This window comes from Lebetimonas sp. JH292 (assembly GCF_000523275.1).
Taxonomy (GTDB): domain Bacteria; phylum Campylobacterota; class Campylobacteria; order Campylobacterales; family Nautiliaceae; genus Lebetimonas.
Genome location: NZ_ATHQ01000001.1, coordinates 652501 through 707063, shown reverse-complemented (window position 1 = coordinate 707063; position 54563 = coordinate 652501). Strand labels below are relative to the sequence as shown.

Annotated in this window: 72 protein-coding genes and 2 pseudogenes (2 of these 74 only partly in view); 33 read left to right on the top strand and 41 right to left on the bottom strand. The window is 30.6% G+C overall.

The genetic code is table 11. The features are described from left to right. The 6 genes and pseudogenes from DZ64_RS0104265 to DZ64_RS0104235 form a co-directional block, all read right to left on the bottom strand. A protein-coding gene (locus tag DZ64_RS0104265; RefSeq protein ID WP_024789574.1) for an anaerobic ribonucleoside-triphosphate reductase activating protein crosses the window boundary here: on the bottom strand, positions 1-41 show its 5' portion. Its footprint begins 637 nt before the window's first position; the window shows 41 of its 678 coding nt (coding positions 1-41); the start codon lies at positions 39-41; the stop codon falls past the left edge of the window. Beyond that, a pseudogene (locus DZ64_RS0104255) lies at positions 41-2338 on the bottom strand (ribonucleoside triphosphate reductase). The gene DZ64_RS0104265 and the pseudogene DZ64_RS0104255 overlap by 1 nt, the downstream one beginning before the upstream one ends. A 118-nt stretch (positions 2339-2456) precedes the next feature. After that, a complete protein-coding gene (pyrC, locus tag DZ64_RS0104250) occupies positions 2457-3425 on the bottom strand; it encodes a dihydroorotase (RefSeq protein WP_162147529.1) in 969 nt (322 codons plus the stop codon). Positions 3426-3434: 9 nt separating this feature from the next. Continuing rightward, positions 3435-3839, bottom strand: a complete 405-nt coding sequence (locus tag DZ64_RS0104245; protein ID WP_024789570.1) for a type II toxin-antitoxin system VapC family toxin — start codon at positions 3837-3839, stop codon at positions 3435-3437. Beyond that, the gene (locus DZ64_RS0104240; RefSeq protein ID WP_024789569.1) at positions 3826-4038 is read right to left on the bottom strand and encodes a hypothetical protein; all 213 of its coding nucleotides are present in this window, start codon (positions 4036-4038) and stop codon (positions 3826-3828) included. The genes DZ64_RS0104245 and DZ64_RS0104240 overlap by 14 nt, the downstream gene beginning before the upstream one ends. 9 nt (positions 4039-4047) lie before the next feature. Further along, positions 4048-4287: a DUF493 domain-containing protein gene (locus tag DZ64_RS0104235; RefSeq protein ID WP_024789568.1), complete on the bottom strand. Its 240-nt coding sequence runs from the start codon at positions 4285-4287 to the stop codon at positions 4048-4050. Positions 4288-4343: 56 nt separating this feature from the next. On the opposite strand from DZ64_RS0104235, the gene DZ64_RS0104230 reads away from it, so the two are divergent. The 6 genes from DZ64_RS0104230 to DZ64_RS13715 all read left to right on the top strand — a co-directional run bounded on the left by DZ64_RS0104230 (position 4344) and on the right by DZ64_RS13715 (position 6235). After that, positions 4344-4835 carry an ABC transporter substrate-binding protein gene (locus DZ64_RS0104230; RefSeq protein ID WP_024789567.1) on the top strand — a complete coding sequence of 164 codons (492 nt, stop codon included), beginning with the start codon at positions 4344-4346 and terminating at the stop codon, positions 4833-4835. 12 nt (positions 4836-4847) lie between these two features. Continuing rightward, complete coding sequence (locus tag DZ64_RS0104225; RefSeq protein ID WP_024789566.1) at positions 4848-5087, top strand: ABC transporter substrate-binding protein; 240 nt, start codon at positions 4848-4850, stop codon at positions 5085-5087. 100 nt (positions 5088-5187) lie between these two features. After that, complete coding sequence (locus DZ64_RS0104215) at positions 5188-5433, top strand: transporter substrate-binding domain-containing protein (RefSeq protein WP_024789565.1); 246 nt, start codon at positions 5188-5190, stop codon at positions 5431-5433. 14 nt (positions 5434-5447) lie between these two features. After that, positions 5448-5576: a hypothetical protein gene (locus tag DZ64_RS13725; RefSeq protein WP_255327515.1), complete on the top strand. Its 129-nt coding sequence runs from the start codon at positions 5448-5450 to the stop codon at positions 5574-5576. Between the two features lie 25 nt (positions 5577-5601). Continuing rightward, entirely contained in the window at positions 5602-6051 is a 450-nt protein-coding gene (locus DZ64_RS13720; RefSeq protein ID WP_024789564.1) for a GGDEF domain-containing protein, read from the top strand. Then, positions 5996-6235: a diguanylate cyclase gene (locus DZ64_RS13715; protein WP_024789563.1), complete on the top strand. Its 240-nt coding sequence runs from the start codon at positions 5996-5998 to the stop codon at positions 6233-6235. Before DZ64_RS13720 ends, DZ64_RS13715 begins: the two co-directional genes overlap by 56 nt. Here the strand turns inward: DZ64_RS13715 and DZ64_RS0104195 are convergent. Both DZ64_RS0104195 and rsmA read right to left on the bottom strand, forming a co-directional pair. Beyond that, the gene (locus DZ64_RS0104195; RefSeq protein ID WP_024789562.1) at positions 6223-8079 is read right to left on the bottom strand and encodes a ribonuclease J; all 1857 of its coding nucleotides are present in this window, start codon (positions 8077-8079) and stop codon (positions 6223-6225) included. The two genes, DZ64_RS13715 and DZ64_RS0104195, sit on opposite strands and share 13 nt — an antisense overlap. Then, the gene (rsmA, locus tag DZ64_RS0104190) at positions 8048-8767 is read right to left on the bottom strand and encodes a 16S rRNA (adenine(1518)-N(6)/adenine(1519)-N(6))-dimethyltransferase RsmA (RefSeq protein ID WP_236618645.1); all 720 of its coding nucleotides are present in this window, start codon (positions 8765-8767) and stop codon (positions 8048-8050) included. Before rsmA ends, DZ64_RS0104195 begins: the two co-directional genes overlap by 32 nt. A gap of 110 nt (positions 8768-8877) precedes the next feature. Here rsmA and hisF point away from each other — a divergent pair, with 110 nt between their 5' ends. Genes hisF through DZ64_RS0104165 form a run of 5 tightly spaced genes read left to right on the top strand, consistent with a single transcriptional unit; the run spans position 8878 to position 12102 of the window. Then, positions 8878-9639, top strand: coding sequence for an imidazole glycerol phosphate synthase subunit HisF (gene hisF, locus DZ64_RS0104185; RefSeq protein ID WP_024789560.1), 762 nt, complete (start codon positions 8878-8880; stop codon positions 9637-9639). A 14-nt stretch (positions 9640-9653) separates the two neighbouring features. Continuing rightward, positions 9654-10130, top strand: a complete 477-nt coding sequence (locus DZ64_RS0104180) for a hypothetical protein (protein WP_024789559.1) — start codon at positions 9654-9656, stop codon at positions 10128-10130. Between the two features lie 59 nt (positions 10131-10189). Beyond that, complete coding sequence (locus tag DZ64_RS0104175) at positions 10190-10729, top strand: purine-nucleoside phosphorylase (RefSeq protein ID WP_024789558.1); 540 nt, start codon at positions 10190-10192, stop codon at positions 10727-10729. Further along, the gene (rlmN, locus tag DZ64_RS10625) at positions 10722-11765 is read left to right on the top strand and encodes a 23S rRNA (adenine(2503)-C(2))-methyltransferase RlmN (RefSeq protein ID WP_035003115.1); all 1044 of its coding nucleotides are present in this window, start codon (positions 10722-10724) and stop codon (positions 11763-11765) included. The genes DZ64_RS0104175 and rlmN overlap by 8 nt, the downstream gene beginning before the upstream one ends. Continuing rightward, positions 11758-12102 (top strand): DUF3343 domain-containing protein, encoded by a 345-nt coding sequence (locus tag DZ64_RS0104165; protein ID WP_024789557.1) that lies wholly within the window; start codon positions 11758-11760, stop codon positions 12100-12102. Before rlmN ends, DZ64_RS0104165 begins: the two co-directional genes overlap by 8 nt. Here DZ64_RS0104165 and DZ64_RS0104160 read toward each other — a convergent pair. From DZ64_RS0104160 to DZ64_RS11385, 5 genes are read right to left on the bottom strand one after another with little or no spacing between them, the layout of a single operon-like run. Continuing rightward, positions 12095-12910: a peptidylprolyl isomerase gene (locus DZ64_RS0104160; protein ID WP_024789556.1), complete on the bottom strand. Its 816-nt coding sequence runs from the start codon at positions 12908-12910 to the stop codon at positions 12095-12097. The genes DZ64_RS0104165 and DZ64_RS0104160 overlap by 8 nt on opposite strands. Position 12911: 1 nt before the next feature. Next, positions 12912-13331, bottom strand: a complete 420-nt coding sequence (locus tag DZ64_RS0104155; protein ID WP_024789555.1) for a MarR family winged helix-turn-helix transcriptional regulator — start codon at positions 13329-13331, stop codon at positions 12912-12914. Between the two features lie 48 nt (positions 13332-13379). After that, the gene (locus DZ64_RS0104150; RefSeq protein WP_024789554.1) at positions 13380-14111 is read right to left on the bottom strand and encodes a TIGR01458 family HAD-type hydrolase; all 732 of its coding nucleotides are present in this window, start codon (positions 14109-14111) and stop codon (positions 13380-13382) included. Then, entirely contained in the window at positions 14092-14850 is a 759-nt protein-coding gene (dapF, locus tag DZ64_RS0104145) for a diaminopimelate epimerase (protein WP_024789553.1), read from the bottom strand. The genes DZ64_RS0104150 and dapF overlap by 20 nt, the downstream gene beginning before the upstream one ends. After that, positions 14850-16919: an EAL domain-containing protein gene (locus DZ64_RS11385; protein ID WP_024789552.1), complete on the bottom strand. Its 2070-nt coding sequence runs from the start codon at positions 16917-16919 to the stop codon at positions 14850-14852. The genes dapF and DZ64_RS11385 overlap by 1 nt, the downstream gene beginning before the upstream one ends. 38 nt (positions 16920-16957) lie before the next feature. Here DZ64_RS11385 and kdsA point away from each other — a divergent pair. From kdsA to nusB, 3 genes and pseudogenes are all read left to right on the top strand, one after another. Further along, a pseudogene (gene kdsA, locus DZ64_RS0104135) lies at positions 16958-17755 on the top strand (3-deoxy-8-phosphooctulonate synthase); the annotation flags it as partial. Between the two features lie 33 nt (positions 17756-17788). Then, positions 17789-18259 carry a 6,7-dimethyl-8-ribityllumazine synthase gene (gene ribH, locus DZ64_RS0104130; RefSeq protein ID WP_024789550.1) on the top strand — a complete coding sequence of 157 codons (471 nt, stop codon included), beginning with the start codon at positions 17789-17791 and terminating at the stop codon, positions 18257-18259. Next, complete coding sequence (gene nusB / locus DZ64_RS0104125; protein ID WP_024789549.1) at positions 18260-18682, top strand: transcription antitermination factor NusB; 423 nt, start codon at positions 18260-18262, stop codon at positions 18680-18682. It begins immediately after the preceding gene. On the opposite strand, the gene DZ64_RS0104120 is transcribed toward nusB, so the two are convergent. Genes DZ64_RS0104120 through ruvC form a run of 3 tightly spaced genes read right to left on the bottom strand, consistent with a single transcriptional unit; the run spans position 18660 to position 20199 of the window. Beyond that, positions 18660-19133: a host attachment protein gene (locus DZ64_RS0104120; RefSeq protein ID WP_024789548.1), complete on the bottom strand. Its 474-nt coding sequence runs from the start codon at positions 19131-19133 to the stop codon at positions 18660-18662. The genes nusB and DZ64_RS0104120 overlap by 23 nt on opposite strands. Positions 19134-19159: 26 nt before the next feature. Beyond that, positions 19160-19741: a trimeric intracellular cation channel family protein gene (locus tag DZ64_RS0104115; protein WP_024789547.1), complete on the bottom strand. Its 582-nt coding sequence runs from the start codon at positions 19739-19741 to the stop codon at positions 19160-19162. Continuing rightward, on the bottom strand, positions 19735-20199 hold the full coding sequence (gene ruvC, locus DZ64_RS0104110) for a crossover junction endodeoxyribonuclease RuvC (RefSeq protein ID WP_024789546.1): 465 nt from the start codon (positions 20197-20199) through the stop codon (positions 19735-19737). Before ruvC ends, DZ64_RS0104115 begins: the two co-directional genes overlap by 7 nt. A gap of 169 nt (positions 20200-20368) precedes the next feature. Here ruvC and dnaA point away from each other — a divergent pair, with 169 nt between their 5' ends. The 8 genes from dnaA to DZ64_RS0104070 all read left to right on the top strand — a co-directional run bounded on the left by dnaA (position 20369) and on the right by DZ64_RS0104070 (position 28600). Further along, positions 20369-21679, top strand: coding sequence for a chromosomal replication initiator protein DnaA (gene dnaA, locus DZ64_RS0104105; RefSeq protein WP_024789545.1), 1311 nt, complete (start codon positions 20369-20371; stop codon positions 21677-21679). 120 nt (positions 21680-21799) lie between these two features. Further along, on the top strand, positions 21800-22852 hold the full coding sequence (gene dnaN, locus DZ64_RS0104100) for a DNA polymerase III subunit beta (protein WP_024789544.1): 1053 nt from the start codon (positions 21800-21802) through the stop codon (positions 22850-22852). A 39-nt stretch (positions 22853-22891) separates the two neighbouring features. Continuing rightward, complete coding sequence (gyrB, locus tag DZ64_RS0104095; protein WP_024789543.1) at positions 22892-25168, top strand: DNA topoisomerase (ATP-hydrolyzing) subunit B; 2277 nt, start codon at positions 22892-22894, stop codon at positions 25166-25168. A gap of 225 nt (positions 25169-25393) precedes the next feature. Then, on the top strand, positions 25394-25795 hold the full coding sequence (gene queF, locus DZ64_RS0104090) for a preQ(1) synthase (RefSeq protein WP_024789542.1): 402 nt from the start codon (positions 25394-25396) through the stop codon (positions 25793-25795). Between the two features lie 184 nt (positions 25796-25979). Beyond that, positions 25980-27014, top strand: coding sequence for an FAD-dependent thymidylate synthase (locus tag DZ64_RS11380; protein ID WP_024789541.1), 1035 nt, complete (start codon positions 25980-25982; stop codon positions 27012-27014). Positions 27015-27106: 92 nt separating this feature from the next. Then, on the top strand, positions 27107-27325 hold the full coding sequence (locus tag DZ64_RS13160) for a hypothetical protein (RefSeq protein ID WP_024789540.1): 219 nt from the start codon (positions 27107-27109) through the stop codon (positions 27323-27325). Beyond that, positions 27325-27711, top strand: coding sequence for an Hpt domain-containing protein (locus DZ64_RS0104075; RefSeq protein ID WP_024789539.1), 387 nt, complete (start codon positions 27325-27327; stop codon positions 27709-27711). The genes DZ64_RS13160 and DZ64_RS0104075 overlap by 1 nt, the downstream gene beginning before the upstream one ends. A gap of 1 nt (position 27712) precedes the next feature. Beyond that, the gene (locus DZ64_RS0104070; protein WP_024789538.1) at positions 27713-28600 is read left to right on the top strand and encodes an RsmB/NOP family class I SAM-dependent RNA methyltransferase; all 888 of its coding nucleotides are present in this window, start codon (positions 27713-27715) and stop codon (positions 28598-28600) included. Here DZ64_RS0104070 and DZ64_RS0104065 read toward each other — a convergent pair. Genes DZ64_RS0104065 through DZ64_RS0104055 form a run of 3 tightly spaced genes read right to left on the bottom strand, consistent with a single transcriptional unit; the run spans position 28597 to position 29915 of the window. Continuing rightward, positions 28597-28827 (bottom strand): hypothetical protein, encoded by a 231-nt coding sequence (locus tag DZ64_RS0104065; RefSeq protein ID WP_024789537.1) that lies wholly within the window; start codon positions 28825-28827, stop codon positions 28597-28599. The two genes, DZ64_RS0104070 and DZ64_RS0104065, sit on opposite strands and share 4 nt — an antisense overlap. Positions 28828-28849: 22 nt before the next feature. Beyond that, positions 28850-29419, bottom strand: coding sequence for a dephospho-CoA kinase (gene coaE, locus DZ64_RS0104060; protein ID WP_024789536.1), 570 nt, complete (start codon positions 29417-29419; stop codon positions 28850-28852). A 1-nt stretch (position 29420) separates the two neighbouring features. Next, complete coding sequence (locus tag DZ64_RS0104055) at positions 29421-29915, bottom strand: spermidine synthase (protein WP_024789535.1); 495 nt, start codon at positions 29913-29915, stop codon at positions 29421-29423. A gap of 95 nt (positions 29916-30010) precedes the next feature. On the opposite strand from DZ64_RS0104055, the gene DZ64_RS0104050 reads away from it, so the two are divergent. From DZ64_RS0104050 to DZ64_RS0104015, 8 genes are read left to right on the top strand one after another with little or no spacing between them, the layout of a single operon-like run. Next, on the top strand, positions 30011-30229 hold the full coding sequence (locus DZ64_RS0104050) for a hypothetical protein (RefSeq protein ID WP_024789534.1): 219 nt from the start codon (positions 30011-30013) through the stop codon (positions 30227-30229). Between the two features lie 45 nt (positions 30230-30274). Beyond that, positions 30275-31348 (top strand): epoxyqueuosine reductase QueH, encoded by a 1074-nt coding sequence (locus DZ64_RS0104045; RefSeq protein WP_024789533.1) that lies wholly within the window; start codon positions 30275-30277, stop codon positions 31346-31348. A gap of 20 nt (positions 31349-31368) precedes the next feature. After that, positions 31369-31809, top strand: a complete 441-nt coding sequence (fabZ, locus tag DZ64_RS0104040; protein WP_024787345.1) for a 3-hydroxyacyl-ACP dehydratase FabZ — start codon at positions 31369-31371, stop codon at positions 31807-31809. Beyond that, positions 31809-32570 carry an acyl-ACP--UDP-N-acetylglucosamine O-acyltransferase gene (gene lpxA / locus DZ64_RS0104035; RefSeq protein ID WP_024789532.1) on the top strand — a complete coding sequence of 254 codons (762 nt, stop codon included), beginning with the start codon at positions 31809-31811 and terminating at the stop codon, positions 32568-32570. Before fabZ ends, lpxA begins: the two co-directional genes overlap by 1 nt. After that, positions 32554-33780 (top strand): ATP-dependent Clp protease ATP-binding subunit ClpX, encoded by a 1227-nt coding sequence (gene clpX, locus DZ64_RS0104030; protein WP_024789531.1) that lies wholly within the window; start codon positions 32554-32556, stop codon positions 33778-33780. Before lpxA ends, clpX begins: the two co-directional genes overlap by 17 nt. Continuing rightward, entirely contained in the window at positions 33770-34795 is a 1026-nt protein-coding gene (locus DZ64_RS0104025; RefSeq protein WP_024789530.1) for a rod shape-determining protein, read from the top strand. The genes clpX and DZ64_RS0104025 overlap by 11 nt, the downstream gene beginning before the upstream one ends. Further along, entirely contained in the window at positions 34788-35525 is a 738-nt protein-coding gene (gene mreC, locus DZ64_RS0104020) for a rod shape-determining protein MreC (protein ID WP_024789529.1), read from the top strand. Before DZ64_RS0104025 ends, mreC begins: the two co-directional genes overlap by 8 nt. After that, entirely contained in the window at positions 35515-36054 is a 540-nt protein-coding gene (locus tag DZ64_RS0104015) for a hypothetical protein (RefSeq protein ID WP_024789528.1), read from the top strand. Before mreC ends, DZ64_RS0104015 begins: the two co-directional genes overlap by 11 nt. Here the strand turns inward: DZ64_RS0104015 and DZ64_RS0104010 are convergent. The 13 genes from DZ64_RS0104010 to dcd form a co-directional block, all read right to left on the bottom strand. Then, on the bottom strand, positions 36051-36746 hold the full coding sequence (locus DZ64_RS0104010) for a YaaA family protein (RefSeq protein WP_024789527.1): 696 nt from the start codon (positions 36744-36746) through the stop codon (positions 36051-36053). The two genes, DZ64_RS0104015 and DZ64_RS0104010, sit on opposite strands and share 4 nt — an antisense overlap. Further along, entirely contained in the window at positions 36743-38125 is a 1383-nt protein-coding gene (locus DZ64_RS0104005; RefSeq protein ID WP_024789526.1) for a Do family serine endopeptidase, read from the bottom strand. The genes DZ64_RS0104010 and DZ64_RS0104005 overlap by 4 nt, the downstream gene beginning before the upstream one ends. A gap of 139 nt (positions 38126-38264) precedes the next feature. After that, positions 38265-38867 carry a riboflavin synthase gene (gene ribE, locus DZ64_RS0104000; RefSeq protein WP_024789525.1) on the bottom strand — a complete coding sequence of 201 codons (603 nt, stop codon included), beginning with the start codon at positions 38865-38867 and terminating at the stop codon, positions 38265-38267. Next, on the bottom strand, positions 38867-39793 hold the full coding sequence (locus DZ64_RS0103995; protein WP_024789524.1) for a tRNA-dihydrouridine synthase: 927 nt from the start codon (positions 39791-39793) through the stop codon (positions 38867-38869). The genes ribE and DZ64_RS0103995 overlap by 1 nt, the downstream gene beginning before the upstream one ends. Beyond that, on the bottom strand, positions 39768-40688 hold the full coding sequence (locus DZ64_RS0103990; RefSeq protein WP_024789523.1) for a hypothetical protein: 921 nt from the start codon (positions 40686-40688) through the stop codon (positions 39768-39770). Before DZ64_RS0103990 ends, DZ64_RS0103995 begins: the two co-directional genes overlap by 26 nt. Continuing rightward, positions 40685-41047 carry an RNA polymerase-binding protein DksA gene (dksA, locus tag DZ64_RS0103985; protein WP_024789522.1) on the bottom strand — a complete coding sequence of 121 codons (363 nt, stop codon included), beginning with the start codon at positions 41045-41047 and terminating at the stop codon, positions 40685-40687. The genes DZ64_RS0103990 and dksA overlap by 4 nt, the downstream gene beginning before the upstream one ends. A 114-nt stretch (positions 41048-41161) precedes the next feature. Then, positions 41162-41593, bottom strand: coding sequence for a 23S rRNA (pseudouridine(1915)-N(3))-methyltransferase RlmH (locus tag DZ64_RS0103980; protein WP_024789521.1), 432 nt, complete (start codon positions 41591-41593; stop codon positions 41162-41164). Beyond that, positions 41527-42189 carry a thiamine phosphate synthase gene (locus DZ64_RS0103975; RefSeq protein WP_024789520.1) on the bottom strand — a complete coding sequence of 221 codons (663 nt, stop codon included), beginning with the start codon at positions 42187-42189 and terminating at the stop codon, positions 41527-41529. Before DZ64_RS0103975 ends, DZ64_RS0103980 begins: the two co-directional genes overlap by 67 nt. Then, complete coding sequence (accD, locus tag DZ64_RS0103970; RefSeq protein WP_024789519.1) at positions 42189-43037, bottom strand: acetyl-CoA carboxylase, carboxyltransferase subunit beta; 849 nt, start codon at positions 43035-43037, stop codon at positions 42189-42191. Before accD ends, DZ64_RS0103975 begins: the two co-directional genes overlap by 1 nt. 1 nt (position 43038) lies before the next feature. Next, positions 43039-43728: a suhb gene (locus tag DZ64_RS0103965; RefSeq protein ID WP_024789518.1), complete on the bottom strand. Its 690-nt coding sequence runs from the start codon at positions 43726-43728 to the stop codon at positions 43039-43041. Next, positions 43725-44462 carry a thioredoxin fold domain-containing protein gene (locus DZ64_RS0103960; RefSeq protein WP_024789517.1) on the bottom strand — a complete coding sequence of 246 codons (738 nt, stop codon included), beginning with the start codon at positions 44460-44462 and terminating at the stop codon, positions 43725-43727. Before DZ64_RS0103960 ends, DZ64_RS0103965 begins: the two co-directional genes overlap by 4 nt. Then, the gene (gene pyrF, locus DZ64_RS0103955) at positions 44462-45154 is read right to left on the bottom strand and encodes an orotidine-5'-phosphate decarboxylase (RefSeq protein ID WP_024789516.1); all 693 of its coding nucleotides are present in this window, start codon (positions 45152-45154) and stop codon (positions 44462-44464) included. The genes DZ64_RS0103960 and pyrF overlap by 1 nt, the downstream gene beginning before the upstream one ends. Position 45155: 1 nt before the next feature. Then, positions 45156-45716 carry a dCTP deaminase gene (dcd, locus tag DZ64_RS0103950; protein ID WP_024789515.1) on the bottom strand — a complete coding sequence of 187 codons (561 nt, stop codon included), beginning with the start codon at positions 45714-45716 and terminating at the stop codon, positions 45156-45158. Between the two features lie 76 nt (positions 45717-45792). Here dcd and accB point away from each other — a divergent pair, with 76 nt between their 5' ends. Both accB and DZ64_RS0103940 read left to right on the top strand, forming a co-directional pair. After that, positions 45793-46239, top strand: coding sequence for an acetyl-CoA carboxylase biotin carboxyl carrier protein (accB, locus tag DZ64_RS0103945; protein ID WP_024789514.1), 447 nt, complete (start codon positions 45793-45795; stop codon positions 46237-46239). Further along, the gene (locus tag DZ64_RS0103940; protein WP_024789513.1) at positions 46236-47570 is read left to right on the top strand and encodes an acetyl-CoA carboxylase biotin carboxylase subunit; all 1335 of its coding nucleotides are present in this window, start codon (positions 46236-46238) and stop codon (positions 47568-47570) included. Before accB ends, DZ64_RS0103940 begins: the two co-directional genes overlap by 4 nt. Here the strand turns inward: DZ64_RS0103940 and DZ64_RS0103935 are convergent. Then, positions 47554-48258, bottom strand: a complete 705-nt coding sequence (locus tag DZ64_RS0103935) for a DUF3108 domain-containing protein (protein WP_024789512.1) — start codon at positions 48256-48258, stop codon at positions 47554-47556. The two genes, DZ64_RS0103940 and DZ64_RS0103935, sit on opposite strands and share 17 nt — an antisense overlap. A 37-nt stretch (positions 48259-48295) precedes the next feature. On the opposite strand from DZ64_RS0103935, the gene DZ64_RS0103930 reads away from it, so the two are divergent. Continuing rightward, a complete protein-coding gene (locus tag DZ64_RS0103930; RefSeq protein ID WP_024789511.1) occupies positions 48296-49216 on the top strand; it encodes a D-2-hydroxyacid dehydrogenase in 921 nt (306 codons plus the stop codon). On the opposite strand, the gene DZ64_RS0103925 is transcribed toward DZ64_RS0103930, so the two are convergent. The 8 genes from DZ64_RS0103925 to frr all read right to left on the bottom strand — a co-directional run. After that, positions 49213-50010: a mechanosensitive ion channel family protein gene (locus DZ64_RS0103925; RefSeq protein ID WP_024789510.1), complete on the bottom strand. Its 798-nt coding sequence runs from the start codon at positions 50008-50010 to the stop codon at positions 49213-49215. The genes DZ64_RS0103930 and DZ64_RS0103925 overlap by 4 nt on opposite strands. Positions 50011-50074: 64 nt before the next feature. Beyond that, positions 50075-50782, bottom strand: a complete 708-nt coding sequence (locus DZ64_RS0103920; protein ID WP_024789509.1) for a glucosaminidase domain-containing protein — start codon at positions 50780-50782, stop codon at positions 50075-50077. A gap of 7 nt (positions 50783-50789) precedes the next feature. After that, positions 50790-51362 (bottom strand): ribonuclease HII, encoded by a 573-nt coding sequence (locus DZ64_RS0103915; protein WP_024789508.1) that lies wholly within the window; start codon positions 51360-51362, stop codon positions 50790-50792. Then, complete coding sequence (locus DZ64_RS0103910; protein WP_024789507.1) at positions 51344-52309, bottom strand: ATP-binding protein; 966 nt, start codon at positions 52307-52309, stop codon at positions 51344-51346. Before DZ64_RS0103910 ends, DZ64_RS0103915 begins: the two co-directional genes overlap by 19 nt. Before the next feature lie 18 nt (positions 52310-52327). After that, positions 52328-53368, bottom strand: a complete 1041-nt coding sequence (locus tag DZ64_RS0103905) for an MFS transporter (RefSeq protein WP_024789506.1) — start codon at positions 53366-53368, stop codon at positions 52328-52330. Beyond that, positions 53350-53751 carry an HIT family protein gene (locus tag DZ64_RS0103900; RefSeq protein ID WP_024789505.1) on the bottom strand — a complete coding sequence of 134 codons (402 nt, stop codon included), beginning with the start codon at positions 53749-53751 and terminating at the stop codon, positions 53350-53352. The genes DZ64_RS0103905 and DZ64_RS0103900 overlap by 19 nt, the downstream gene beginning before the upstream one ends. After that, complete coding sequence (gene pyrE / locus DZ64_RS0103895; protein ID WP_024789504.1) at positions 53751-54359, bottom strand: orotate phosphoribosyltransferase; 609 nt, start codon at positions 54357-54359, stop codon at positions 53751-53753. The genes DZ64_RS0103900 and pyrE overlap by 1 nt, the downstream gene beginning before the upstream one ends. A gap of 19 nt (positions 54360-54378) precedes the next feature. Continuing rightward, positions 54379-54563, bottom strand: the final stretch of a protein-coding gene (frr, locus tag DZ64_RS0103890) for a ribosome recycling factor (RefSeq protein ID WP_035003107.1). Its footprint extends 370 nt past the window's final position; the window shows 185 of its 555 coding nt (coding positions 371-555); its start codon lies beyond the right edge, outside the window; it ends in the stop codon at positions 54379-54381.

Below are 54563 nucleotides of genomic sequence, written 5' to 3'. Positions count from 1 at the left end.
TCAAGAGATGAAAATTTTTGAATGGAATAAATTCCGTTCATTAACTTTCTTTAAAATATTTTCTTTCTCTGTGCTCCGCCTTTTTACCTATATTGAAACTCTCAACAGGTCTGTGATATCCCATAACCCTTGTATAAACCATGCATTTTTGTCTTTTCTCTTTTAATTGTTCCAAAATTTCTTCTTTAGATAATTCTTTTACTTTCATATTCTCTCCTTTTTTAGATTAATCATCAAGCTTATATTTTCCTTCTTCAATTTCTCTTAAAAGCTCTTCATCACAGTATGGACAATATTCATATTCACCCGCAATATATCCGTGTTTAGGACATACACTGAATACCGGTGTTATTGAAATATAAGGAAGCCTGAAATTGGTAATTGCTTTTTTTACCAGATTTTTGGCCGCTTCGGGTGAGCTTAATTTTTCACTCATATATAAATGCAATACCGTTCCCCCCGTATACAAAGTTTGCAAATCATCCTGCAGACTTAGGGCTTCAAAAGGATCGTCTGTATAATTTGCAGGAAGCTGGGATGAATTCGTATAATAAGGCGCATCTTCAAATCCCGCCTGAATAATATTTGGAAATCTTTTTTTATCTTCTTTTGCAAACCTGTATGTTGTCCCCTCTGCCGGAGTCGCTTCAAGGTTATATAAATTTCCTGTAATTTCCTGATATTTTATAAGCTTATTTCTCATAAATTCAAGCACTTCTTTTGCAAATTCCACTCCCCAAACAGTTGCTATATTTTCCCTATCACTTGTAAAATTTCTTATCATTTCATTTATACCGTTTACGCCGATTGTGGAAAAATGGTTGTTAAATCCCGGCAAATATCTTTTTGTATAAGGATAAAGCCCCCTGTCATACATTTCCTCTACAAATTTTCTTTTCTTTTCCAAGGTTGATTTAGCCAAATCCATTAAATATTCCAATCTTTCAAGTAACGCTTCCTTATCGCCTTTAAACAGATACCCAAGTCTTGCCATATTGATAGTTACAACACCTATACTTCCTGTCATTTCGGCACTTCCGAAAAGCCCGCCGCCTCTTCTTTTAAGTTCTCTCAAATCGAGCTGAAGCCTGCAGCACATACTTCTGACCGCTCCGGGCTCATAAGCATTTGGATTTCTCACCCTGTTTCCGTTTTCATCTGTAATATACTGACTACCTATAAAATTTTGAAAATAACTACTTCCTATTTTTGCGGTGTTTTCCCAAAGAGCCTTAGCAGCAGGTGAATCCCAGTCAAAATCTTCGGTAATGTTTACCGTAGGGATAGGAAAAGTAAAAGGCTGGCCTATTGCATCACCTTCTGTCATTACCTCATAATAAGCTTTTATAATTTCCTGCATTTCGGGCTCGAAATCTTTATATGTGGCATCTGTCAGTTTTTTGATATTGGGGTTCCTTTTTTGTAATTTTTTTAATAATTCTTCATCTTCCATACCTTCAAGCAAATGTTTATTGTTTCTTGTCGGTATCTGATCTTTCAAATCATCCGGAACCGTAAAATCTATGGTAATATTTGTAAAAGGACTCTGCCCCCACCTTGCAGGAACATTAAGATTATATACAAAACTTTCAACCGCCTCTTTAATTTCATTAAATTTCAGTTTATCTTTAAACACATAAGGGGCAAGATATGTATCAAAACTGCTGAATGCCTGGGCTCCGGCCCATTCACTCTGAAGTATTCCAAGAAAATTCGCCATCTGTCCAAGAGCACTTCTGAAATGAGAGGGCGCCTTGCTTTCTACCCTTCCCCTTACTCCGTTAAACCCTTCGTTAAGCAGATTCCTTAAACTCCAACCAGCACAGTATCCGCTCAGACAATCCAAATCATGGATATGATAATCTCCGTCTCTGTGAGCCCTTCCCTCTTCAGGAGAATATACCTTATCAAGCCAGAAATTAGCAATAACTTTTCCTGCGGTATTATTTATAAGTCCTGCGTGTGAATAACCCGTATTGGAATTAGCGTTTATTCTCCAGTCCTGTTTGTTGATATATTCTTCGATTGTTGTATTGCAGTTTATATATGTAGCGTCTTTATTTAATAAATTTTCTCTTTGAAGTTTATGCAAATGCCGATAAAGCATAAAATTTTTCATTACATCAAAATATCCGTGTTTATAAAGAGATTTTTCTATTAAATCCTGAATATATTCGACTTCAGGTGTTTCTATTTCTTTAATCTGTTCAATTACTTCATTAAACACATAAGGGTCATATTTAACATTTGTAGCGTCAAAAGCCTTAATTATCGCTTCTTCTATTTTATAGGGAAAGTAGTTTTGTAAGCTGCCGTCTCTTTTTATTACTCTTTTCATTTTTTACCCCTGCGGTTTTTGAAATTATACTACCGCAAGCTTAATTAAAACTTAAAAAATCCCGAGATTTCGGGACTCTTTTTATCCTAAATAGACATTCATTCCCAAAACTTAGAGGTTAACTTATAACTTTATATTTAAAAATTTTTCCTGCAAACATCGGTTTAATATCTCCCACTATATACGGGGCCGTCCATTCCTCTTTTATTAATTTAACTTTTTTCTCCGGCACATCAATATTGAAATTTTCTCTTGCATTATCGCTTATAAATTTTTGAAAAGTTTCAGTATCTTCTTCAAAAAATTCGGCAAGCGCAGGTAAAATTACCGGAGCAGAAAATACGCCGGCGGCACCTTTTAGTTTGTTTTTTATAGGATGTGGGGCGGAATCGCTTCCAAACATAATTTTTTTATGACCGGATTTTACAAATTTTTGAATTTCAGCTCTATCTTTTGGAGTTTTGACAACAGGTTTACAGAAATAATGGGGATTTAGCATTCCACCTGCAACCTCATCAAGCGTTAAAAGAAGATGATGAAGCGTAATAGTCGCATATAAATTTTCATATTTATCAAGTAAATCTAACATTTCTGCAGTTCCAACATGCTCCATTATAATTTTAAGTTTTGGAAAGTCTTTAGCTAATTTTTCATAAACGGGGATAAACTCTTTTTCCCTCTCCATTACAAATCCGTGGGTCTCTCCGTGAATACTGAGAGGAATTCCAAGTTCCTGCATTATTTCAAGCACCGGATAAACCGTTTCAATTCCCCTGACGCCGCCTTCACTGTTAGTTGTAATTCCAGCGGGATAAAGTTTAATTGCAAAAATAAACTCTTTTAATTCTTTTAATTCTTCTTCTGAATATTCTCTCATAAAAACATTCATAAGTGGAATAAAATTTTTAGAATTGCTTAAAATTTCCTCTTTATAAGAAAGAAGTCTTTCTTTATTATCAACGGGCGGCACAAGATTTGGCATAACAACTGCCGCTGCAAATTGACTTTCAGTGTAAGGTAAAACATCTTTTAATATTTTGCCCTCTCTTAAATGCAAATGCATATCAATCGGAGTATTTAAAATCATAATTATCCTTTATTTTACAATTTCAATTTCTATATTATAAAATTTTTCTAAATTTTTAAAATCAAAATCAAATGTAATAATCTTTTTACAAAACTTATTTGCCATTTCTAAATGAATAAAATCATTAATATTTCTACATTTATTTAATTTTATACATTTTTGATAAGCATTTAAAACATCATGTTTATTAAAAGTAAATTGACAAAATTTAGAATAAAAATCAATATGTTCTTTACATTCATTAATAATTTTTAGTTTTGATAAAGTAAAAATATATTCACTTATTGCAAGAGAAGAAATTACAAACTCATCGTGTTTTAAGGCATCTTTTATCAATTTTTCAGCCAATAAATATTTTTCTTCATCTTGATTTAGCGTATTATAAATTAAAACATTAGTATCAAAATAAATCATTATTTACCTCATTTTCCATACCTTTATAATATGAAACTTTGGGTTTAACTCTTTTTTTAGTAATTTGTTTAAATTCTTCTAAATCATTTTTATTTTCATTCTTTGGAAAAATTAAAATTTCAATTTCTTTTCCAATATATTCTTTTGGTATATGAATAATTAATTTTTCTTTATTTGGTTTTACAATTTCTCTAATCATAATATACCTTTACAAAACAAATTTTATATCTTTGTGTTCATTGAGACGCTTAAAAAATTCATTTCTCTCTTCCTCACATGTAACATAAACTTCAAATTTTTGTGAATGGTATTTTCCGTGCGATTTTGAATCTTTAATTTCACATTCCTGGTTGTTTATACACTCTTTTACGGCTTTTTTCATTTTTTCTTTATCTTCTCCTATAATAGTATATCCCCATATTCTCGGATATTCTATCTTTTTTTCCATATTATTCCTTTAATTTTATATTAATTTATTATATAATTATATCATAAGGGGGAGAGATGCCTGCAATAATCTTGTTTATATTACTTTCAATTCTTAGTGCCGAAAACATTACACTGGATTTAAAATGGAAAAATGCTTTTCAGTTTGCCGGTTTTTATATGGCTAAAGAAAAAGGATTTTATAAAAAATATGATTTAAATGTAACTTTTAAAGAACTTAGCGATAATAATCCTATAAGCGATGTTTTAAATAACAAAGCTCAGTTTGGAATTGCAAATTCCTCTTTAATTTATTATAAACTGAAAGGAAAACCTGTCATTGCCCTTATGCCTGTTTTTGAAAATACTCCTATTGCAATTGTTTCAACTGACCCATCTGTTAAAACGTTAAAAGATCTAAAAGGCGAAATCATACATTCACCAAAAATGGGATTTTATAACATCGCTATCATCGGAATGTTAAAAAAAGCCGGTATAGACATTTCCACTAAAATTTTTAAAAAAAGGTATTTATATTATTTATTCCATACAAACTCTTTTCGCCTTTAAATGAAGGCATCGATGTTTACATCAGAAGATTTTGTAAAAAAACATCCTGTAATTGTTAAAAATTTTGTAAAAGCAACTCAAAAAGGCTGGGAGTATGCAAAAACCCATATAGATGAAACTGTAAAAACAATTCTCAGAAAATACAATACTCAGCATTTCTCATATGAAAAATTAAAAGATGAAGCTTATAAAACACTTCCTTTTTTATCAGAAAATTATCTGTTTAACAGAGAAAAAATAGATCAGCGTTAATTTTTAATATAAAAAACGATTTTGATTTTTTTGATTTTGTATATTCCCCTTATATCACAGAGAAAACAGAAAAAACCTTTATAGAAAACAACCTCATTCATTGTATATCCACTTCAACCTCAAAGACAATGAATTAACAGGTATTTCTATAGATTTTTGGAAAAATATCATTAACAAAATCTATCTGAAAAAATTTTGTGAAATTGCACCTGATTTTACGACTGAATTAAATAAAATGAAATATAAAGAAGCTGATGTTATTCCAAATACAACAAATACTCCAAAAAGAGAACAATATGCAATTTTTACAAAGGCTTATGTATGTTATCCCATTGAAACAATGTAAATGTTATTTTAAATATGGAAGATTTATATAACAAAAAAATTGCCGTAGGAAAAAATTATACAGCATACGAGTTAGTAAAAAAATATTATCCAAAAATCAAAATTGTTCCTGTAAAAGATTCAGAGGAAGGTTTAAAACTTTAGGAAAAAGGGGAAATTTTCGGAGTTATTGATATTTTCCCCACACTGGCATATTATATATCAAATATTTCAAAGAAATTTAAAAAGGAATACCATACGAAAAAGTAAAAAAAAGATATTTAATAGGTGCTGTTATAATAGCAAGCTTATCGTTAATACTGGTTTTATTGGTTCTTTTGTTTTTCAAAATAAAAAAAATAAAAAAGCAACTCATGACAAACTTATTACAGAAATTTATAACAGACTGGAAATGAACAAAAGATTAATTGAGGAAATTGAAAGAGCAAAAAGATATGAAACCCCTTTATCAATCATATATTTTGATATAGACCATTTCAAAAAAATTAATGACATTTATGGACATGAAAAAGGAGATGAAGCTTTAAAAGAAAAAATATTAGAAAAACAGACATTTTTGGTAGATGGGGAGGAGAAGAATTTTTATATTACCTTCCACCAAAGCAAAAGAAGCGGTTAAAATTTGTGAAAAACTAAAAAAAATTATACAAGAGCATGATTTTGACGGTTTAAATGTTACTATATCTTTCGGTATATCTGAATTAAAAGAAAATGACGATAATATTTCAATAGTAAACAGAGCCGACAGAGCTCTTTATAAGGCAAAAGAAAAAGGAAGAAACATGGTTGTTTACATAAAATAAACTACAGGTACAATTGTTGGATATTTTTTGGTTTTTCTAAATATATGTTTTCTAATTACATTTCTAAGTTCATTTTCAAAAATTCTATTTTTTTCATATACATAATCTTTGGCATGATTAATATAATTAATTAAAATATCTTCCATCTCTTTTGCAAATGCTTTATCATCTTTATCCGCAATAATTCCATATGTTGTAACTCTCGGCCTTCCTATTAGTTTTTTATTTTGCCTATCTATTTGGGCAACAACCATAATAATCCCCTCATTTGCTAATTTTTGCCTATCCAAAACAATATCTGTTTCAATCTGTTCGTTTATCTGGTTATCGATATATATTTTTCCTGTTTTTACAGATTTTACCTTTCTGACCCTTTTTGGAGTTATTTCCCATTGTTCGCCATCTTCCATTATGAAGATATTATTTTCATCCAATCCTGTTGTAAGAGCAGTTTCCCTGTGTTTCATCCTATGGTTATATTCTCCGTGAACAGGGAAAAAATATTTAGGCTTAACAAGCCTTATCATCAGTTTCTGCTCTTCCTGAGAAGCATGTCCGCTTACATGAATTTCACTGAACTGTTGATAGGCGACTTTTGCGCCTTTTTTCATCAAAAAGTTTATCAGTTGGGAAACACTTGGCTCATTTCCGGGTATGGCCCTTGCACTGAGCACTATCTGATCACCTTCTTTTATTTTAACGTGTCTGTGCTCGTCTATAGCCATTCTGTATAATGCACTCATGCTTTCCCCCTGGCTTCCGGTAGTGACAATTAAAATTTCATTGTCCTGATATTTCCCTATTTCATAAGGATCTATAAAAATATCCCTTGGAAGTTTGATATAACCCAAATCCATTGCCACGTTTAAGTTCTGTTCCATACTTCTTCCGATAATACAAACTTTTCTTCCGTGTTTTATACCTCTTTCAATTGCCTGATAAACCCTGTGTATGTTGGAAGAAAATGTTGACATTATAACCCTGCCCTTGCTTTTCAAAAACAGATCGTCAAATGTGTTTCCAACTATGCTTTCACTCGGGGTAACACCCGGTTTATATGAATTTGTAGAATCGCTGAAAAGTGCAAGCACCCCTTTTTCACCGTAATATGCGATTCTATTTAAATCAGGGGCGTATCCGTCAATCGGTGTATGGTCGATTTTAAAATCCCCGGTATGTATTACTGTCCCCGCCGGGGTCTGTATGGCAAGTGAAGATGAATCAATAATAGAATGTGTCATATGAATCCACTCTACTTTAAAATCCCCTATTTGAATAGGATGCCTTTTTTTTACGCTTCTGAAATAACTTTTGTATTGCAGAATTTTATGTTCTTTAAATTTGTTTTCTATCATGGCAAGAGGCAAACTTGTTCCATAAATTGGAAACTGCATTTCTTTAAAGAGATATGGCACGGCCCCTATATGGTCTTCGTGACCGTGTGTTATTATAAGCCCTTTTATTTTATGCCTAATTTCCCTTAAATATGTAAAATCGGGAATTAAAATATCAACTCCGTGCATATCCTCGCTCGGAAAACTCATCCCGCAGTCAATTATAATTGCACTGTGTTCTGTTTCAAGTACTGCACAGTTCCCCCCTATTTCATCAAGTCCGCCAAGCGGGGTAAACTTAATCCATCTTTTTGTATTTTCATTTATTTTATTAAATGTATTAAGCCTAGACTTATGAATTTTTTCATTTTCATTAAAAGCTTTATTCAAATCTTTAAACCATACAAAATTTTTTGGATCTGCTTTTTTTTGCACAGATTTTAAATTTTGTTTTTGATTGTTGTTTTTATTATTCTGTTTACTGAGATTTTCGTTTTTGTTTTCTTCCATTCTTACTCCTTTCCTTTAGCGCGGAAAAGAGCCGGAAAAAAGTTAAGCCGTCTACCTGGTGAGGTCTTAATTTCGGATCAAGTTCAAAATCTTTCAAATTCAGCCCTGTTGCAGATAAATTCTTACTGAGTGTTTTTCTGGGATTACTAAATGCTATTTTTAAAAATTTAGCAAACTCCTCATTAAAGCTTTCTTTAAACTTTTCAAATAAAATTACACTACTTGTCACCTTCGGAGCAGGAACAAACGCCCCGGGAGGTATATCAAACAATTTTTTTACTTTTGCAACACTGCTTGCCAAAACAGCCAAAGAAGAATAATTTCTATTGCCTGTTTTCGCACTGAATTTATCTGCCACTTCTTTTTGGATTAAAACCAAAATATTTTTTGCGTTTTTATCTTTAAGGGCTTTTAAAATTATATTTGTTGCTATATAATACGGTAAATTTGCAATCAAATCATAATTTTCTTCAGCCAAAGAACCCTTTTTCCAAAATTCAAGAACATCACCACAAATTAGATTTAAGTTTGGAAATTTATCTTTTAAAATTTCACACAAATCTTTATCAATTTCTATTGCTGTCACTTTTCTTTTTTCCAGCAACTTTTCCGTTAAATCGCCTAAGCCAGGCCCAATCTCTATAATTAAATTTTGAGTATTGGGCATCGCTTCGACGATTTTTTCCAAATAATATTTATCTTTTAAAAAATTTTGGCCAAATTTTTTCTTTGCTCTGATTATAACATATCCTTTTTATAATGTAAAGTATGTTAAAATTATAACAAAAAAGGTTTTTTATGGAATATTTTGCAAAAAGAATAATTCCCTGTCTTGATGTTAAAGAAGGAAGGGTTGTAAAAGGGGTAAATTTTGTAGGCTTGCGCGATGCAGGTGACCCTGTTGAAGCTGCAATAAGATATAATGAAGAAGGAGCGGATGAACTGACTTTTCTTGATATAAACGCAAGCCATGAAAAAAGAAAACCTATAATTGATATTATCAAAAACGTGGCAAAAGAAGTTTTTATACCTTTAACAGTAGGAGGGGGTATAAGCGAACTTGATGATATTTATAATTTATTAAACGTGGGATGCGATAAGGTTTCAGTAAATTCAGCCGCTGTAAAAAATCCGGATTTTATAAATGAAGGGGCGAAAAGATTTGGAAGCCAGTGTATAGTAGTTGCAATAGATGTAAAAAAAGTAGCGCCTCAAAAATGGAATGTTTTTATAAAAGGAGGCCGTGAAGACACAGGACTTGATGCTATTATCTGGGCAAAGGAGGTAGTAGACAGAGGTGCGGGGGAAATACTTTTAACATCAATGGATACAGACGGGACAAAAGCAGGATTTGATATTCAAATAACGGAAATTATTTCAAAAATGCTCAACGTACCTGTTATTGCCAGCGGAGGGGCAGGAAAAATGGAGCATTTCAAAGAAGTTTTTGAACATTCGGCAGATGCTGCATTAGCGGCAAGTATTTTTCATTTTAGAGAAATAGAGATAATGGACCTTAAAAAATATTTACAGCAAAACAATATAAGCGTGAGAATTTAAATGGAGAATGAAAAATGAAAAATGAGCTTTGCTCATCTGGCCGCTTGAAAAGCGGCTATGATGGAAAATGGAAAATAATTTTATTGTTACCTTTAATTTTAAATGCTTTTAATGTTAAATTTATAAAAATAGAAAAAAAATTTATTATTCCAAATGAAGATGCCGTTTTAATTCAGACAAAAGAAAATTTAATATTTCCTTTTAAATTTTACAGAACAAAAAACGGTTGTTATATTATAAAAGATACCAGAGAAGTTGAAAATTACCTGAATAATAAATTTTATGCCCCAAAAGACGCAAAATTTAAATACATTAAAATTGCCGTTGTTGATATGGACCAATTTCAGTATCAAATTATTAAAAAACTATCAAACATTTATAAATCATGTAAAATAAAAAATATTATTTTTTTAAATTCGGACGAGGAAAAAATTGTTTTAAAACCGACAGAAATAAAATTAAGATATAAAATTACATTGGATTGTAAATAAATGTTTCACGTGAAACTATTTATAATAAATGGAGAATAACAATGAAAAATAAAAAATCGGTGATTATTTCAGCCGGAAATCAGGAAGTTTTTAATTTCGCTTATCCTATTGGTATAGGACTGATAGAAAGTGCTGTAAATTTGACAAGATTGTGTCTTTTTGACAAACCTGATATTATAATATTCATAGGCAGTGCCGGAAGTTATGGAAAAATAAAACCTTTTGAAATAATAAAAACAAAAACCGCTTCAAATATAGAACACTGTCTTTTAAATCAAAAATGTTACACACCGATTGAAAATGTAATTTCTCTTTCTGTTTCACGTGAAACAATTATAAATTCATCAAATTATATAACAACAAGTAAAAAAATTTCAAAAAAATATCTTTCATTGAATATTGATGCTGAAAATATGGAATTTTTTTCTGTACTCAAAGTGGCAAAAGAATTTAATATTCCCGCAATTGGCATTTTTGTAATTACAAATTACTGTTTTAAAAATGCACATAAAGAATACAGCCGAAATATAAAAAAAGCAAAAGAAAAATTAATTAAATATCTAACTGATGAAAAAATAATAAAGGAAATTAATGCTTAAAAAACAGTTTATGGATTATTTACCTGAAGAACTGCTCGAAATGGGAATTGAGCCAAAATTCAGAATAAAACAATTATACCAGTGGATATACAGAAAATATATAGATGAATTTGAAAAAATGCAAAATATTCCAAAAATTTTAAGAGAAAAACTTTCAAAAGAATTTATAATAAATCCATTTGAACTTATAAACCATGAGATTTCAAGTGATGAGACAGAAAAATTTTTATTTAAGTTAATTGACGGAAGAACGGTGGAAACAGTGCTAATTAAAATGAAAGAGAACAAATATACAGTATGCGTTTCAACTCAAGTTGGATGTAAAGTTGGATGTGCTTTTTGTTTGACTGCAAAAGGGGGATTTGTTAGAAATTTAAGCGCAGGGGAAATTGTCGGACAAGTCTGGTGGATGAAAAAATTTAAAAATTTTGATGAGAACAAAGCACTAAATATTGTTTATATGGGTATGGGCGAACCTCTTGATAATTATAATAATTTAATAAAAGCAATTAAAATTATTTCACATCCGGACGGGATGAATATTTCAACAAGAAGACAAACTGTCTCAACTTCCGGTATTGCACCAAAAATAAAAAAATTGGGAGAAGAAAATTTAGGGGTTAATTTAGCAATTTCCCTTCATGCTGTTGATGATGAAACAAGAGAAAAACTAATTCCTATGAATAAAGCATATAACATCAAAAGCGTTATAGACGCCATTAAAGAATTTCCAATAGACAAAAGAAAAAAAGTAATGTTTGAATATTTAGTTATTAAAAATGTAAATGATGACATAAATGCCGCTAAAAAATTGGTAAAATTATTAAACGGAATTCCAAGTAAGGTTAATTTGATTTATTTTAACCCCTATCCCGGAACAGATTTTAAAAGGCCTGACGAAGAAAGTATGAAAAAGTTCCAAGATTATCTGATAAATAAAGGAATTATGTGTACAATAAGAAAAAGTAAGGGAATGGATATTTCAGCTGCCTGCGGTCAACTGAGAGAAAAAAAATTAAAGGAAAAAAATGGCTGAACTTAAATATTTAGCAGATGGGATAAGACTTCATTTAAAAGAATTTTATTATAAATTAATACATGATAATCTTAATGAATATTATTATTTTCATTTTGATTCAATTGAATCAGGGTTAAAAGCTGAAAAAATTTTACAAAAAGAAAATATAAAATCAATTCCTGTCCCAAATGATATTTTTAAAGATTGCGGGGTAGCAATTCTAACAAAAGAAAAAGAAAAAATAAAAAATATTTTAAAAAACAGAGATATAAATTATGAAATTTATAAATATGAGAATAAAAAACCAAAAAAAATAGAGGGGAATATAGAAGCTAAAAGCTGCAGGGTTAGTTAAATATTTCTATATCAGCCCTGTTTTTAAGCCTATCAAAATATGTTTTTAAAATGATTTCCTGTTTTTGCTGGGCCAATTTTGAGTAAATTAAGTTTTTTACTTTTTCCAAAGGCATTGTTTTTTCACCTTCTTTTTTTACAACATAAAACATAGAATAATTTGCCCCGTCGTTGAAAATAGGGGAATATCCACCCTCTTTTATATCTTTTAAAATAAAAATAAGCGATAAAGGCATATTATCAGAATTTAAAACCAAATTTTTGGTACTTATTAAGGGATTGTTTATTAACGGATTTTCTTTTATCTTTTTCAAAAGTTCAGGATTATTGGCAGAATATTTTATAACCTGAATGGAATCAAAAATAGTAAAATCTTTTTTATGCTTTTTATAATAATCCGTTATTTCGCTTGGTGCAATTCTAAGTTTGGTCTGAATAATCTGCTCAAACAATTTTCTTTTCAAAAGATTGTTTTTTATCTCTTTTCTTAATTTATTTAGTTTGCCTTTTTGGGTCAATATATTTTTAAACTGAAACAAATCCATACCGTTTTGTTTTGCAATTTTCTCCATTTCATTTTCTATTTCAAAATCGTCCACATTTATTCCTCTTTTTTTTATTTCACTTTCAATTAATTTTTGATCAATCAAAACAGACAAAGCCTTTTCTTTAGAGAGATTACTGTTTTTGGCAAAACTGTTTAACTCATATGAAGTAATGGGCTCACCCTCCACATTTGCAATAACTTTGTCAACTGTTTTAGCATTTAGACCCATAATCAACAATCCTATTAATAAATATTTTTTCATTTCATTCCTTCATTATTTTTTCTATTTTTCCCAATGTTTCAAACAAACACCCAATTTTTTCTTCCGGTATATTCTGTTCTATTTTTTTTCTAAATTCCAAAGCTTTTTTATCAACTTTATCTAAAATTTTTCTGCCTTTTTCTTTTAATATTAATTTATAAGAACGTTTATCTATATTTTCCTTTTTTATTAAATCTTTTTTTTCCAACGCAATAATAAATCTTGTTATGGCTGCTTTATCTTTATTTAAAATATCCGCAATTTCAGAAGGCGTTAAATTTTTAATGCTTATCAATTTAAGAAATGCATATTGCTCACTTGATATACCAAAATCTTTAATTTCCTTGTTAAAAGCTTTTCTTAAAGAATTGAGTGTATTGGATAATTTAAGAGCTATAGAATTTTCTATATTAAAATGCATAATTTTCCTTCGTCAATTTACTTAGAATTGTATCAAAAACAAAAAAATTTATAAAATACTTACTATTTCTTTTATTGATTCAATTAAAAAGTCCGGTTTTGCTTTTTTCAAATCGGCTTTTTTAAATTTGCCTGTTTTTACCAAAACTGTTTTAATCCCACATTTTTTAGCGCCTGTTATATCACTTTCGATATCATCTCCTATCATTATTACCTCGTTTTTATTTAATTCCATATCATCTATTGCTTCATTAAAAAATTCACAGCTTGGTTTTCCAAGTATTTTAGCCTCAATTTCGCTTGAATATTCCAATGCATTTACAAATGCCCCCGCATCAAGTGACAACCCGCCGTTGTCTTTAAAATATCTGTTTTTATTCGTTGCCAGAAATTCGGCACCGTCCATTATTTTTCTAAAAGCAATATTCAAATTGTCATAAGAAAAATTTTTATATGCGTCCGCTATTACCACACTGCCCTCACCTTTTAACTCTTTTAAATATTCTTCCGCCTCGTCCGTTGCTATTATAAAGGCTTTTTTGCCATGTTTAATTAAATATTTCTTAACTGCGTAAAGGGCAGTGAAAATTTCTTTTCTTTCAATATTGAATCCAAAATTTTTAAGTTTTTCATAAATTTTTTCAGGTGTGTTTCTTGAAGAATTAGACAAAAATCTGATTTTATACCTGCTTTTCAAATAATCTATTGTCTCTATCGCCCCGTCAATTACTTTATTTCCTTCATATAAAACCCCTCCTATATCACATAAAATCCCTTTCATTTTTTCCCTCCAATACCGCAGTAAAACACTGTTTTACTTTTCCTTTTAAATAAAGTCTGTCATTATTTATAATAATTTCAAGCTCTTCCTTGCTTTTTGGATAAACCTTTATACTGTCCTTTATTAAATTATTATCTCTCGCAACCAAAAAGCTTGCACACATACCCGTACCGCATGCAAGTGTTTCATCTTCAACTCCTCTTTCATAAGTTCTTACAAAAAGTTTATTATCCCTAACTTCGGCCCAGTTTACATTTGCATTATATTTTTCTCTTAAATTCTTAGCTAATTTTTTATCAAAATTATTTATATCTTCTAAAATTACAATATGAGGCACTCCTGTATTATATATTGTAAATTTTTCCCCAAAATCTTCATATTTTCCAATAAATTTATAAGGACTCAACTGTGTTTTTACAATATTTCCTTCTACATGCGCCTCTATAACTCCTGCAAGGGTTAAAAACCGCATTTTATTATCTGTAAGATTATTATAATACGCATAATGAGCGGCCGCCCTGCTCCCGTTCCCACACATTTCAGCCTCACTTCCGTCTGAATTATAAAACTGCCATTCAAAATCATATTTATCATGAGGTAAAATTACAATAAGACCGTCCGCTCCTATCCCTTCGAATCTGTCGCATAAAGCTTTTGCCAGATTACTTCTGTTTATTTTTTTAAATGTATGAAAAATTACAAAATCGTTTCCACTTGCATTATATTTACTTACAACCATTAAAATCCTTTTAGAAATTTTTCTTCAAATTCTTCTGCGTTAATCGGGGGAGAATACAAATATCCTTGAATAATGTCAACACCTTCCAATAATAAAAATTCCTTTTGTCTGTTTGTTTCAACCCCTTCTGCGACAATTGATAAATTAAGGACTCTTCCAAGTAAAATAATAATTCTCACTATTTCTTCGTCATCCCTGTCTATACTTATATCTTTTACAAAAGTTTTGTCTATCTTCAATTCTGTTAACGGAAATTTTTTAAGGTATGATAAAGATGAATAACCTGTCCCAAAATCGTCAATGGAAATTCCTATTCCCAAATTTCTCAGCCTGTTTAAACAACCAACACTTTTTTGTGGATTTTTCATTATACTCTCTTCTGTAACTTCTAAAATCAGATTTTTAGAATCAAAATCATTATCGTTCAAAACAGCTTCTATTTGATTTATAAAATTATTGTCCTGCAAATCTATCATAGTAATATTGCAGCTGATTTTCCCGGGATTATAACCATCTTCCTGCCATTTTATATATTGATTGATAGCTTTTTTCAGCACAATTAAATCAATATTTTTGATTAATTTTTTTTCATATGCGATTTGCAAAAATTTATCGGGAGTTAACAGACCTTTTTTAGGATGATTCCATCTTATCAGCACTTCACTTCCATATAAGTGTTCATCTTTTGAAACTTTCGGCTGAAAATAAATATCAAACTCTTCATTTTCTATTGCTTTTATTAAATCCCTTTTTAATTCGGTTTTTTCTTTAATTTTTTCACCTAACTCTTTTTTATAAAATTCAAAATTTCCTTTACCTTTTCTTTTTGCTTCATACATTGCCATATCGGCATATTTAATCAAATCATTCAAATCTTCGCTGTCAACCGGATAAACAGAAACACCTATGCTCGAATCTATATTAATTTCTTTAGTGTTTATTAAAATTTTTTCTTTTATAGCCTTTTTAAGCCTGTCAATAACAATTAAAACCTCATCAATTTTATTATAAGGAATAAAAACAAGAAACTCATCCCCGCCGAATCTGATTAAAATATCGTCTTTTCTTAAAACATTTTTTAATCTTTTTGAAATTACCTTTAATAAGATATCTCCATATTTATGTCCCAAAGTGTCATTAACTTCTTTAAAGTAATCCAAATCTATAAACAAAATGGCCAGTTTTTTATTTTCTCTTTTAATTTTAGCCTGTAATATTCCAAATACATATTTTAAATAATTTCTGTTAAAAAGCCCTGTTAAATTGTCCGTAATGCTTTTTTCTCTTATTTTTAACTGTTCTTTTTCAATTTCTTTTTCATAATCCAAAAACATTTTTTGAACTATTTTTGCCAGAATATATGAAATAATTAAAGAAACAAATAAAATTAAAAAACTGAAAATTTTTAATTTTTTACTCATTTCTTTAAATAACTGCTGCTGTTTTTTTTGAAGTTCCACCAATCTTTCATTCAAAAAATTAATATATACCCCGCTTCCCACCAATGCGTCAAACGGTTTAAAAACTTTAACATAAGAAACTTTCCACACAGGCTTTTTGTTAAAATTGTATCCCAAATATCTTACATATGTTCCGTCAGGATGTTTTTTGGCTTCATTTACCAAAAGCTGAAACACTTTTATTCCGTTTCTTGTTAAATTCCATCTGTTTATTTTCATTAAACCATGGTCGGGATGATATAATGTGTTTCCGTAAAAATCCAAAATAAAAATATAACCTTTGTTGGGCCATCTGAAATTATCAAAAATTTTTACTATTTTTTTTAAAATTTTCTGTTTACAAATATTTTTTGGAATATGCTGTTCATTACATTTTTGAATTTCTTCATTATATATTGTGGCTAAAATATTATAAGCTATATCAACCCTGATTTTGGTAGTTGTTTTAAGGTCTTTGAAAAATTCTTTTTGAGTTTGAATCTGCTGTTTTTTAAAATAACCATCAAGCGTGATAAAAACAGAAACATAAGAAACAACAACCGCAAATAGTGTCATTAAAATAGGCAATAAAAAAATCTGCAAAGATATTTTTTTAACTTTTCTGGTCATTCAGCTCCTTTTTATTATGTTATAATCATACCAAAAAAAGGCAGCTTATGATATTAATTTCAGGACCCTGCGTAATAGAAAGTAAAGAACAGATTTTTAAAATTGCGGAATATCTAAAACCATACAAAGAAAAATACGATTTTTATTTTAAAGCAAGCTTTGATAAAGCCAACAGAACTTCATTAAATTCTTATAGAGGCCCCGGAATTGACAAGGGGCTTGAGATATTAAATGCAGTAAAAGAAAAATTCGGATACAAACTTTTAACTGATGTTCATGAAACATGGCAGGTTCAAAAAGCAGCTGAGGTTGTGGATGTTCTTCAAATTCCGGCGTTTCTTTGCCGCCAGACGGATTTATTAACCGAAGCCGCAAAAACAGATAAAATAGTTAATATTAAAAAAGGCCAGTTTATGAATCCGGCCGATATGAAATATTCTGTTTTAAAAGTGCTTGAAACAAGAGGGATAAAAGAAGCCACATACGAAAATTCAAAAAAATACGATGTATGGTTAACTGAAAGAGGCACCACATTCGGATATGGAAATTTAGTGGTTGATATGAGAAGTCTGGTTATTATGAGAAATTACGCACCTGTTATTTTTGATGCAACACACAGCGTTCAGATGCCGGGCGGCGCCGGGGGAAAAAGCAGCGGTAAAAGGGAATTCGTGCCATATTTAAGTAAAGCTGCCGCAGCGGTTGGGGTTGACGGATTTTTCTTTGAAACACATTACAATCCAGATGAGGCTTTAAGCGACGGACCTAATATGATTACGCCTGAAACGTTGGAAACCATTTTAAAAGACATTGATTGTATAAATAAATGCAAATAAATTAATAATGGAAAATTAAGAGAAAGGAATAGTATGAAAGTAATTGAAGGAAATTTACAAATAACAGGTAGCGAAAAAATTGCAATAATAGCAAGCAGATTTAATCATTTAATTACGGACAGATTAGTAGAAGGGGCAAAAGATGCATTTTTAAGAAACGGAGGAAAGGAAGAAAATTTGAGCCTTATTTTAGTTCCAGGTGCATTTGAAATTCCGTTTGCCCTAAAAAGAGCGCTAAAATTAAATAAATTTGACGGAATTGTTTGTGTGGGGGCGGTAATCAGGGGGGCAACCCCTCATTTTGATTATGTGGCGGCAGAAGCCACAAAAGGAATAGCAAATACCACCTTACATTCAAACACACCTGTGACATTTGGCCTTTTAACCACAGATACAATAGAACAGGCCATAGAAAGGGCAGGAACAAAAGCCGGAAACAAAGGTTTTGAAGCAATGACAGGACTTATTGAAATGATAAATTTATATAAAAATTTAGGAGAATAAATGGCCACAATCACACATGCAAGAGAAGCCGTCATTCAAACATTATATGCAAAAGAAATGGGAAATGACGATGCTTTTAACCAGTTTGAAGAAATATTAAAAGACAAAAAAGTAAAAGATGCCAAAGCAGGGTTTGCCAAAAAATTATTAAAAGGAATAATAGAAAATTTAGACAAAATAGATGAAATAATAAAAAATCATTTAATAGACTGGGATTTTGAGAGACTTGATAAGATTGACAAACAGATTTTAAGACTTGGTGTTTATGAAATACTTTTTACCGACACACCTTATCAGATAGTTATAAACGAAGCGATTAAAATAGCCAAAAACTTCTCAGAAGACAAATCAAAAGGTTTTATTAACGGTATTTTGGATAAAGTGGCAAAAGAGAAAGAGATTATTTTAAAATCTCTGGCTTAAATTCTTCAGGTAGTCTGTTTTTATCTGTTTTTAATAAATCTTTTTCAACTACCCTGAAAATTTTATCTTTATTTTTAAGTTTTTCCAAAATATCTTTGGCATAAATTTTAGGAAGAGATAAAAACACTTTTTTTTCTCCAAGTTCATTTATTATTAAATCAATATCTTCGGCCACATCTTTTACGGCTTCATTTATAATTTCCTGTTTTAGGGTATGTTTTTCCCCACTTGTGGCTCTATCTAAAAATCCTGGCTTATACGTCGTGCCGGTTGTGTCTGTAATTAAATCCTGAAGTTTTTTATGGGATTCGACCACATCTATACCTCTTACAAAATCAAGTTTGATTTCTTCAGGTTTTAAACCGGCTTCGGCTTCCGGTGTTCTTGGAGAGGCAATATATGCTTTAATTTCTCCAAGTCCTGCAACTATAACTAAATCTCCTACTTTCATATTACTCCTTTTTTTTTAAATTATACTTAAATTTTTGGCAAATGCCAATCATAAATATATGCAAAAATTCTTAAAATTATTCCAAAAATAAAAATAAACGGTATCAAAAAATTATAATTAAAAAAATAAATTATAAAACCAATAATAATGCTGATGCTTCCGTAAAATTTTTCTCTTAATATAAAAGGAACCTCATTTATCATAATATCTCTTATCATTCCGCCACCCACAGCTGTTATTAAAGCCAAAAAAACAACACCGAAAATATTAAACCCAGCATTTATTGCCGCTAAAGCCCCGGAAATAGAAAAAGAGGAAAGCCCTATCGCATCGCTTAAAATAAAAATAGTTTTATTTTCAATATTTTTTTGATGAAATTTTAAATAAATTCCTATAATTACAACTATTAAAACCATGCTCCCTGCAAAAGAATTATTAAAAGCAAAAATATTTCTATGAGTCAATAAATCCCTGATAATCCCTCCCCCGAGCGCTGTAAAAAAAGCGCTTAAAATTATTCCAAGCATATCAAGCCTATTTTTAACGCCTATTATGAATCCGCTGATTGAAAAAGCTATTATGCCTATAATATCCGCTATTTCTAACATTTTATCCTCTGAGCGTGGGTAATTGCCACAGCAATTGCATCGGTAATATCAAAAGGTTTGATTTCACCTTTTATACCCAAAATTTTTTTAACCATAAATGCAACCTGCTCTTTTGCGGCTTTTCCGTTTCCTGTTACAGCTTTTTTAACCTGGAGTGGGGTATATTCAAAAAAATTCCCATGGATTTGCAAAACCCTAAGACTCAAAGCCCCTCTAAACTGGGCCAGTTTAAGAACAGTTTTAGGGTTAAACGCATAAAAAATATTTTCTATTGCGACATCGTCTATATCATTTTGATATATATTATCAATCCCTTCTATAAGTTCGGACAATTGATACTGTAACTCTTTTTCTTTTATTTTTATAATTCCCGCATCTATCAGATGAATTTTGGGCTTTGTTTCAATAATTGCATATCCGCATCTGATGGTTCCGGGATCGATTCCCAATATTTTCATTATTTCCTTTCACAATTAATTCAGTTTTTATTCACATCTTTTTCACAATGTGAATAACTTATATAGACATTTATTTTAGGTTATGATAAAATTAAATTCACATAAATTTTCACAAATTTTTCAACATGTGAATAAAAAAATTTTCACAAAATTTATACAAAGGTTTAAATTGAACTTATTTGAAAAAATAAAAAAACACTTAAAAAGTGAAAATCCTGTGAATTATAATAAATTTTTAAAAAATTTAACACTCGATGAAGAAAATTCATCATCATCGCATCTGATAATCAAAGCCGCAAATATTTTCATAGCAAGCTATATAAAAAGAAAATTTTTAAATAAAATAATTTCACTTTATGAAAAAGAAACGGGAATAAAACCCAATATTGAAATTATAACCGGAAAAATAAAACCTAAAATTACAAATATTGAAGCCACCCCTTCCCTTACCCAAATCAGTGTCCTGATTCCCGAATATACGTTTGAGAGTTTTATAGTGGGACCCTCAAACCAGTTTGCATACACAGCTGCAAAAAGTGTAGCTGAAAACCCAGGAAAAAATTACAACCCGCTGTTTATATACGGAGGTGTCGGACTCGGAAAAACGCACCTGCTCCAGGCAATTGGAAATTATCTCAAAAATAGACTTAATGTATTATATGTAACAAGCGAACAATTTATGAACGAATTTATAGAAAACATAAGAATGAAAACACCCGAGAGATTTCACGAAAAATACAGAAACTGCGATGTGCTGCTTATCGACGATGTTCAGTTTTTTGCCGGGAAAGAACAGACCCAGGAAGAATTTTTCCATACATTCAATGAACTGTATAATCAAAAAAAACAAATCTGCCTAACAGCGGACAGACCTCCCAAAAAACTTTATGACCTGGTAGACAGACTCAGAAGCAGATTTGAAGCAGGACTTATAGTAGATATTCAACCTCCTGAACTTGAAACAAAAATAGAAATAATAAGAAAAAAATGCGAGCTTAACGGAATTTACCTGCCTGATGAAATAATAGAATATATTGCTACAAAACTCGATTCCAATATACGTGAAATTGAAGGGATGATTACAAAAATAAATGCAATGTCCAAAATTCTCGGAGTAAACAAAATTACTCTCGATTTTGCAAAACAGGCGCTAAAAGAACATATAAAAGATAAAAAAGAAAATATTACACTCGAGGATATAATAGAATTAATTGCAAAAGAATTCAATATAAAACCAAGTGAAATAAGTTCAAAAAGCAGAAACAGAAATATTGTTCAGGCAAGAAGATGCGCAATTTACCTTGCAAGAGAATTTACCCAGGAATCAACTCCTAAAATTGCGAAATATTTTGGTCTCAAAGATCACAGTGCAGTAAGCCATGCTATAAAAAGTTTTAACAAAAAATTAAAAGAAGACGCGGATTTCAGAATGAAAATAGAAGAACTAAAAAGTAAAATACAACTTAAAAAAAGTGAATAATGTGAACAAAAAAATTTTCACATTCACCAAGAGAAATTAGATATAATGGTAAAAAATAAAGTTTTTCACATATTAACGCTGCTTATTATTACTATTAAAGAAATTTAAAAAGGAGAAACAATGCATATCAAAATTGAAAAACCGTTAATAGAAAGCATATTATCAAATATAATGGGTTTTACTGAAAAAAAAGACAACACCCAGATAACATCACATATTTTATTAGAAGCAGATGAAGAACTAACTATAAAAGCCACAGATAAAGAAATAGGAATAAAGCTATCAACAAAATGTAAAATATTAAAAAAAGGTAAAATAACACTAAATGCAAAAAAAATAAACAATATCGTAAAAGCCCTTAAAAACAAAGAAATTGAAATAATTTCCGAAAATGAAAAAATAACAATAATCCAAGACACCTCCGTATATAAGTTAATTTCATTCGATCCTAACCAATTTCCTGAATTTCCAACAACAGATAATTTGGAAAAAATTGATATAAAAATAGATGAATTTCAAGATGCAATAAAAAAAATTTATCCGGTAATCGATACAAATAATCCGAAATATGAATTAAACGGGGCTTTATTTGATTTAAAAGAAAAATCAAATTTTGTTTCCACCGATACAAGAAGACTTGCACTTTATTATTCAAATGCAAAAGCAAAAGAAAATAAAATAATAGTACCTAAACGTTCAATTGCAGAAATTAAAAGAATTATCAGAGATGATATGAAGATTTTTTATGACGAGACTTATTTAATTTTAAAAAACAAAAACATATTCTTTTTCACCAAACTGATAAACGGAAAATTTCCTACTTATGAAAAAATTATACCAAAAAATCTGATATATAAATTAAAAATTGATAAAAATGAATTTCTTTCACATTTAAAACAGATAAGTATAGTCTCCACAGAAGTAAAAATTACAATAAGAAAAGACAAAATTGAATTTGAAAGTATATCAGAAGAAAGTATGCAGGCTAAAACAAGTTTTGATTACAACTGCGATATAGAAGAATTCACATTTGCCGTCAACAGCAGATATATAATAGACTTTTTAACTGTAATAGATAAGGAAGATTTTATCTTGGGGTTAAACGAACCAAATATTCCATTTATCTTAAACAGTGAGAATTTCCTGACAATAGTAATGCCTCTTAATATATGATATAATATTAATAAAATAAATATATTTTAAAGGTTATATATGGGTGAATACAAAGCTAAAAATATAAGAGTTCTAAAAGGACTTGAAGCTGTCAGAAAAAGACCGGGAATGTATATCGGTGATACCGGTGTAAGAGGTCTTCATCATCTGGTTTATGAAGTGGTTGATAATTCAATAGATGAAGCGATGGCAGGATATGCTAATAAGATAAAAGTAAAAATTCTTAGAGACGGCAGTGCGGAAATAGAAGATAACGGAAGAGGAATTCCCGTTGATATACATCCGGACGAAAAAATACCGGCTGCCACCGTTGTTTTAACGGTACTTCACGCCGGAGGAAAATTTGATAATAAAACATATAAAGTTTCAGGCGGACTCCACGGGGTAGGGGTGTCTGTAGTAAATGCCCTAAGTAAAAAACTGATAATGACTATTAAAAGAAACGGAAAAATATATAATCAGGAATTTGAAAGAGGCAAACCCGTAACCGATTTAGAAATAATAGGAGATACAAACAGAACAGGTACATCAATAAGATTCTGGCCGGATGATGAAATATTTGAAACCACTGAATTTAAAAGTGAAATTCTAAAAAAAAGACTAAAAGAATTAGCTTATCTTAATCCGAATATTACTATTTATTTTGAAAATGAAAATGACGGCGTTAAAGAAATTTATCATTATGAAGGCGGAATAAAAGATTTTGTAAAAACTCTTACAAACAAAGAGTGCATTACGGATGTTATTTATACAAATGACCGTTATGAAGATGAAGAAAAAGCATTGGATTTGGAAATTGCTTTATGTTATGACAGCGGTTATGATGAAAAGGTTTTAAGTTTTGTAAACAATATTAAAACACCGGAGGGAGGAACGCATGAAAGCGGATTTAAAGCGGGGCTCTCTAAAGCGGTGATTAATTATATAAATAAAAATATGAAACTTAAAGACAATATAAAAATTACAGGTGATGATGTAAAAGAAGGAATCAATGCAATAATCAGCGTTAAAATGAGCGAGCCTCAGTTTGAAGGACAGACGAAAGGAAAACTTGGAAGCAGCTATGTAAAACCGATTACACAAAAAGTTACTTATGAATTTTTAACAAGATATTTTGAAGAAAATCCAAACAATGCAAAAATAATAGCGGATAAAGCAATAGCAGCATCAAGAAGCAGACTTGCCGCAAAAAGAGCAAGGGATCTGACAAGAAAACAGGCAAAAGTCGGTGTCGGAACGCTTCCTGGAAAATTAGCGGACTGCCAAAGCAAAGATGCAGGTGAATCCGAATTGTATTTGGTTGAAGGAGACAGTGCCGGAGGTAGTGCAAAACAGGGACGTGACAGGGTTTTTCAGGCAATCCTTCCTCTTAGGGGAAAAATTTTAAATACTCAAAAATCTACGGATGCCAAGGCTCTGAGCAGCGAAGAGATTAAAAACATAATTACAGCACTTGGTACTGGAATAGGTCCTGATTTTGATATAGAAAAAATCAGATACAATAAAATTATTATAATGACCGATGCGGATGTGGACGGAAGCCATATCCAAACGCTTATTATGACATTTTTCTTTAATCATTTAAGAGAAGTAATCGAAAACGGTTATTTATATATAGCCCAACCGCCTTTATACAGATACAAAAAAGGTAAAATTGAAAAATATCTTAAAGACGAAAAAGAACTGAATGAATTTTTAATTGAACAGGGTATAAATTCCATAGATATTACAGGAGTGGGAAAACCGGAACTCAAAGAATTACTCAAAAATGCGGCTTATTATAAACTGCTGCTTGAAAAATTATCAATCAGGTTTAATATTCCTGAAGTCATAAGATATTTGGTAGAGCATGACGGAGTTGACAGACTTGAAGAATATCTAAAATCAATTGGATTCAATGTTATTTCAAAACATAATAATCATTATTATATTCAAACAACAAGAGGACTTGAAGAGATAACAATTGATGAAAAACTTCTTAATCATCCTTTGTTTATAGAAGCTAAAAAAATTTTTAATAAATTAAAAGAATATAAAGATTTGATTGAAGGTGATTATTTGGAATTATTGGATGAGGTGGTTGCCAAAGCAAGAAAAGGTGCTAATATACAAAGATATAAAGGTTTAGGAGAAATGAATCCAGAACAGCTTTGGGAGACTACAATGAATCCGGAAAACAGGGTATTGGTGCAGGTAACCATGGAAGATGCCGAAGAAGCGGCCAAAAAATTTGAACTGTTTATGGGAAGCGAAGTGGCACCGAGAAGAGAATATATCCAGGCTAATGCAAAAGAAGTTGAAAACTTAGATGTATAAGGAAAAAAATGCGAAATTGATAAAGATATAGAATATCTAAGAATAAAAGAAATTTTTTATAAATCTAATAAATTAGATGAACAAGAGAATTATAGCAAAATTTATAACGAATTAAAAAGAAATATTTATGAACATAATAATTTATTTTTTCTTCTTTGTTTTCAATATTTGAAATTATTTTAAGAAAATATTCAAATTTAAAGAAAAAAGAAGAGCTTTGTGCTTTTGAAATACGGTGAAAAAGAGATAGTTGAGTTTAATCCAGACAATATGGAAATATGGCCGAATAAAAATAAAAAAAATTATTTAATTAAAATTACTTTACCTGAATTTATGTGCAAATGTCCAAGAAGCGGATATCCAGATTTTGCAACTATTTATCTTGAATATATTCCTGATGATTGGGTGGTTGAGTTAAAAGCCTTAAAACTTTATATAAATTCTTTTATGAACAGATACATTTCCCACGAAGATGCAGCTAACGAAATTTTTGATACACTTTATAACAAACTAAAACCAAAATATATGAAAATTACAATGGATTTTAACCCAAGAGGAAATGTTCATACAGTAATTGAAATAGACAGCGAAAAAATAAAAAATTTTTCTATTTTTCCTCTTTTTTAAATATATATAATTATTTAATTATGTCTACAAAGCTTTCTTATAAAGAATATCAAAATTTTAATACTATAGATAAAGAAGGTAGTGATTTTACTGAATTGCTCTTTGAATATTTATTAATGTTTTTAATTTTTTTTATAAATTTTATAATGTAAAAAATTAATAGTGTTTTTATTAAAGGTAACTAATGAAAATAACGGCTCTAAAAACTAATTATAAACCGACAGATATAGCAGTAGGAAGTGCCAGGAGCTGCTATTTTGGAAAGAATATTATAACTCCTGAAGATGTGGCTAAGTGGGATAAAAAAAATGAACTTTTAAATTCTATTTTTAAAGCAGGGCATCATACAACCCTAATGCATTATCATTTTACTTTTTTAATTGAAGGAATGAGCAGGCTTTTAATTTGGAGATTACTTCATTCTCACCCTTTTTATAATTCAGAACAAGTATCTCAAAGATATGCAAAAATGAAAGTTGATAATTTTACTTATCCTAAAAATTGTAATAAAGAATCTTGGCAAAATTATTATGAAACAATGTTTAATTATTATGAAAAATTAATAGAAAAGCTAACTCCTGTAATTGAACAAATCCTTCCTAAATTTCAAAAAAAATCAGCAAAGAAAAAAGCACAGGAATTTGCAAGATATCTTTTGCCAATGGGAATGAATGCCCATCTTTATCATACAGTTAATGTAATTACAGCCCTAAGATATATAACAGCCGTCAAGGTAATTCCTGAAGCTAAAGAAGAAGCAAATGATTTTGTAAATCAGTTAAAACAGCAAATGCTTAAAATTGATGAAAATTTAGCGCCTTTAATTGAATTTGCAGAAAATGAAAAAGTAATTTTTCCAGAAATTGATATAGAGAGAATAAAAGAAAAACATAATATAAAAGAAAAAGTTAAGGTTTTTGATATTGTGGATTATGATTTTAATTTAAATGCAAATTATGCAGGTGTTATGAGGCTTAGCAGTATGTATTTAGATGAAAGTATACTTGGAAGCTTTAATTCATATATAAAACTATCTCTTTCAGCTGATGCCCAAAATCAAAGACACCGCCGCTCACCTGCTGTAAGAGCAAAACTTGAAGATATTTATAAAAGAGATTTTTATATTCCTATTATAATAGCTGAAATAGAGATAAATATTTATATAAAGAAGCAGTTGAATATTCATATGATTTTTTTGAAAAAGAGAAAAAAAATTTAGGTTTTAGTAAGGCTGCTTATGCGCTTTTAAATGCCCATAATATAGAAATTATAGAACATGATGATTTTAATGAATTTGCCCATAAGGCTCAAATGAGACTCTGTTATAATGCCCAGGAGGAAATTTTTGATACAGTATATAATCAGGTTAAACAGTTAAAAGATGCTGGATTAAATGCAGCTAAAAACTTTTTACCTCCTTGTGCAATAAGGTATAAAGAAGGTTTAAGACCTGTTTGTCCCGAAGGAGAGAGATTTTGTGGGGTAAAGGTATGGAAGCTGGATTTTGAGGATTATAACAGGATAATTTAGTGGGAATTAAAGATTATTTATACAGCGAGTTTGACAGCGAAATTGTAGATGAATTTTTAATGCTTTATGATGTTATAGAAGATAATCTGGATCTTTTATTAGAAGGATTATACACCAATCCGGAAGCTGTAAATGATCTTTTTAGAATGTTTCACAATTTAAAATCTGCCACTGCATATTTGAAACTTAAAAGAATTTCAAATTATGCCCATTTAATTGAAGATATTTTAGACAAAGTAAGAGGAAAAGAAAAAATTCCAAAAGATGTAATTGATTGGCTTTTTGATGCTACAGCTCAAATTCATAAATGGTATGAAGATATTGAAAACAATAGAGAATTAAGTAAACTGGATATGAGCATTTTAAAAAAACTTCCAAAGGTTTAAATTGCAAAAGGTATTTGAAGATAGAATTAATAAAATAAATCCTCAGATTTTAAAAGGTCTGAAAGAGAAAAAAGAATTTTCTTTTAGGATAAACAGGCATAAAGCCGATTTAGAAGTAATTAATGAGCTAAGAAGCGAAGGATTTAATCCTAAAAAAGTAGGATGGAGTGAAAATGTTTATACTTTGCCTATTGAGGAGAGAAAAAAAATAACAAAATCATCCGCATATACACAAAATAAAATATATATTCAAAACCTTTCATCAATTATTGCGGCTCTTAGTTTGAGGATTAGTGAAAACGACTGGGTTTTTGATCTGGCGGCGGCCCCCGGGGGAAAGAGTTTAATTTTCAGCGAGATGGCAAAAAAGGTAAGTGCTGTTGAGCCTGATAAAAAGAGATTTTTCAGAATGAAAAGAAATTTTAAAGAACATGGTGTAAAAAATATTCAGACATATAATAAAGACGGAAGATTTGTATATAAAGCAACAGGAGAGATGTTTGATAAAGTGTTTTTAGATGCTCCATGCAGCAGCGAAGCACACATTGACGGGGAGGTTACATGGTGGAATTTAAAAAGGGTAAAAAGATTTTCAAAGTTACAAAAAGAACTTTTAAGTTCTGCTTTTAACTCTTTAAAGCCTGGCGGTGAGATGATTTATGCAACTTGTACATTTTCTCCTGAAGAAAATGAGGAAAATATTGATTTTTTATTAAATAAATTTCCTAATGCTGAAATTTTAGAAGTTAATTTGCCAATTGATAATATTCAAGAAGGTATAACCAAATGGGAAGATAAAACATTTAGCAAAGAAGTAAAAAAGGCAATAAGAATTCTGCCCGCTGGAGCATATAGCGGCTTTTTCTTCTGTAAAATAAAAAAAAATTAAGCTTTTTTATATTTTTCCTTTGCCGCCTGAAGAGCGCTTATTACATCATCAATGTTTTCATATGGAATATGTGCTTTCCAATCAGGCTTTTCCCCGTTAATTGAAATACCTATACTTACAACCGGTTTACTTCCTTCTCCGTATGGTTCTTCTATGTGAGTTATACTAATAATCCCTTCTTTTGTATGGGCTAATGGAAATTCTGCTATAGGTATTGTTCTTTTCATGTTCCCCTCCTTTTTTAATTTATTATAGCATATTTAAAAATTTTTCAATCTCTTTTTGCAAATGTTTTAAATCTTTGGAGTTATCTATTACAAAATCAGCTTTAAGTTTTTTTTCTTCAATATTCATTTGATTGTTTATAATTGATAAAGCCCCTTTTTCATCTACTTTATCCCTCTTTATTACTCTTTTTATTTGAAAATCTTTTGGGGTATATACAACTAAAACTTTGTCAAACTCAGGATAATTTTGTTTTTCAAAAAAAAGTGGCAAGTCTACAAAATAAACAACACCATCTTTTTCATATTTTTTGGCAAGTTCTAATACCCGTTTTTTTACTTCCGGCAAAATTATATCTTCAAGTGTTTTTAATTTATCTTTGTCGTTAAAAACTATTTTTCTAAGCTCTTTTCTGTCATCTGTTCCAAAAATTTTTTTTATCTGTTCTTTTTTTGTGTTAAAAATTTTTCTGCTTATTTTATCTGCATCTATTATTTTATATCCGTAAAGTTTTAGTAAAGATGCAACGGTGCTTTTGCCGGTACCTATGCCTCCTGTCAAAACAATGGCGTTTTTAAATTTTTCATTTTTCATTTTATAATTTTATAACGTCTTTTATTTCTTCAAAAATATGTTTTGGCATTACAAAAGAAGCCAAATGAATGTCAGTATGATAATAATATGCATTTTCTACAAAATCGCTTCTGTGTCTAATGATATCGGCTGTAGGGTGAGGTTTTTTGCTTGCAAATACAAGTGCATGGATTTTATTATCTTCAATGTAATAATATGGAAGCACTATATAAAAAACTTTGCTTAAATTTTCAAACAAAGCCTTATCTGTTAAACTCTCAGCTGTAGTAATATATATGCCTTTGTCGTTTAGTTTTTGATATATCCTTATATAATCTGTGGGTGTATCTTCTATTATAAGATCATATTTTTCTTCGCTGTCTTCATTGAAAATATCAAATTTAGCAGTTATTATTTTTTTAAACTCATTATTAAATTCACTTGGAGCTAAAACCTTTGTTCCCTCGCTGACACAAGCGCCGATTAAAGCCATCATCTCTTTTTTAATTTGACTCATTATTATCCTTTTTTTTGGCTTAATATAGCAAAAAAAATTTATTTTGCAAAAAAATTTTGATATATTTCGGATAAAATTAATCTTAAAGGAGCAAAATGTATACAGTTGATATTGAAAAAAGATGTGGATGTTTTAAAAAAGATACAATTGAACTTCCAAAAACTTTTAAGGCTAAAAAAGAAGCTGAATTTGAAGCATTGAAACTTGCTAATTATATGAATGCAAATTATTGTAAAAAACACAGATTTTTTGTAAATGAAGAAGGGAATAATTTTACAATCTGTGTAGAACTTTCCTGTCCTAAAATTAGTTAAAAATTTAACATTGACATTTGTAATTAAACATTAAGAAGGTTTTTTATGGTTGTACATTTATGTTGCAGTGTGGATGCCGGATATTTTATAAAAAGGCTAAAAAAGGATTATCCGGATGAAAAAATTACAGGTTATTTTTACGACCCAAATATCCATCCATACAGCGAATTTAAATTAAGAAGCTTAGATACAAAAAGAATTTGTGAAAAACTTGGGGTTGAATATATTGAGGGTGAATATGATTATGAAAGCTGGTTAAAGGCTGTAAAAGGTTATGAAAAAGAGCCTGAAAAAGGAATTAGATGTTCAATTTGTTTTGTCCATTCCCTTGAAAGAGCGGCAAGGTTTGCTAAAAAAATAGGGGTAAATAAAATTACAACTTCGCTTCTTATGTCTCCGATGAAATCCCAGGAGCAGCTGGCATCAATCGGAAAAGCGGTAAAAAGAAAATATGATGTCGATTTTTTAGTAGTTGATTACAGGAAAAAAGGAGGTACGCAAGAGCAGCAGTTATATGCAAAAGAAAATCAAGTTTACAGGCAGGATTACTGCGGATGTATTTACGGAATTTGGCAGCAAAAACAAAATCAGGAAATTATTGATGAGTTAATATCTCCTTTTCCATTTCAGATACTTCTCTCAAGCATAGAAGAGAGACTGAATTTTTATGAAAATAGAATGAAGTTTGAAGAAAAAGGAGTTGAATATAAAATTGAAAAAGAGAGCTTTTTAAATTACAGACTGCTTCGTCAAAGTGTAAAATTTAAAGTGAAAAGTGAAATAATTTATAGTTATGTTTTATTTTATTCATATTTAGATAGAAAACAAAGGGTTAGAATTGAATATATAAAAGATGAAATAGGGTATGCGAACAGGGCAAATATAATATTTATCCCAATTAAAAAAGTAAATGAAATTTTGAATAAAAATTATAAAAATGTTAAAGAGCTTTTTTCAAAACCTTTAAATATAGAAGAAGAATTAAAAATTAGAAATATTATTACAAACACACCGTTTAATCTATCGCCTATAATAGTTTTAGATAAACTGACGGATAAAACAATGGATATAAAAATAGAAGCTAAAATATATCCTGACACACGGGAAATTTTGATATAATTTTTAAAAAAAGGAAAAAAATGGTTTATAATATTAATGAAATTCAGGAAATGCTTCCGCACAGATATCCTTTTTTACTGGTAGACAGAATTACCAGTGTAAAAACAGGAGAATATGTGGAAGGTTTTCTTAATATTTCTATTACAAACGCTGTATTTCAGGGGCATTTTCCGGGCCATCCCATATATCCAGGTGTTTTAATAATTGAAGGTATGGCTCAAACCGGAGCAGTTTTACCTTTTACTGTAATGGATAAAAAAGAGTTAAAAAACAAAGTCGTATATTTTATGAGTATAGATAATGCAAAATTCAGAAAACCGGTAAGACCAGGGGACAGATTGGAATACAGGGTTTCAACTGTTAAACAAAGAGGGAAAATCTGGATGCTTCACGGGGAAGCATATATAGATAATGAAATTGTAGCCGAAGCTGATTTAAAAGCTATGATAATGGATAAATAATGAATAATATAAAAGGTAAAATTGGTAAAAACTGTAAAATAGGCGAGGGTGCAATAATTGATGAATTTGTAGAAATAGGGGATAACTGTATAATAGACCCATATGCCGTAATTACGGGATATACAAAAATAGGAAATAATAATCATATATTTTCCCATGCAGTTATAGGAAGTATTCCTCAGGATTTAAAATATAACGGTGAAAAAACCTATCTTGTAATAGGTGATAATAATAAAATCCGTGAATTTACTTTAATAAATCCAGGGACCCAAGGCGGAGGTGGAGTGACAAAAATAGGGAATAACAACCTTTTAATGGGATATGTCCATGTGGCGCATGATGTAATAATAGGAAATAACTGTATTTTGGCAAATGCGGCAACTTTAGCTGGGCATGTGGTTTTAGAAAACAATGTTGTAATCGGGGGTATGACTCCGATTCACCAGTTTGTAAAAATAGGAGAATTTGCCATGATAGCTGGTGCAAGCGCTTTAAGCCAGGATATTCCTCCTTATTGTTTAGCTGAGGGAAACAGGGCGAAACTAAGGGGTCTTAATATTACAGGACTTAGGAGAAAGCTTGAGAACAGAAACGATATAGATGAACTTAAAAAAGCTTATAAAGAACTGTTTGAAAGCGGAAAATCGTTAAAAGATGTAGCAAAAAAAATATTGGAAAATAATCACAATAAATATGTAAAACATTTATGCGAGTTTGTATTAAATTCAAAAAGGGGAATACCGTATGTTAGAAAAATGTAGTTTTTGTGGAAGTGTTGAGAGTGAAGATAACCCTCTTTTGGCAGCACCGGACAATAAGACTTTTATTTGTAAAAACTGTGTAATAACCGCTTATGAAATTATAATGGGGGCCGAGGAAAAGCAGGATAAAAAAGATAAAAAAAGCGAGCAGATAAAATTATTAACCCCAAAAGAGATAAAAGCCCATTTGGATGAATATGTAATTGGTCAGGAAAAGGCTAAAAAAATTGTTTCAGTTGCTGTTTATAACCATTATAAAAGAATACTTTACGGTGAGAATCAGGATGTAGAAATTCAAAAATCAAATATTTTGATGATAGGGCCAACAGGAAGCGGTAAAACATTAATAGCAAGAACTCTTGCAAAGCTTCTTGATGTTCCTTTGGCAATAGCAGATGCGACTTCTTTAACGGAAGCCGGGTATGTAGGGGAGGATGTTGAAAATGTTTTATTAAAATTAATTCAGGCTGCCGACTGGGATATTGAGAGGGCCCAAAGGGGTATTGTATTTATAGATGAAATTGATAAAATTTCAAGACTTTCTGAAAACCGCTCCATTACAAGAGATGTATCCGGAGAAGGTGTCCAGCAAGCTCTTTTAAAAATTATAGAAGGAAGTATAGTAAACGTTCCTCCTCAGGGTGGAAGAAAACATCCGAACCAGGAGTTTATACAAATAGACACAAGCAATATTTTATTTATATGCGGTGGTGCATTTGACGGACTGGGTGATATTATAGAAAAAAGGCTTGAAGGTTCAACCGTTGGATTTTTGGGAAATGCAAAAGCAAAAATGAAAAAAGATGATATTTATGCATTGGTAGAACCTGAAGATTTGGTTAAATACGGCCTTATTCCGGAACTTATCGGAAGGCTTCCCGTTATTGCCACATTAAAAGAACTTGGCGAAGATGATTTAATAAGGGTTTTAACCCAGCCAAAAGATGCTTTAATTAAACAATATCAGGCTCTTTTTGCACTTGATAATGTTAAACTGAGTTACGAAGAAGACGCTTTAAGGGCCATTGCCAAAAAAGCCATTCAAAGAGGCACAGGAGCCAGAGGGCTCAGGGCTATTCTTGAGGAGGCAATGGTTGATATTATGTTTAATTTACCTGAATACAGGGGATATGAAATAATTATTACAAAAGATGTAATAGAAAAAAAGAATGAGCCTATTTTTATAAAAAGGAATAAAAATGCTAAATAAATTATTAGGGCTTTTCAGCAGTGATTTAGCAATTGATTTGGGTACTGCAAATACGCTTGTAAGCATTAAAGGAAAAGGAATAGTTATTAATGAACCGAGTGTTGTTTCCATTCAGGATGATAAACATAAAAGAAGGGTTTTGGCTGTAGGTCACAAAGCAAAAGAAATGGTCGGAAAAACTCCTAAAAACATAGTGGCAATAAGACCTATGAAAGACGGGGTAATTGCCGATTTTACTGTAACTGAAGAGATGATAAGACATTTTATTCAAAAAGTTCACAACAGAAAAACCCTGATTCGTCCAAGAATTGTAATCTGTGTGCCTTTCGGATTAACCCAGGTTGAAAGAAAAGCCGTTAAAGAATCTGCCATGAGTGCTGGGGCTAGGGAAGTTTATTTAATAGAAGAGCCGATGGCGGCTGCAATCGGGGCAGGGCTTCCTGTAAAAGAGCCTCAGGGAAGCATGGTAATTGATATAGGCGGTGGTACGACAGAAATAGGTGTAATATCTTTAGGCGGTTTGGTGGTAAGTAAATCAATCAGGGTCGCAGGAGATAAGTTTGATAAATCTATAGTTGATTATATAAATAAAAAATATAACCTGATTATAGGTGAAAGAACAGCGGAAGAAATTAAAAAAGAAATAGGAAGTGCCGTTAAACTTGAAGAGGAATTGACTTTACAAATTCAAGGAAAAAATAAAATTTCCGGGCTTCTTGAAACAATTACAATTACAAGCGAAGATATAAGAGAGGCTTTAAAAGAGCCGGTAAAAGATATTGGTGAAGCTTTAAAAGAAGTTTTAGAAGAAACTCCGGCCGATTTGGCAGGGGATATTGTAGAAAACGGTATTGTAATGACTGGAGGTGGAGCCCTTCTCAGAGGGATTGATTCATATATAAGTGATTTGGTTAACCTTCCTGTATATGTTGCAGAAGAGCCGCTTCTTGCAGTTGCTAAGGGAACTGGAAAAGTGCTTGATGAAATAGAACTTCTTTCAAGTATCAATGAGTAAAAAATTAATTTTAATTATAAGCTTATTATTAGCTTTTTTCTTTTCTTTTCTTTTTAAGGATTTTATAATTGAATCTTCTTTATATGTCGGGAACAGTGTTCTTTTTATAAAAAATAAAATTTATGAACAAATAAATGAGCATTTTAATCAGGCGGAAAAAATTAAAAATCTTGTTGAAAAAAATGAACTGCTGGTAAACAAAATAAATAATCTGGAAGCTAAAATTAACTCTTGCAGGGATTTAAAATATTTTAAATATATAAATAAACCCAATCTGAAATTTGTTTATACCATCTCTTATGCTTCAGTGCCTGATTTTAGTAAAATTTATTTAAATTATCATAAAAAATTAATTAAGCCTAAAGGATTGGTTTATAATAATTTAGTTTGTGGGGAGGTTATTAAAAATATAGGAAATTATTCACTGGCTATTCTTAATTCAAATGAAAAAACAAGATATACCGTTTATATAGGAAAAAATGAAATTCCCGGTATTTTTTACGGAAAAACAGATACATTAAAATATATTCCCAAATTTAAACATATAAATGTGGGGGACGAGGTTGTTACAAGCGGGCTCGACGGTATTTTTTACAAAGGTGCGAAAGTTGGTATAATAACTGAAATAATACAAAAGAAACTTTACCAGGAGGCAAAGGTAAAGCTTTTTTATAATGATTTACATCCGGAATTTTTTTATGTAATTGAAGGAGGTAACAATGGAAATTGAAAACACATTAAAAAAAATGGGCTTGGTGATTGAAAAATTGGCTGGGAAGGTTGATGAATTAGATAAAAGGATTTCAAAATTGGAAGAAAAATCAGGAGATGGGGAAAAAAAGTTCTCAAGTCAGGATTTTCAGACTCAAACCCAAACTCAGACGAAACATTCTTCAAGCAGTTCCTTAGGTGGCTTTGGAAATAGTTTTTTGGGCTCCCTTACGGGTTCAATGGCCGGGATGGGACTTTATCATTTATTGTTTGATCATTCCGTTACCCCTGAAAATTTTGGAGAATCTCTCGGAATGGATAAAAATGAGATAAATGAAACAATTGATAATAATTTTGATAATATTGATGAAAGACTGAACGAAATTGACAGTAAGCTTGATGAAATTGATCAAAAACTGGATGAAAATAATTTATCTAACAATGATGATATAATGGATAATGATTATTATGAAAGTTATGAAAATAATTTACCTGATAATGATTTTGACAGCGGATTTGACGATTTTGACGGAATTGATGATGTTTAAATCTCACAAACTATTTCTCTAATTCCTTTTTTTTCTGTTATTTCTATTATTTTAATATCAGGAAAATTTATTTTTAAAAGTTCATTAATGTTTGAAGGTTTATTTACAGCTATAATTCTTGTAAGTCTGCCTCTGTAAGCCTTGGCAAAATGGCTTACAATTTTACCGTTTTTTATAAATTTAAATGTAACTGCATTTTTCGGTTTATATATTTTTTCATAAAATTTAGCTCTTAAATCAATAAATTCTTCATTTTCATTAATTTTGTCTAAAATAGGAGTAAATATTTCTTTGTGGGCTTTATAAATATCAAATCCCGGTTTTGCTCCCTGTTTAAGTGTATAAAAAGGAATTAAATCTTTTGCGCTTATTACTCCAAAAAGATTGGAAAAAATAAACAGATTGTCATCTATATAATTTTGAGATTCTTTATCCAGGGAAGGATAGTCTAAATATTCAAAAGCAACCCCTGAATATCTTAAAACCGCTTTTTTTGTAGGACGTATAAAAACTGAAGATTTATCATCACCAAAATTTTTCGTATCTGTATTCTTTTGTAAAAACTCATCATACTTTTTAACAATTTCAACTCTTTTTTTATATATTTCAGGAAATATAAAAGAGTCTTTATTAATAGGAGGAAAATCTCCCCCATTTGTTTTTCTCTCGCTCGGGGCTAATAAAATTTTCATAACTGAATTATGAATATTGAATTTTCTCTTTTTAATTTGAGCAGTGCGTCACCCCTGTCCAATCCTTTTAACAAAGTTTTCAATTCATTTATTGAGTGTATTTCAACCCATTTTCCCGTTTTTACGGTTTTAACCGCAAGTATAATGTCGCCTTTTTGAACGCCCACCATTGCAGGATAAGAATTTGGATTGACATTATCTACTTTGACTTCATTTTTTTCTTCTTTCAAAGTAAGGCCTTCAAGCAGTTTAATATTTTGAATTTTTTCTTTTTTTACTTTTAGAGCTTTTAATTTTGCCTTTAGTGTTATATATTTTCCGTTTCTGTAAACGGTTAAAGTAATTTCGGCCCCCGCTCCTTTAAATGCTATTTTATTTCTGAGTTCGCCTGCATTTTTAACTTTTTCACCGTCAACCGCCACAATAATATCCCCAGGTTTTATTCCAGCTTTACTGGCAGCGGAATTTTTTTGAACCTTGTTTACAAGTACACCGTGGTCAATTCCGTACAGTTTTGCCTTACTTGAATCTATATTGCTAATCATAACCCCAAGATAGCCTCTTATAACTTTCCCTTTTTCAATAAGTGAAGTTGCTACAAATTTGACCATATTGCTTGGAATTGCAAATCCGATTCCGTTATTTCCGCCGCTTTTTGTAATTATTGCAGAATTTATCCCTATAAGCCTACCTTTTAAATCAACAAGCGCCCCTCCGCTGTTCCCGGGATTTATAGCTGCATCGGTTTGAATGAAGTTTTCATAGGAATTTAGTCCAATTGAAGTTCTGTTTTTTGCACTTATAATTCCGTGTGTCACACTCTCTCCGAGTCCGAAAGGTTCACCTATAGCCAAAACAACATCCCCCACTTTTGCTTTGTCTGAATCTGTAAAAGTGATAGGATGTAAATTTTTTGCTTCTATTTTTATAACTGCAATATCTGTTGCCGGGTCGCTTCCTATAAGTTTTGCTGTATATTTTTTCCCATCAAATGTTTTAACTATAATTTTAGTTGCTCCCGATACAACATGATTGTTTGTAACAATATATCCGTTTTTGGAGATAATCACGCCGCTACCGAGTGCATATTCTTTCTGTTCTTTCGGAGTGTTTGGAACATTTCCGAACGGTCCGAAGAATCTTTTAAAAAACGGGTCGTTGAAAAATCTTCTGAACTGATCGGGAATTTTTATTTTTACTATTTTAGTGGTGGAAATGTTTACAACGCTAGGGATTACTTTTTTTACTACAGGTGAAAAGGACATAACCTGATTTTGATTAGGCGCAACTCTGTTTAATGTGGAATTGTCACTTTTTATATTGATATTTCCTGCCAACAAGGCAGCTGCTAAAAATGAGCTTAATATAATCTTTTTCATAACCTCTCCTTAAAAGTTTTTGTTTTCATAAGTATAAATCTTTTTTATTAAAAAGAGGTTAAAATATTAAATTTCTTAAACTTTTCTTAAAAATTAATTTTCAATTCAACATTTAACATTCATCATTTAACATTTAATATTACCACCAGGCCAAAACCTCATCGAAATTATTATTTTCTTTTTTAAACATATTATATATATATCTTGCAAACAAATCTGTTTCTATATTTACCCTCCTATGAATTTTATATTCTCTAAATAGAGTGTTTTCAAAAGTATGGGGAACGATAGTCAATCTAAACCTGTCAGAAAAAACATCATTTATTGTAAGGCTGATTCCATCTATTGCAATAGAACCTTTTGGAGCAATATATTTCATTATTTTAGGGTCTGTTTTTATTATTACATCATAAGAGTTTCTGTTTTTTTTAATTTCAAGTATGTCTCCAACTGCGTCTATATGTCCCTGAATCAGATGTCCGTCTATTTTGTCACCAAAACGCAATGCTTCTTCTAAATGGACTTTTTTCCCACTTTGGTAATTTTCAATTGCGACTACTTTTTGAGTTTCAGGAGAGAGTTCTACTTCAAAGTCGTCACTAAAAATTTTGGTAACCGTTAGACATGCTCCGTTTACCGCTATTGAGTCTCCTGTTTGCGGTTTTAATTTTGAAATTATCCTTAGTTTATTATTGCTGAAATTTTTTATTTTTCCTATTTCTCTTATCACTCCGTTAAACATTAAAAATACTCCTCAATTAATTCCATTGCTTCATTAAACTCAGTAACACTATTTATTTTACTTCTAAATTCGCTTGCTTTTTCTATTCCTTTTGAATATCCATGCGCATGTTTTCTAAATAAAATAACGCCGTAATCTCTGTAAAAATTATGCATCTGTTTTAAATGTTCAATTATTACTTCTTTTTTCTGCTTAGGTGTAATATTACCGCTTTGTTTCATTTCAAGAAAAATCCAGGGTTTTCCGATAGCACCTCTTCCAATTGAGACGCCTTTTGCACCAGTATATTCAAGCACATATTTGGCTTTTTTGAAATCGGTAATGTCTCCATTTGCAATTACCGGGATATTTACGGCTTTTACCACTTTTTTGATTTCTTCATAATTACTTTTACCTTTGTACATTTGTGTGACCAATCTTCCGTGAAGAGTTAAAAATTTAATTCCCAGATCTTCAAGCATTTTAGCCCTCTCTACCGCTACGCTTCTCTCAAATCCAAGCCTTATTTTGGCACTTACAGGTTTTTTGGAAGTATTGACAATTACTTTTATAATTTCTTTTAAAAATTCTTTATTTTCATCTTTTAGCAAAATTCCTCCAAATCCGCTCCTTCTGGCTTTTTTTACAGGGCATCCTAAGTTTATGTCAATTCCGTCAATTTCATCTATTTCATTAATAATTTCTACAGCTTTTCTTGCGTTTTGGATATTATTGGCGGCAATTTGTACAAAATAAGGTGTTTCAATTGGGGATTTTTGCATCATTTTTTTTGTTTTTTCATTATTATAGGCAATTGCATTTACATTTATCATTTCAGAAAATGTCAAATCGCATCCGAATTTTTTAACGACGCTTCTGAACGGACGGTCGGTATATCCTGCTAAAGGAGCCAAAAAAAATTTAGGATATTGCCTGAAGATATTCATCAATGTCTATTTTGACTCCGCATTCTTTTAATTTTAAAATATATTCAAAAATTTTAAGTGAATGCTCTTCAATAATTTCTTTTGCTTTTTCAATATGCTCATATTTTAATGCCAAATAAGCACTTCCGTAAACAAACGGAGATATTATTTCAAGTTCCTCATCAGGCGTTCTTGAGCCGTAAAGTGCTTTTGCTATTTCTATTTCTTCAAATTTAGAGAGTTTGGCAATTTCAAGCAGTTTTTTTAAATCTTTATCATTTATATGCGAAAGTATTATCTCTTTTGTTAGAGGGTAGTTATATTTTAAAATTTCTTCGATAGGGGCTTTTTGGGCAAAAATTTGGAAAGCTTCTTTTTTAAGTTCTTCATTTTTAAATTTTCTCAACACTTCTTTTGCATAATTTCCATCTTTTTTAAGTCTGTTTTTTATATTTAAAATATACCACGGATTGTTTTCATTCAGTTTATATTTGCTGATTTCTATAACCTCGCCGTTTTTAAGTTTTTTTAAATCTTCTAAAAATTCAAATTTTTCACTGGGATTTGGTTCTATATTAAGCCCGTTGATGTTTTTTACAAAATTGTTGCAGTATTTAAGAACTTTGACTTCTTTTAAACTGTTTTTATAAAGAATTTTGTTTTTAATATTATTTATCATTATTTCTATATCTTTTTGTATGTTTTTTTTATAAAAGAAGGTTTGTAAATGTATAAAAACAAAAAACAGAATGGATAAAATATAAAAAATTCCTAAAAACAGTGCTATCCATACGGCATTAGGCAAAGAGATATTAATTCCAAATATTGAAAAGGTGGTGGATGAATTATCCTGTATATAAACAAAAAGAGTCATTAATGCAATAAAAATAAGACTGAAAACGGAATATTTTTTCATTTTTTGTTTTTTCCTTCTTTTTCAATTAGTTCTCTGCATATTATACAATATTTTGCATATGGTTTGACTAAAAGCCTTTCTTTATTTATAGGTTCTTCGCACATTTCACATATTCCGTAAGTCCCTTCTTCTATTTTTTTAAGAGCAACTTCTATTTCGTTTAGCTCCTCTTTTAATTTTAAATAAATTTGCTGTTTTCTTCCGCTGTCCATCGCACTTGTAGCCTCATCGCCTTCGTCACATACATCATCACATGAAAGTTCTTTTATTTCGTTTGTAATGTCATCAAGAATTTTAATAATTTCTTTTTTTCTTTCAAGCAGTTTTTCTTTAAAAATATGATTGTTATTCATTGTCATTCTCTCTCCTTTTTATTTCTTAATTAAACTTGGCTTCTTAGCAACTCATAACTCACAACTCACCACCCCGCCGCTTTTCAAGCGGCCGGGCAAGCTCACTACTCACCATTTTCACTATTTATGATACGGATGATTGTTTTTTATACTAAGAGCTCTGTAAATTTGTTCAAATAAAACAATTTTTGCTATTTTATGACCCATAGTTAAAGGAGTCAGCGAAACATTAATCCCTTTTTTTTTGAATTCCTCGTCAAATCCCCAAGCACCCCCTATAAAAAAGTTAATTTTAGGATATTCAAACATCTTTGAAAATTCAATTGAATCAATCAGTTTCCCTTCCGGCGTTAATATAATATTGAACCCCTCAGCTGTATATTTTTCAAAAATGTTTGAATATTCTCTTTTTGGATTATTTGTTTTGGAAAGATTTTTAGAATAGAGTGTTATATTTTTAACATCTGCAAAAGCTCGTGATTTTTTTATAAATTCTTCAATCTCTTTTTTATATTCTTCTTTTTTTTCAATCGAATAGACGTTAATTTGCATATATCGCTTCCTATTACTTTTATGGCTGGAATTTTATCATAAATTTTTACTCCGCCTATAATTGCAACAGGATGATTTGAAAATTTTATAAGTTCTATTGCTTTTTTTCCCAAAATATTTGATGTATCTTTTGTGGAAGTTTTTTTGTAAGCTCCAAGCCCTATATAATCAAGCGGTAGTTTATTGGCTTTAAGTATCTCTTTTTTATTGTGAGTGGAAAGACCAACAATTTTGGTTTTAAATTTGTTGTCTTGTAACTTGTAACTTGGAACTTGGCCACTAATTTTCCCATTTTTTAAATTTAATATCATTTCTTTTTTTGACAGATTAAATCTTTTGCATAAATTTTCAAGGTCTTCCTGTCCTATGTGTATTCCGTCAGCATAAGGAAGAAGTTCTATTACATCATTTATTATTAATGTTTTTTTCCACTGTTTTCTAATTTCACGGAGTCTGTTTAATTTTTCTTTCAGAGAGGAATTTTTGTCTCTGTATTGTAAAAATTTTGCTTTAAGTCCTTTTGCCGTTTTGCAAAACTCTTTAATGGATAAATGATATTTTTGCAGCGTATCCCAGTCTAAGAGGGCATAAATCATTAACCGGCATTCTTTAGCGTATATTTTAATAAATCGGCAATACTCTGTTTTAATTTGTCTCTTTTTACAACCATATCTATTAGCCCGTGTTCAAGTAAAAACTCCGCCCTTTGAAAGCCTTGGGGCAGATCTTCCCCGATTGTTTGTTTAATAACCCTGGGTCCTGCAAATCCAATCATTGCCCCGGGTTCTGCAATAATAAAATCGCCTAAGAATGCAAAACTTGCACTTACTCCCCCGAAAGTCGGGTCTGTTAAAACAGAAATATAGGGGAGATTATGTTCAGCTAAACTTGCAAGTGCCGCGGATGTTTTAGCCATTTGCATAAGAGAAAATGTGCTCTCCTGCATTCTGGCACCTCCGCTGGTGGATACAATAACCAAACCGCATTTTTTCTCAATGGCTCTCTTTACAGCCCTTACTATTTTTTCACCTTCAACGCTTCCCAGGCTTCCTCCCATAAAGTTAAAATCAAAAACAACAAGCTGGGTTAAGATAGAATTAATTCTGCATTCTCCGCTTATTACAGAAGAGTAGTTTTGTGTTTTTTTGTAATTTTCTTCTATTCTTTTTTTATAGCTTTTCTTATCCACAAAATTTAGAGGGTCGTTAGGTTTTAAGTTTTTGTCAAATTCAGTAAAAGTATCTTCATCAGCAAGTAATTTTATTCTGTCATTTGCGCTCATTCTGAAATGATATCCGCATTTTGGGCATGTATTGTTTTGTTTTTGAACTTCTTTGTAAAAACTAATTGCACCACATGCGGGACATTTTATCCAGTTGTTGGAGGTGTCTTCTTTTTTAGGCTGAGGTTTTTTAAATTTTTTCAAAAAATTACTGAATCCCATTTTATTCCTTTATTATCCTTAGAATTTCTTCTAAATCATTTTTTTTAGGTGCCATTATTATTAAACTCTCCTCAAAATACCAGAAATATTCGCTGTTATAAAATTTTGCGGCGGCAATATCGAATTCCCTTATTTCCCCTTTGTATATTACCGCTTTTGAAAATTCTCCGTAACACAGGGATAAACTGAGTGCACCAGGTGCTCTGAATTTTAAATTATGTTTATTTAATTTTGCGACAATTTCCGGATTTTTGTATGCCTTTTCAAATAAAACGACATCGTGTCTGTAATTTGACTGAAACGGTTTTCTAAATAAATTTTCAAATCTTTTGCCGTTTTTGTCTTTAACAAAATAATCACCGTTACTTAAATTTACAATAACAGCCGCTTCATCTTCAAGATAAACACTGCTTCCAAAATAGGGGATATGGTTTGAGACGTTGTAACTTCCGTCAATCGGGTCAATTATAATTCTTTTATCTTTCTTGTTATCTATAAACCCTCTTTCTTCTGAAAAAATATTTCCATAGTGGCTTAATGCCTTTATAAACATTTCTTCTGCCAAAAGGTCTATTTTTAAACTTCTATCACCTCCAAATCCTATTCCTTTGGCTTCAAAAATACCTTCTTCTTCGTGAAGGGCCCTTATGATTTTTAAACTTGCGCATAAAGTAGCATCGATAAAACTCATTTTTTACCTTTAACTAAACTCGGCCATTCAATAGAATTAAAATTTTCATCATAAACGCTTGGAGTTCCTTTTGCCTGAAGTTCAATTGCCGCTCTTTTTGATTTTTCAAGCTCGCTGTAACATTTGTTGAGTTCTGTTTTTGAAGGTTTATAATTTTTCCATTTATTATCCCCAAGCATTGTTTCTTTCATTCTTTGAGATTTTTCTTCATCTGTTTTTCCCGCTAAAATATAACAGCTCATTGCCCTTGCGTCTTTATGAAACGGCAAAGGGAACAAAATTACATGAACTCTGTAATTTTTTGCCAGGTTATTTTTTGTTTTCTGTTCCATCATTCTGCAAAACGGACACTCAGGGTCTGTAACAACATATAAATCTTTTTTACCTTTTCCGAAAGAAAAAGATATTCCCTCATTTACTATTTTTTTATTTACCGGAAAATTTGCGCTTAATGTGCTTCCGTTTTTATTGTTTAATATTCTTCCTATAACAGTATATTTTTTATCGGCTGTTATATAAATATTTCCGGCTCCTCTTTTTGTTTGAATATTTATTATATAAAATCTGTCTTTTTTTACACCTCTGACTTTGATAAGGCCTTTTTTAATATCCTGAGCGAGTCTTGGATATAAAATACTTGATTTTAAAACGGAATTTAATTCTTTTTTAGGTAACAGTTTATCGCTTGCAAATAGACTTATTGCTACACTTAAACTTAAAAATACTTTTTTCATTAATTCTCCTTGAGTTTTTTTAATATTTTTTCAACTTTTTGTTTTGGATTTTTATCCTGATAAACAGGTCTTCCCACAACTATAAAATTAACTTTATTTTCTTTTGCCGCTTTTATATCAGCAACTCTTTTTTGGTCTCCTGCATCTTCTCCAAACGGTCTTATTCCAGGCGTAAGTGTAATAAAATTATTTGAAGTGATGTTTTTAATTTCCTTGCTTTCCCAAACACTGCATACAACTCCATCAAGCCCGGAATGAAAAACTGTTTTTGCGAATTCTTTGGCTTTAATGTCAATATCGTTTCCGTATATTTTTTTAAATTCATCGTTTGAAAAACTGGTCAGTGCCGTTACCGCCAAAACTAACGGTCTTTTTTCGAATTTAGAAATTCTTTTCATTACTTCTTTCATTGCTTTTTCACCTGCACTTGCATGAATATTGAACATATCAATTCCAAGTTTTGTGATTTCTTCTGCTGCATCAGCCATTGTATTTGGAATATCATACAATTTTAAATCTAAAAAAATATTATAGCCTAAGTTTTTTAATTTAAATATAAATTCGTTTCCGTCTCTTATATAGCTTCTAAAACCGACTTTAAGCCAAATATCATTTGCATATTCGCCAATTTCTTTAGCTAATTTTAAATTTTCTTCTTTACTCGGTAAATCTAAAGCAATACAGAGTTTCATTTTATTTATCCACCTTAGGAAGGGTAATTCCTTTTTGCCCGTGATATTTTCCTTTTTTATCGGCGTAGCTGATTTCGCACATTTCATCATCAGCGCTAAGAAAAATTAACTGTGCAATTCCCTCATTTGCATAAATTTTTGCCGGAAGAGGTGTGGTGTTGCTTATTTCTATAGTAATATGCCCTTCCCATTCAGGTTCAATCGGTGTTACATTTACAATAATCCCGCATCTTGCATAAGTTGATTTTCCAACACATATTGCAAGTACGTCTCTTGGCATTTTAAAATATTCCACACTCCTGCAAAGTGCAAATGAATTTGGAGGAATAATGCAGTCGCCTTTAATATTAACTACATTGTTTTCATCAAAATTTTTAGGGTCAACTATAGTGGAATTTATATTTGTAAAAACCATAAATTCATCACTTACTCTTATATCATATCCGTATGAAGAAACTCCGTAGCTTATAGTGTTTGTGCGAACCTGTTTTTCTTCAAAAGGATTTATCATGCCAAATTCTTTGGCCATTGTCCTAATCCATTTATCAGATTTTACACCCATTGGCTTCCTTTTTTGAATATTTAAAATTATAACAAATTTATGATATCATTTTAAAAAGGATTAAGGAGTTAATATTATGGATATTGAAACATTAAAAGAAATTGTAAAAATATTTGATAATTCAAAAGCCAATGTTTTGGAACTTGAAAATGAAAAATTTAGGATTTTTCTTGATAAATCTGTAAAAACCGCTCCTGCCCAGATACCGGCACCGGCATTGGCTTTGGAAGAAACTCCTAAGGCTGTTCAAAAAGTGGAAGCAAAACCTGAGTGTGAAGTGGAAGGGGAACTTATTACTTCTCCGATGGTCGGGACTTTTTATCAGGCTCCGAGTCCGGATTCCCCTCCTTATGTAAGAGTGGGCGATAAAATAAAAAAGGGAGATACGCTTTGTATTATAGAAGCTATGAAAATAATGAATGAATTGGAAGCCGAATTTGATTGTGAAATACTCGATATTTTAGTGGAAGACGGCCAACCTGTTGAATTTGATACCCCCCTTTTTAAGGTTAAAAAATTATGAAAAGAATTTTAATAGCAAACAGAGGGGAAATTGCCTTAAGGGCTATCAGGGCTATACATAAATTAAAAAAAGAGGCTGTCTCAATTTATTCTACGGCCGACAGGGATGCAGTTTATCTTAATTTTGCCGACGGGGGCGTCTGTGTAGGCGGCCCAAGAAGCAATGAGAGTTATTTAAACATACCCTCTATAATAAGTGCGGCAGAAATTACTGAATGTGATGCAATTTTCCCCGGATACGGATTTTTGAGTGAAAATCAGACGTTTGTAGAAATATGCAAAGCCCATAATGTCGCTTTTATAGGTCCGAGTCTTGAAGTTATGGAGCTTATGGCCGATAAATCAAAAGCCAAAGAAGTTATGAAAAAATCTGGTGTTCCCGTAATTCCGGGTAGTGCCGGGGCTGTAAAAGATGTTGAAGCTGCTAAAAAAGTGGCTGCTGAAATAGGATATCCTGTTATTCTCAAAGCGGCAAGCGGCGGAGGCGGAAGAGGAATGAGGGTTGTTGAAAATGAAAGTTATATAGAAAATGCTTTTTTGGCAGCTTCAAGTGAAGCCCAGAGTGCTTTTGGAGACCCAACTATTTATATGGAAAAATATATTGAAAAACCGCGCCATGTTGAAGTTCAGATTTTAGGCGACAAACACGGAAATGTTATTCATTTGGGTGAGCGGGACTGTTCTCTTCAAAGAAGACACCAAAAACTTATAGAAGAATCCCCGGCAGTTATTTTAGATGAAAAAACCAGGAATAAATTACGTGAAACGGCTGTAAAAGCCGCTAAAGCTATAGGATATTATTCAGCCGGAACAATTGAATTTTTAGTAGATAAAAATTTAAATTTTTATTTTATGGAAATGAATACAAGGCTTCAGGTAGAACATCCGGTAAGTGAAATGGTAAGCGGAATTGATCTGGTTGAATGGATGATAAGAGTAGAAGAAGGTGAAAAAATACCTGAACAAAAAGATATAAATATAAAAGGGCATTCCCTTGAATGCAGAATTTTGGCCGAAGATCCTGATAAATTTATTCCAAATCCCGGAAAAATTCAAAAGCTTTATATTCCGGGAGGAAAAGATGTAAGGGTTGATACACATATATATGCAGGTTATATTATTCCCCAGTATTATGACAGTTTAATTGCAAAAGTAATTGTTTTGGGAAAAGATAGAAGCGAAGCCATTGAAATTATGAAAGAGGCTCTGAGGGAATTTCAAATAAGCGGCATAAAAACTACAATACCGTTTCATTTAAAAATGCTTGAAAATGAAGATTTTCTAAATAATAACTATGATACTAAATATCTTGAAACTAAGGGACTTGCTTAAAATTTATTATTTTACCTTTCAAGTCCCCGATTTTTAATACATTTTTTACAATTCCTTCTAAAGTAACCCAGTTTTTTTGGTTTATAAGTAAATATAGAATTCCTTTATCCCCTGAAAAAACTTTATTATATAAATTTGCTTTTATACAAACGCCTTTACTCTCAAAAATATTTTTTTTGCAAAAATTTACATCAACCCTTCCGTCACGCTTTCTTGCCCCTAATGCATAAAATGTATAAATTTTATTTTTGTCTTTGAGATATAACGGCAAATTAAAATAAAGGCTTAAAATATCCTGAGGCGCATAATAATCGAATTTTTCCTTTCCGTCAAATTTGTTATTAAAGTATTTTATCCTTGTAATTGTTTTCTTTTTATGGTCAAACAGATATATTCTTTTATATTCTTTATCCCCCCTTTTTCTGTATGTGATATATTCAAAAGGAATCAGTTTATTATTTTTAATTATTCCTATGCTTGTGTATTTTTGTATCATATGATGCGAAAGTACGGCTGCGAGCCCTTTTGTTTTTACTATTGTCTGAATTTTATAGTTTGTCTGATTCTTTTCAAAAAAACCCTGGGCTGTTGCAATTGTGCCGAACCAGCCGTATTTTGCCTCATATGTGGCAGTTATTGTTTTAGAGTATAATGAAAAGAATAAAAAACATAGTAAAATATATTTCATAATTTGCCTTTTTTAGAAATTATATCAAAGGAGACAAATGAAAATAGTGTTTTTAGATGCTCTAAGCCTTGGAAATGTAGATTTTGAAAGGTTTAAAGAATTCGGTGAGGTTGAAATTTATCAGACTACAGATAAAGATGAAACAATAGATAGGATTAAAGATGCTGATATAATTGTAACTAATAAAGTTGTAATTGATAACAGTGTTTTAGATAATGCAAAAAGATTAAAATTTATTCAAATTGCTGCAACTGGGATGAATAATGTGGATATAGAATATGCTAAAAAGAAAGGGGTTATTGTAAAAAATGTGGCGGGATATTCTACAAATGCAGTAGTTCAACATACTTTTGCTTTAGTTTTAGGACTTATAAATAAAATTTGTTATTTTGATAAATATACAAGAAATGAATATTCTAATTCTAAAATATTTACCCATATTCAAAACTGGTTTGAGATTAAAGGTAAAATATGGGGAATTATTGGACTTGGTGAAATTGGAAAGGGTGTTGCAAAATTAGCTAAAAGTTTTGGAGCTGAGGTTGTTTATTATTCTACAAGCGGTAAAAATAATTCAGATGAATTTAAAAGAGTTGAACTTGAAGAGCTTCTTAAAACTTCAGTAATAATAACAATCCATGCGCCTTTAAACGAAAATACAAAAAATCTTTTAAATTATGAAAAACTTTCGCTCTTGCAAGAAGGAAGTATTTTAGTAAATGTTGGAAGAGGTGGAATAATAAATGAAGATGATTTGTCAAAAATTTTAAAAGAAAAAAATATTTTTGCAGGTCTGGATGTATTTGAAAAAGAACCTGTAAATATTGATAATCCGCTTTTAAAAAGTAAAAAAGTTTTATTAACCCCGCATATGGCCTGGAGCAGTATTGAAGCAAGGAAAAAATTGATGGAAGAAATTTATAAAAATATAGAAAAATTTATAAAAAGCGGAAATTAAGCCGTTTTTTCTATGTGTACATCCATTTGAGGATAAGGGATATTTATTCCTTTTTTATCAAATGTTTCTTTAATAGTTTCAAGAAGTTCGCTTCTTACTTCCCAGTACTCTTCACTCTTAACCCAGGGTCTTACATTAAAATTAACACTGCTATCAGCCAATTCTGCAAGAGCCACTGTCGGTGCCGGTTCTTTTAATATTTTAGGATTAGAACTTAAAATTTCTTCTAGTATAGATTTAGTCAGTTTTAAATCATCTTCATATCCCACGCCTATTACCAAATCAATTCTTCTGATTTTTTCTCTTGAATAATTTATTATAATATTTCCGATTATATTGTTGTTAGGAATTATAATTACTCTGTTATCCCCTGTTTTCATAATAGTGTTGAAAATACCTATTTCATCAACAACGCCAGAAGTTCCGGCCGCTTCAACAAAATCCCCGATTTTAAACGGCCTAAGGAATAAAATCAATACTCCCGCACCGAAATTTGATATATTATCTTTAAGTGCCATACCTACAGCTAAACCTGCACCCGCAATTATTGCAGCAAAAGAGGTGGTATCAACCCCTAATGTTCCAAGAGCTGCAATGATTACTAAAATAAGCAGACCGATATATGTTAAATTTCCTAAAAATTTTACCAGTGTAATATCTACTTTTGATTTTTCCAGAAGTTTTTTCACAATATTTGTAATAATTTTCGCAATCCATTTACCGATGATATAAATGGCAATGGCTCCGATGATTTTGATTCCCCACTGCATTGTCAAATTAATATATTTATCCATTTTTTTCTCCTTTTTCGTGTTAACAGTATTTTAACAAATTTAAATGATATTTAAATGACAAAATTTATTTATCAAATTTTTCCCAATGGTTTTGGATTATCATTTTTTGAAGAAGTTTCACATATTCATCTCTTTTTTGGGAATATAATTCCATTGTAGTTGCAGCTATAAGGCCTGTGAATTTTTTATTTTTTAATCTGTAAAAATATCTTAAATTTCTAAATTCTTTATAAGCTGGGTTTCTGTTTAAGTTTAGCATATATACTCTTATTGAATCTTCAATGCTTGGAAATATTTTTAATGAATAATTTATATCAATATTGTCATATCTGTCTTTCGGAGGAAGTCCTTTATTGGAATATTCCCAGTGTCCAAAGAGGTTGTTAGCTAACTTAACAAATCTGCTTTTTCCCCATCCGCTTTCTATTGCAGCCTGGGCCAGGGCGAGTGAAGGGGGTATTGTGTTTATTTTTTTTAAAAATTCATTTTTATTCAGTATATCTTTTATTTTGTATTTTTTGGCCGCTTTGGCCAAAAAAGCAATTTTTTTTGGTTTTAATAAAAAAGCCGGATCGTTAAAGATTTGAATAATTTTTTTTCTTAAATTTAATATATTTTTGTTTTCTGTTTGAATTAAAGGCAGCATTATTTCCACAAATGCTTTTTTTTGCTCGTTAATATTTTTAATATTATAATACCAGTCCGGGAAAGCGGCGTTTAAAACAGTGAAAAGTAAAAAATTAAAAATTAAAAGTGAAATAGTTTTTTTCATTTTACTCCTAAAAAAGTGTTTTCTCTAATGCTTTTAATTTATAGCTGATTCTGTGAATATCGCTAAATCCGAATTTTTTAATTTCTTCAATATGCTCTTTCGTTATATATCCTTTATGTTTGGCAAAATTATATTCGGGATATTTACCGGCAATTTTTATCATATATCTGTCTCTGCTTACTTTTGCCAAAATACTTGCTGCGCCTATTTCTTTAATTTTCAAATCCCCTTTTATTATAGTTTCTATTTGCTTAACCCCAAAATTACTGTTTCCGTCAAACAGGTATTTGTCCGCTTTAATTTTTTCTTTTATTTCTTTTAATGCAAAATTGATGGCAAAAGAAAGCCCTTTTTTATCTATTGTTTTATTATCTATCCATACAATATGATAGACACTGGTCTCTTTTATTATTTCAAATAGTTCCTCTCTTTTTTTAGGAGTTAATTTTTTTGAATCTGTTAACTCTTTATACCATTTTTCACTTTTTACTTTACATTTTTCATTTATTAAGCATCCGGCTACTACCAAAGGTCCAGCTATAGGTCCGCGTCCTGCTTCGTCTATTCCGCAAATCTCCATTGCCAAAACGGCTTTACCTCCACTTCAAAATTTTTATGTTTTATTTCAAGTTCGTTTGAAATTGTAATGATTTCAATTTTTTTTACATCGTTTACTTTGTTTAGTTTTTCCAAAATTGTGTTTTCATCTGCAAAAGGCATTACAAGTATTCCCATCTCTTTTTGAGGCAAATAAAAATTAAGGGTATCTTTGTAATAAATTTCTTTTTCATTTAATTTAAGAAAAACCATATTTTCAAATTTATGGAAAAAATTTTTTTTATTAGTTAAAATATTTCTGAAGGCAAAATTATAAGCAAAAAATTTTTTAGGTGATTTTGGTGCTTTATACTTTTCAACTTCATAAATAACCCTGTTTTTAATCAATTCGTTTGTTGTTTTATAAAAACTGTCTTTACTTATTTTTATTCTTTTTTTTAAAATCTGAAATATTTGATAAAGAGTCAGCTTTTCGCCGATGTGGGCAAAAAAGAATTTTAAAATTTCTTTATTAAAAGGTAGTAAGTCAAACACATCTTTTAAATATTCTTCTTTAAAATAATCTTCTACAAAAGCGTTTTTTGCAAAATTCCCGTATTTTAAAAATTTATCAAATGTGTTTGTCGGGGAATTTGATTTTTCGAAAGCGAAAAATTCTTCAAAATCAAGCGCTTTTAATTCTATTTTTTTAAAATTTTCAATTTCAATATTTTCAGAGCTTGTTATAAAAACTGTTTTATCAGCAGGAATTTTTACCGAAAAATCGAAATTTTCAAAAATAATTAAATCGGATGTTAATTCAAAGTTTTTTTCCCTGTAATCAGAGAAGTTATAATATTCCCAGCTACCTTTAAATTTTTTTAAAAAATTAAAAATCAAAAATGTTTTTCCAACCCCTTTAGGGCCGGTAATTAATGTGTTTTCATAATTTAATTTTATTTTTCTGTCATATATTTTTTTGGGAAACATAAAAACCTTTTTGCTTAATTATAACATAATTAAAAATCCCGCCATTGCTATCAGGCTTTCGTATAAATATAGATTTTCTCCGTATAAAATTCCTGATATGACACTTCCTAAAAATGCGGCAAACCCGTAACCGATTCCTGCATAAAACTGCTGGGCAAGTGTTTTGTTTTTATAAATTCCAAAAAGATACAACATAGCAGATGTATGGAATATAGCAAAAGAAAAAGCATGAAGCAGCTGCGAAAGCGCTATTAAAATTATATTGCCTGCAAATAAATATAGCATCAGCCATCTAATTGATGTTAAAAATATTGAAATTTTAATCCAAAAGAGAGGGGGGTATTTTTTTATAAATTTATGTTGAATTAGAAAAATTAAAATTTCAGCAATTACCCCTATAGCCCAAAGCCACCCGTTTATCTCTTTTGGAATGTTATGATTTAAATTATAAATTGTAAAAAAGTTATAAAATCCCCCGAAACTAATCTGCATTAATATTAAAGCAAACCAAAATTTCCATGCAATAAAAAAATTTATCGGTCTGTTTTCTTTTTTTACATATTTGTCTTCCAAAAAATATAAAGCTGTAATATTGGTACATATCATCAAAATAATAAAAATATAAATGAAATTTATTTTAAAATATGAAAATATAATCCCAAACAGCATAAATCCCAGACTTCCATACACTCTCGCCCTGCCGTAATTTTCTTTTAATTTTTCAACTGCAATTGTTTCAATATAAGGAAATATTACACTAAAGCATGCCCCTATCAGAAAAAAAGCGAAAGAAATTAAATAAAAATTTTTATTGATAAGTAAAAATGAAGCAAATATTGAAAATGTAAGCGCCGATAAAAATATTTTTTTATTTATTGTAAGTTTAAAAAACAAAAAAGGAGTTAAAAATCTGGCAATTGGAAGCATGGAAAAAAGAATTCCTATTTGAGCCGGTGTAAAATAAACTGAATACATTTTTGGCATAAAAATTACATAATCACCGATTAATGCAAAAAAGAGGAAATAATATAAACTAAGGGCTATAAATTCTCTAAGCACGCTTTTATTGCTTTTTTATATCTGTTTTTATCAAACTTTGGATACGTAAAATTTCTTACTTTTTTACAAAAAGTGCTTGCCGGCCACCATGGGTCATTTATATATCTCGGTATTATGTGAAAATGGAGGTGGGGAACCATATTTCCGAATTCAGCAATATTTATTTTATCAGGATTAAGCAGTTTTATCATTGTTTTTTCAATATTTTTAACAGACTGCATTATTTGTATTATTTCTTTATCTTCCAAATCGCTGAATTCTTTTATATGTTTTTGTGTAATGATTCTAATGTAGCCAGGAATTTCATTAATCAAAATAACCCTAAAAAGGGTATTCTGAAAAATTATATCTTCATTTTCCGGATTACACAAAGGGCAGTTCACTAATTTCCTCTGCTGCCGGGTTTAACTGGTTTGCTTCCTGCTTTGCACATTGGGCAGTTTTGTGGTTCATAAACTTCAAAATCAAAGTCTTCTAACGCAAAAAGAGGTTTGTTTTGGGGTAATTTACATTCAGGTTTTCTCTCGGTTTTTCCATTAACTCTTTTACAGACGCCTCTGTTGGCAATTGCCCCAAATCCTACTACCCTGCCGCCTCTTTTTTCAATTTCCCTTGCCGCTTCCATTGCGGATCCGCCGGTTGTGATAATGTCTTCACAGATTAATACTTTTTCATTTTCCTTTACTTCAAATCCTCTTCTTAAAGTCATTTTACCGTTAACTCTTTCGGTAAAAATAAGTCTGACACCAAGAGCCCTTGCTAATTCATATCCGGCAAGCAGTCCCCCGATAGCCGGAGAACATACAGTATCTATTTTAACTCCGGCTTCAATTATTTTTTTTGCAAGTTCTTTTGCCAAAGTCTCGGCAACTTCTGGATATTCCAAAACCCTCGCACTTTGAAGGTAATATTCGCTGTGTTTGCCGCTGCTTAAAAGAAAATGGCCTTTTAATAAAGCGCCATGTTTTTCATAAATATCTTTTACATTCATTTGTTTATTTTTCACTTAATTAAACTTTCATTACTTCATCAATTTTTTTATTTACAGTTTCATCAACTTTATTAACAAAACTATCGGTTATTTCCTGAATTTTATCGAGTCCTTTTCTTTCTTCGTCTTCTGTTATTTCTTTGTCTTTAAACATTTTTTTTATTTTATCATTGGATTCGCGTCTTACGTTTCTAATAGCTATTT

Coding starts and splice junctions, on each gene's coding strand:
- DZ64_RS0104115 (WP_024789547.1), bottom strand. CDS start 19,741: ATGTTAGAAATAGCGGATATTATAGGCATAATAGCTTTTTCAATCAGC.
- ribE (WP_024789525.1), bottom strand. CDS start 38,867: ATGTTTAACGGAGTGATAAGAGAAATAGGAAAAATAAAAAATTTCAGC.
- DZ64_RS0103935 (WP_024789512.1), bottom strand. CDS start 48,258: ATGAAATATATTTTACTATGTTTTTTATTCTTTTCATTATACTCTAAA.
- DZ64_RS0104045 (WP_024789533.1), top strand. CDS start 30,275: ATGGTTGTACATTTATGTTGCAGTGTGGATGCCGGATATTTTATAAAA.
- pyrF (WP_024789516.1), bottom strand. CDS start 45,154: ATGAAACTCTGTATTGCTTTAGATTTACCGAGTAAAGAAGAAAATTTA.
- ribH (WP_024789550.1), top strand. CDS start 17,789: ATGAAAGTAATTGAAGGAAATTTACAAATAACAGGTAGCGAAAAAATT.
- DZ64_RS0103920 (WP_024789509.1), bottom strand. CDS start 50,782: ATGAAAAAAACTATTTCACTTTTAATTTTTAATTTTTTACTTTTCACT.
- rlmN (WP_035003115.1), top strand. CDS start 10,722: ATGCTTAAAAAACAGTTTATGGATTATTTACCTGAAGAACTGCTCGAA.
- DZ64_RS0104150 (WP_024789554.1), bottom strand. CDS start 14,111: ATGAAAGGGATTTTATGTGATATAGGAGGGGTTTTATATGAAGGAAAT.
- DZ64_RS0103940 (WP_024789513.1), top strand. CDS start 46,236: ATGAAAAGAATTTTAATAGCAAACAGAGGGGAAATTGCCTTAAGGGCT.
- DZ64_RS0104240 (WP_024789569.1), bottom strand. CDS start 4,038: ATGATTAGAGAAATTGTAAAACCAAATAAAGAAAAATTAATTATTCAT.
- DZ64_RS0104165 (WP_024789557.1), top strand. CDS start 11,758: ATGGCTGAACTTAAATATTTAGCAGATGGGATAAGACTTCATTTAAAA.
- gyrB (WP_024789543.1), top strand. CDS start 22,892: ATGGGTGAATACAAAGCTAAAAATATAAGAGTTCTAAAAGGACTTGAA.
- DZ64_RS0103980 (WP_024789521.1), bottom strand. CDS start 41,593: ATGCAAATTAACGTCTATTCGATTGAAAAAAAAGAAGAATATAAAAAA.
- DZ64_RS0103990 (WP_024789523.1), bottom strand. CDS start 40,688: ATGAAAAAATATTCCGTTTTCAGTCTTATTTTTATTGCATTAATGACT.
- DZ64_RS11380 (WP_024789541.1), top strand. CDS start 25,980: ATGAAAATAACGGCTCTAAAAACTAATTATAAACCGACAGATATAGCA.
- DZ64_RS0104025 (WP_024789530.1), top strand. CDS start 33,770: ATGCTAAATAAATTATTAGGGCTTTTCAGCAGTGATTTAGCAATTGAT.
- DZ64_RS0104160 (WP_024789556.1), bottom strand. CDS start 12,910: ATGAAAAAATATTTATTAATAGGATTGTTGATTATGGGTCTAAATGCT.
- DZ64_RS0104180 (WP_024789559.1), top strand. CDS start 9,654: ATGAAAAATGAGCTTTGCTCATCTGGCCGCTTGAAAAGCGGCTATGAT.
- DZ64_RS0104235 (WP_024789568.1), bottom strand. CDS start 4,287: ATGGAAAAAAAGATAGAATATCCGAGAATATGGGGATATACTATTATA.
- DZ64_RS0104195 (WP_024789562.1), bottom strand. CDS start 8,079: ATGGAAGAAAACAAAAACGAAAATCTCAGTAAACAGAATAATAAAAAC.
- DZ64_RS0104225 (WP_024789566.1), top strand. CDS start 4,848: ATGTTTACATCAGAAGATTTTGTAAAAAAACATCCTGTAATTGTTAAA.
- DZ64_RS0104055 (WP_024789535.1), bottom strand. CDS start 29,915: ATGAGTCAAATTAAAAAAGAGATGATGGCTTTAATCGGCGCTTGTGTC.
- DZ64_RS0103930 (WP_024789511.1), top strand. CDS start 48,296: ATGAAAATAGTGTTTTTAGATGCTCTAAGCCTTGGAAATGTAGATTTT.
- DZ64_RS0104005 (WP_024789526.1), bottom strand. CDS start 38,125: ATGAAAAAGATTATATTAAGCTCATTTTTAGCAGCTGCCTTGTTGGCA.
- fabZ (WP_024787345.1), top strand. CDS start 31,369: ATGGTTTATAATATTAATGAAATTCAGGAAATGCTTCCGCACAGATAT.
- DZ64_RS0103925 (WP_024789510.1), bottom strand. CDS start 50,010: ATGGATAAATATATTAATTTGACAATGCAGTGGGGAATCAAAATCATC.
- DZ64_RS0103965 (WP_024789518.1), bottom strand. CDS start 43,728: ATGAGTTTTATCGATGCTACTTTATGCGCAAGTTTAAAAATCATAAGG.
- DZ64_RS0104050 (WP_024789534.1), top strand. CDS start 30,011: ATGTATACAGTTGATATTGAAAAAAGATGTGGATGTTTTAAAAAAGAT.
- pyrE (WP_024789504.1), bottom strand. CDS start 54,359: ATGAATGTAAAAGATATTTATGAAAAACATGGCGCTTTATTAAAAGGC.
- accB (WP_024789514.1), top strand. CDS start 45,793: ATGGATATTGAAACATTAAAAGAAATTGTAAAAATATTTGATAATTCA.
- ruvC (WP_024789546.1), bottom strand. CDS start 20,199: ATGAAAATATTGGGAATCGATCCCGGAACCATCAGATGCGGATATGCA.
- DZ64_RS0103995 (WP_024789524.1), bottom strand. CDS start 39,793: ATGAATATCTTCAGGCAATATCCTAAATTTTTTTTGGCTCCTTTAGCA.
- coaE (WP_024789536.1), bottom strand. CDS start 29,419: ATGAAAAATGAAAAATTTAAAAACGCCATTGTTTTGACAGGAGGCATA.
- DZ64_RS0103975 (WP_024789520.1), bottom strand. CDS start 42,189: ATGATTTATGCCCTCTTAGACTGGGATACGCTGCAAAAATATCATTTA.
- DZ64_RS0104065 (WP_024789537.1), bottom strand. CDS start 28,827: ATGAAAAGAACAATACCTATAGCAGAATTTCCATTAGCCCATACAAAA.
- DZ64_RS11385 (WP_024789552.1), bottom strand. CDS start 16,919: ATGACCAGAAAAGTTAAAAAAATATCTTTGCAGATTTTTTTATTGCCT.
- dnaN (WP_024789544.1), top strand. CDS start 21,800: ATGCATATCAAAATTGAAAAACCGTTAATAGAAAGCATATTATCAAAT.
- DZ64_RS0104120 (WP_024789548.1), bottom strand. CDS start 19,133: ATGAAAGTAGGAGATTTAGTTATAGTTGCAGGACTTGGAGAAATTAAA.
- dapF (WP_024789553.1), bottom strand. CDS start 14,850: ATGGTTGTAAGTAAATATAATGCAAGTGGAAACGATTTTGTAATTTTT.
- mreC (WP_024789529.1), top strand. CDS start 34,788: ATGAGTAAAAAATTAATTTTAATTATAAGCTTATTATTAGCTTTTTTC.
- nusB (WP_024789549.1), top strand. CDS start 18,260: ATGGCCACAATCACACATGCAAGAGAAGCCGTCATTCAAACATTATAT.
- DZ64_RS0104245 (WP_024789570.1), bottom strand. CDS start 3,839: ATGATTTATTTTGATACTAATGTTTTAATTTATAATACGCTAAATCAA.
- DZ64_RS0104230 (WP_024789567.1), top strand. CDS start 4,344: ATGCCTGCAATAATCTTGTTTATATTACTTTCAATTCTTAGTGCCGAA.
- dcd (WP_024789515.1), bottom strand. CDS start 45,716: ATGGGTGTAAAATCTGATAAATGGATTAGGACAATGGCCAAAGAATTT.
- pyrC (WP_162147529.1), bottom strand. CDS start 3,425: ATGATTTTAAATACTCCGATTGATATGCATTTGCATTTAAGAGAGGGC.
- DZ64_RS0104010 (WP_024789527.1), bottom strand. CDS start 36,746: ATGAAAATTTTATTAGCCCCGAGCGAGAGAAAAACAAATGGGGGAGAT.
- DZ64_RS13725 (WP_255327515.1), top strand. CDS start 5,448: ATGGAAGATTTATATAACAAAAAAATTGCCGTAGGAAAAAATTATACA.
- DZ64_RS0103915 (WP_024789508.1), bottom strand. CDS start 51,362: ATGGAGATTTGCGGAATAGACGAAGCAGGACGCGGACCTATAGCTGGA.
- DZ64_RS0104015 (WP_024789528.1), top strand. CDS start 35,515: ATGGAAATTGAAAACACATTAAAAAAAATGGGCTTGGTGATTGAAAAA.
- DZ64_RS0103960 (WP_024789517.1), bottom strand. CDS start 44,462: ATGAAAAAAGTATTTTTAAGTTTAAGTGTAGCAATAAGTCTATTTGCA.
- accD (WP_024789519.1), bottom strand. CDS start 43,037: ATGGGATTCAGTAATTTTTTGAAAAAATTTAAAAAACCTCAGCCTAAA.
- clpX (WP_024789531.1), top strand. CDS start 32,554: ATGTTAGAAAAATGTAGTTTTTGTGGAAGTGTTGAGAGTGAAGATAAC.
- hisF (WP_024789560.1), top strand. CDS start 8,878: ATGGAATATTTTGCAAAAAGAATAATTCCCTGTCTTGATGTTAAAGAA.
- DZ64_RS0103910 (WP_024789507.1), bottom strand. CDS start 52,309: ATGTTTCCCAAAAAAATATATGACAGAAAAATAAAATTAAATTATGAA.
- DZ64_RS0104155 (WP_024789555.1), bottom strand. CDS start 13,331: ATGCATTTTAATATAGAAAATTCTATAGCTCTTAAATTATCCAATACA.
- dksA (WP_024789522.1), bottom strand. CDS start 41,047: ATGACAATGAATAACAATCATATTTTTAAAGAAAAACTGCTTGAAAGA.
- DZ64_RS13715 (WP_024789563.1), top strand. CDS start 5,996: ATGGGGAGGAGAAGAATTTTTATATTACCTTCCACCAAAGCAAAAGAA.
- lpxA (WP_024789532.1), top strand. CDS start 31,809: ATGAATAATATAAAAGGTAAAATTGGTAAAAACTGTAAAATAGGCGAG.
- DZ64_RS13160 (WP_024789540.1), top strand. CDS start 27,107: ATGAGACTCTGTTATAATGCCCAGGAGGAAATTTTTGATACAGTATAT.